Origin of the sequence: Plebeiibacterium sediminum (assembly GCF_026013605.1) — a bacterium.
Taxonomy (GTDB): domain Bacteria; phylum Bacteroidota; class Bacteroidia; order Bacteroidales; family Marinilabiliaceae; genus Saccharicrinis; species Saccharicrinis sediminus.
Window position 1 is genome coordinate 57,672 of the sequence record NZ_JAPDPJ010000007.1, and the last position, 57,671, is coordinate 115,342.

Annotated in this window: 45 protein-coding genes (2 of these 45 cut by a window edge); 29 read left to right on the forward strand and 16 right to left on the reverse strand. The window is 33.0% G+C overall.

Translation table 11 applies throughout. The annotated features are described in order from the left end of the window. The 3 genes from OM075_RS05325 to OM075_RS05335 all read left to right on the forward strand — a co-directional run. Nucleotides 1-128, forward strand: partial view of a tetratricopeptide repeat-containing sensor histidine kinase gene (locus OM075_RS05325; protein ID WP_301189446.1) — the 3' portion only. The gene continues 1,714 nt to the left of window position 1, outside the view; 128 of the gene's 1,842 nt are visible here — the last part of the coding sequence; its start codon lies off the left edge, out of view; the stop codon is at nucleotides 126-128. 991 nt (nucleotides 129-1,119) lie between these two features. Then, a complete protein-coding gene (locus tag OM075_RS05330; protein WP_301189447.1) occupies nucleotides 1,120-1,488 on the forward strand; it encodes a hypothetical protein in 369 nt (122 codons plus the stop codon). 57 nt (nucleotides 1,489-1,545) lie between these two features. Next, on the forward strand, nucleotides 1,546-3,399 hold the full coding sequence (locus tag OM075_RS05335; protein ID WP_301189448.1) for an ATP-binding protein: 1,854 nt from the start codon (nucleotides 1,546-1,548) through the stop codon (nucleotides 3,397-3,399). Between the two features lie 432 nt (nucleotides 3,400-3,831). On the opposite strand, the gene OM075_RS05340 is transcribed toward OM075_RS05335, so the two are convergent. After that, entirely contained in the window at nucleotides 3,832-4,287 is a 456-nt protein-coding gene (locus OM075_RS05340; protein ID WP_301189449.1) for a transposase, read from the reverse strand. A 741-nt stretch (nucleotides 4,288-5,028) separates the two neighbouring features. Between OM075_RS05340 and OM075_RS05345 the strand changes: the two genes are divergently transcribed. The 6 genes from OM075_RS05345 (at nucleotide 5,029) to OM075_RS05370 (ending at nucleotide 11,512) form a co-directional block, all read left to right on the forward strand. After that, nucleotides 5,029-5,916: a helix-turn-helix domain-containing protein gene (locus OM075_RS05345; protein ID WP_301189450.1), complete on the forward strand. Its 888-nt coding sequence runs from the start codon at nucleotides 5,029-5,031 to the stop codon at nucleotides 5,914-5,916. A gap of 90 nt (nucleotides 5,917-6,006) precedes the next feature. After that, nucleotides 6,007-6,717 (forward strand): pirin family protein, encoded by a 711-nt coding sequence (locus OM075_RS05350; RefSeq protein WP_301189451.1) that lies wholly within the window; start codon nucleotides 6,007-6,009, stop codon nucleotides 6,715-6,717. A gap of 76 nt (nucleotides 6,718-6,793) precedes the next feature. Next, nucleotides 6,794-7,363, forward strand: a complete 570-nt coding sequence (locus OM075_RS05355) for a YceI family protein (RefSeq protein ID WP_301189452.1) — start codon at nucleotides 6,794-6,796, stop codon at nucleotides 7,361-7,363. Nucleotides 7,364-7,638: 275 nt separating this feature from the next. After that, on the forward strand, nucleotides 7,639-8,277 hold the full coding sequence (locus OM075_RS05360) for an HNH endonuclease (protein ID WP_301189453.1): 639 nt from the start codon (nucleotides 7,639-7,641) through the stop codon (nucleotides 8,275-8,277). Nucleotides 8,278-8,518: 241 nt separating this feature from the next. Further along, complete coding sequence (locus OM075_RS05365; protein ID WP_301189454.1) at nucleotides 8,519-10,417, forward strand: methyl-accepting chemotaxis protein; 1,899 nt, start codon at nucleotides 8,519-8,521, stop codon at nucleotides 10,415-10,417. A gap of 279 nt (nucleotides 10,418-10,696) precedes the next feature. After that, on the forward strand, nucleotides 10,697-11,512 hold the full coding sequence (locus tag OM075_RS05370; protein WP_301189455.1) for a universal stress protein: 816 nt from the start codon (nucleotides 10,697-10,699) through the stop codon (nucleotides 11,510-11,512). Nucleotides 11,513-11,592: 80 nt separating this feature from the next. On the opposite strand, the gene glyA is transcribed toward OM075_RS05370, so the two are convergent. Then, on the reverse strand, nucleotides 11,593-12,873 hold the full coding sequence (gene glyA / locus OM075_RS05375) for a serine hydroxymethyltransferase (RefSeq protein ID WP_301189456.1): 1,281 nt from the start codon (nucleotides 12,871-12,873) through the stop codon (nucleotides 11,593-11,595). Between the two features lie 124 nt (nucleotides 12,874-12,997). Continuing rightward, entirely contained in the window at nucleotides 12,998-14,776 is a 1,779-nt protein-coding gene (locus tag OM075_RS05380) for a chloride channel protein (RefSeq protein WP_301189457.1), read from the reverse strand. A 390-nt stretch (nucleotides 14,777-15,166) separates the two neighbouring features. On the opposite strand from OM075_RS05380, the gene OM075_RS05385 reads away from it, so the two are divergent. Continuing rightward, nucleotides 15,167-16,855, forward strand: a complete 1,689-nt coding sequence (locus tag OM075_RS05385) for a DEAD/DEAH box helicase (RefSeq protein ID WP_301189458.1) — start codon at nucleotides 15,167-15,169, stop codon at nucleotides 16,853-16,855. 198 nt (nucleotides 16,856-17,053) lie between these two features. Here OM075_RS05385 and OM075_RS05390 read toward each other — a convergent pair whose 3' ends face one another. The 5 genes from OM075_RS05390 to OM075_RS05410 form a co-directional block, all read right to left on the reverse strand. After that, nucleotides 17,054-17,614 carry an NUMOD4 domain-containing protein gene (locus OM075_RS05390; protein ID WP_301189459.1) on the reverse strand — a complete coding sequence of 187 codons (561 nt, stop codon included), beginning with the start codon at nucleotides 17,612-17,614 and terminating at the stop codon, nucleotides 17,054-17,056. A gap of 286 nt (nucleotides 17,615-17,900) precedes the next feature. Next, complete coding sequence (locus OM075_RS05395) at nucleotides 17,901-18,971, reverse strand: hypothetical protein (RefSeq protein WP_301189460.1); 1,071 nt, start codon at nucleotides 18,969-18,971, stop codon at nucleotides 17,901-17,903. 2 nt (nucleotides 18,972-18,973) lie between these two features. Next, nucleotides 18,974-20,752 (reverse strand): chloride channel protein, encoded by a 1,779-nt coding sequence (locus tag OM075_RS05400; protein WP_301189461.1) that lies wholly within the window; start codon nucleotides 20,750-20,752, stop codon nucleotides 18,974-18,976. Nucleotides 20,753-21,001: 249 nt separating this feature from the next. After that, nucleotides 21,002-21,205 (reverse strand): hypothetical protein, encoded by a 204-nt coding sequence (locus OM075_RS05405; protein WP_301189462.1) that lies wholly within the window; start codon nucleotides 21,203-21,205, stop codon nucleotides 21,002-21,004. Between the two features lie 45 nt (nucleotides 21,206-21,250). Further along, complete coding sequence (locus tag OM075_RS05410) at nucleotides 21,251-21,658, reverse strand: hypothetical protein (RefSeq protein ID WP_301189463.1); 408 nt, start codon at nucleotides 21,656-21,658, stop codon at nucleotides 21,251-21,253. 282 nt (nucleotides 21,659-21,940) lie between these two features. Here OM075_RS05410 and OM075_RS05415 point away from each other — a divergent pair, with 282 nt between their 5' ends. The 9 genes from OM075_RS05415 (at nucleotide 21,941) to OM075_RS05455 (ending at nucleotide 33,383) form a co-directional block, all read left to right on the forward strand. Further along, a complete protein-coding gene (locus tag OM075_RS05415) occupies nucleotides 21,941-22,897 on the forward strand; it encodes an NAD(P)H-dependent flavin oxidoreductase (protein ID WP_301189464.1) in 957 nt (318 codons plus the stop codon). 3 nt (nucleotides 22,898-22,900) lie between these two features. After that, entirely contained in the window at nucleotides 22,901-24,157 is a 1,257-nt protein-coding gene (locus tag OM075_RS05420; protein ID WP_301189465.1) for a M16 family metallopeptidase, read from the forward strand. Beyond that, a complete protein-coding gene (locus tag OM075_RS05425) occupies nucleotides 24,151-25,428 on the forward strand; it encodes a M16 family metallopeptidase (RefSeq protein WP_301189466.1) in 1,278 nt (425 codons plus the stop codon). Before OM075_RS05420 ends, OM075_RS05425 begins: the two co-directional genes overlap by 7 nt. A 73-nt stretch (nucleotides 25,429-25,501) precedes the next feature. Beyond that, a complete protein-coding gene (locus OM075_RS05430) occupies nucleotides 25,502-27,721 on the forward strand; it encodes a RelA/SpoT family protein (protein ID WP_301189467.1) in 2,220 nt (739 codons plus the stop codon). An 87-nt stretch (nucleotides 27,722-27,808) separates the two neighbouring features. Continuing rightward, complete coding sequence (locus OM075_RS05435; protein ID WP_301189468.1) at nucleotides 27,809-28,252, forward strand: Fur family transcriptional regulator; 444 nt, start codon at nucleotides 27,809-27,811, stop codon at nucleotides 28,250-28,252. Nucleotides 28,253-28,460: 208 nt separating this feature from the next. Beyond that, entirely contained in the window at nucleotides 28,461-29,723 is a 1,263-nt protein-coding gene (locus OM075_RS05440) for an adenylosuccinate synthase (RefSeq protein ID WP_301189469.1), read from the forward strand. A gap of 139 nt (nucleotides 29,724-29,862) precedes the next feature. Beyond that, a complete protein-coding gene (locus OM075_RS05445; RefSeq protein WP_301189470.1) occupies nucleotides 29,863-30,957 on the forward strand; it encodes an alanine racemase in 1,095 nt (364 codons plus the stop codon). A 35-nt stretch (nucleotides 30,958-30,992) separates the two neighbouring features. Continuing rightward, nucleotides 30,993-32,402, forward strand: coding sequence for a hypothetical protein (locus OM075_RS05450; protein ID WP_301189471.1), 1,410 nt, complete (start codon nucleotides 30,993-30,995; stop codon nucleotides 32,400-32,402). 12 nt (nucleotides 32,403-32,414) lie between these two features. Continuing rightward, a complete protein-coding gene (locus OM075_RS05455) occupies nucleotides 32,415-33,383 on the forward strand; it encodes an LPP20 family lipoprotein (protein WP_301189472.1) in 969 nt (322 codons plus the stop codon). Between the two features lie 63 nt (nucleotides 33,384-33,446). Here the strand turns inward: OM075_RS05455 and OM075_RS05460 are convergent, their stop codons facing one another. The 3 genes from OM075_RS05460 to OM075_RS05470 form a co-directional block, all read right to left on the reverse strand. After that, nucleotides 33,447-34,907, reverse strand: a complete 1,461-nt coding sequence (locus tag OM075_RS05460) for an aminoacyl-histidine dipeptidase (protein WP_301189473.1) — start codon at nucleotides 34,905-34,907, stop codon at nucleotides 33,447-33,449. 183 nt (nucleotides 34,908-35,090) lie between these two features. Further along, nucleotides 35,091-36,206 (reverse strand): DUF4831 family protein, encoded by a 1,116-nt coding sequence (locus tag OM075_RS05465; RefSeq protein WP_301189474.1) that lies wholly within the window; start codon nucleotides 36,204-36,206, stop codon nucleotides 35,091-35,093. 25 nt (nucleotides 36,207-36,231) lie between these two features. Continuing rightward, a complete protein-coding gene (locus tag OM075_RS05470) occupies nucleotides 36,232-37,752 on the reverse strand; it encodes an NAD(P)H-hydrate dehydratase (protein WP_301189475.1) in 1,521 nt (506 codons plus the stop codon). Between the two features lie 185 nt (nucleotides 37,753-37,937). Here OM075_RS05470 and OM075_RS05475 point away from each other — a divergent pair, with 185 nt between their 5' ends. Further along, a complete protein-coding gene (locus tag OM075_RS05475) occupies nucleotides 37,938-39,446 on the forward strand; it encodes a peptide MFS transporter (protein WP_301189476.1) in 1,509 nt (502 codons plus the stop codon). Between the two features lie 189 nt (nucleotides 39,447-39,635). Further along, nucleotides 39,636-40,637 (forward strand): transglutaminase domain-containing protein, encoded by a 1,002-nt coding sequence (locus OM075_RS05480; RefSeq protein WP_301189477.1) that lies wholly within the window; start codon nucleotides 39,636-39,638, stop codon nucleotides 40,635-40,637. 13 nt (nucleotides 40,638-40,650) lie between these two features. Here the strand turns inward: OM075_RS05480 and OM075_RS05485 are convergent, their stop codons facing one another. From OM075_RS05485 to OM075_RS05505, 5 genes are all read right to left on the reverse strand, one after another. Then, a complete protein-coding gene (locus OM075_RS05485; protein WP_301189478.1) occupies nucleotides 40,651-41,592 on the reverse strand; it encodes a cell envelope integrity TolA family protein in 942 nt (313 codons plus the stop codon). Between the two features lie 31 nt (nucleotides 41,593-41,623). Continuing rightward, a complete protein-coding gene (locus OM075_RS05490) occupies nucleotides 41,624-42,019 on the reverse strand; it encodes an ExbD/TolR family protein (protein WP_301189479.1) in 396 nt (131 codons plus the stop codon). 47 nt (nucleotides 42,020-42,066) lie between these two features. Further along, the gene (locus OM075_RS05495) at nucleotides 42,067-42,456 is read right to left on the reverse strand and encodes an ExbD/TolR family protein (RefSeq protein ID WP_301189480.1); all 390 of its coding nucleotides are present in this window, start codon (nucleotides 42,454-42,456) and stop codon (nucleotides 42,067-42,069) included. 88 nt (nucleotides 42,457-42,544) lie between these two features. Beyond that, complete coding sequence (locus OM075_RS05500; protein WP_301189481.1) at nucleotides 42,545-43,234, reverse strand: MotA/TolQ/ExbB proton channel family protein; 690 nt, start codon at nucleotides 43,232-43,234, stop codon at nucleotides 42,545-42,547. Nucleotides 43,235-43,351: 117 nt separating this feature from the next. Beyond that, on the reverse strand, nucleotides 43,352-47,557 hold the full coding sequence (locus OM075_RS05505) for a translocation/assembly module TamB domain-containing protein (RefSeq protein ID WP_301189482.1): 4,206 nt from the start codon (nucleotides 47,555-47,557) through the stop codon (nucleotides 43,352-43,354). Nucleotides 47,558-48,143: 586 nt separating this feature from the next. Between OM075_RS05505 and tsaD the strand changes: the two genes are divergently transcribed. From tsaD to OM075_RS05545, 8 genes are all read left to right on the forward strand, one after another. Next, a complete protein-coding gene (tsaD, locus tag OM075_RS05510) occupies nucleotides 48,144-49,163 on the forward strand; it encodes a tRNA (adenosine(37)-N6)-threonylcarbamoyltransferase complex transferase subunit TsaD (RefSeq protein ID WP_301189483.1) in 1,020 nt (339 codons plus the stop codon). 126 nt (nucleotides 49,164-49,289) lie between these two features. Next, a complete protein-coding gene (locus OM075_RS05515) occupies nucleotides 49,290-49,580 on the forward strand; it encodes a PqqD family protein (protein ID WP_301189484.1) in 291 nt (96 codons plus the stop codon). 21 nt (nucleotides 49,581-49,601) lie between these two features. Continuing rightward, nucleotides 49,602-49,838: a hypothetical protein gene (locus OM075_RS05520; protein WP_301189485.1), complete on the forward strand. Its 237-nt coding sequence runs from the start codon at nucleotides 49,602-49,604 to the stop codon at nucleotides 49,836-49,838. 8 nt (nucleotides 49,839-49,846) lie between these two features. Continuing rightward, nucleotides 49,847-50,749, forward strand: coding sequence for a phosphoenolpyruvate carboxykinase (ATP) (locus OM075_RS05525; protein WP_301189486.1), 903 nt, complete (start codon nucleotides 49,847-49,849; stop codon nucleotides 50,747-50,749). 16 nt (nucleotides 50,750-50,765) lie between these two features. Beyond that, a complete protein-coding gene (locus OM075_RS05530; RefSeq protein WP_301189487.1) occupies nucleotides 50,766-51,215 on the forward strand; it encodes a S24/S26 family peptidase in 450 nt (149 codons plus the stop codon). A gap of 38 nt (nucleotides 51,216-51,253) precedes the next feature. Further along, nucleotides 51,254-53,050 carry an ABC transporter ATP-binding protein gene (locus tag OM075_RS05535; protein WP_301189488.1) on the forward strand — a complete coding sequence of 599 codons (1,797 nt, stop codon included), beginning with the start codon at nucleotides 51,254-51,256 and terminating at the stop codon, nucleotides 53,048-53,050. Between the two features lie 358 nt (nucleotides 53,051-53,408). After that, nucleotides 53,409-55,742 (forward strand): G8 domain-containing protein, encoded by a 2,334-nt coding sequence (locus OM075_RS05540; RefSeq protein ID WP_301189489.1) that lies wholly within the window; start codon nucleotides 53,409-53,411, stop codon nucleotides 55,740-55,742. 294 nt (nucleotides 55,743-56,036) lie between these two features. Next, on the forward strand, nucleotides 56,037-57,671 hold the start of the coding sequence (locus tag OM075_RS05545; protein ID WP_301189490.1) for a T9SS type A sorting domain-containing protein. 8,874 nt of this gene lie beyond the right edge of the window; 1,635 of the gene's 10,509 nt are visible here — the first part of the coding sequence; it begins with the start codon at nucleotides 56,037-56,039; the stop codon falls past the right edge of the window.

Genomic DNA, 57,671 nt, shown 5'->3' on the forward strand with positions numbered 1-57,671 from the left:
ACGAAAAAGGAGTGGGGTTGGGTATGCAGTTGGTTTGTGGTTTTGTAAGAGAGAATAATGCCAAGCTACATGTAGAAACGGAATTAGGCAAAGGAACGACCTTTGCAATTGTTTTTGAGAAGAAGTAAAGACCCTAAGCACACAGCTAGGCTGATCTATGATCCGTGTTCCAATTTATAATAAACGAAAGAATACTTTCAACTACAAAGCAATTCCCTTTTTTCAATTACAAGGTAGGATTTGTAATCCGTTAGATAAAAACGAGTCCAATAAATTGTAAATTGTAATTCAGTTGCCCCTTCAGGGCGCAGTTTTGAATGATGTATCATACCCAATGCGTCACTACGTTTGCATTGGGCTGAAATAAGTTGTCCTTTCAGGACGTTGATTTGCATTACGGAAAATAATTATGGATTTACTAACTACACCATGCTAGCGAGGATCTGTGATCCGTGTTTCTAATTTATAATAATTGAAAGAAAACTTTCAACTATCAAGAACGTTGCTATTTTCGATTACAAGGTAGGATTTGTAATCCGGTAGAAAGAAACAAATTCAATAAAGGGCAAATTGCAATTAAGTTGCCTCTTCAGGGCGCGATTTTCATGATGTATTATACCCAATGCGTCACTACGTTTGCATTGGGCTGAAATAAGTTGTCCTTTCAGGACGCTATGCAAAATCGCGAGTATTACTGCAAAACAAATATTCGGTTTAATCCCAAACACAAATTAAACTTGGCCTTCCTGTACATCACGGGCTGTAAGCCCAGTTCAATTCAGCCCATGGCATCGCCATGGGTAATTTGTAAAGATTGTTAACAGCGCGTCCTGTAAGGACAACTCAAATAACCAAAACCCATACCCGGATTTTTATAAGATGTTATTATAATTCACACATAGATACATAATCCTGACTGTTTTTAACATTATTCCCATATAATTCATAAAATATTAAAAAAAACAACCTGACTTTACAACAGTTACATTTAAAAATTCTATTTTTAGAAAGCTTAAAATTTACAATAGATTTGTATGTTATTGTTGTTACGAAAGCATCTGGTTCAAATGACCTATTGATCTAACAACCTATTAATCTATAGAAAAACACATTTTATATATGGAGAAAAAAAATGTAATTATTGGATTAAAAGCCGTTAAAAAGGGCGACGAAATCGTACTTCATTTAAAAGATAATGAAGGGAACGATCACGACAAATCCATTACGTCTGAAGTTGAACAAGGAGGTACTGTTACCTGGAAATTAATGGATAATAGTGATATTAAAGAGATTGTTAATATCTATAAGAAATCTGATAGTCAGGACGTTTTTTCCACCGACCCTCAACCTGTTAATGGTTCTACAGATTGGGCTGGAGTAATCTCTAAAACTGCAAAAGGAACAGAGTCTTATAATATTGACTTTATTTATAAGGATGGAAATAAGGTTACTGATGATCCAGAGATCATTATAAAACCACCTAAGTAGAAGTAGTATTTCTTGTTAATTATGAAATTTATAAAGCACATAAAAAGAATAAAGTTTATGTTATTATTTATGTGCTTTTTTTTATTATGTGCATTTAAAGAAAGTACAAATAAAATAGATAGTTTAAAGTCTTCTCTTATTCAATATATCGACGTTGCTAATGATTCATTAATTTTTGATACCTATTGTGACTTAGCTTATTACTCTCATGATCCGAAAGATAGACTATCTTATGCTACAAAAGCATATGATTTAGCTAAAGAAAAAGATTTGTATAATTGGAGAGCTCTTGCAAGAGTTTATCAGGCCGAAGTTTATATAAATTTAGGAGATTTGAGTAAAGCTGTTGAATTTTTACTAGAAAGTAAATATTTGTATAAGCAAGCAAAATCAAAAACTGGTATTGCTACTTCTAATGCTAAATTGGCGAGTGTCTATAAAAGAAATCATGCAATAGAACTTGCTGTAAAATATTACTCTGAATCAATAAATATACTTAATGAAGTTAAGGATACGTTTAGACTTGCTTCTGTTTATCTAAATTTGGGGGAGATTTATCGGGAAAATAGTAATAGAATTAGTGCTATTAATTGCTTTGAAAAATCTATATTCTTATATAATAGAGTTAAGTATAATTTTGGCATTGCCTACGCCAAAGGTAACATCGGCCTTGTCTACACCGCCCAAAATAAACTTGATAGTGCAGAAATCTATCTAAATAAATCCATCGATATACTAGAGCCTCTTGGCGATAATTATGCAGTATCGTCCTATTTAGATGGTTTAGCCGAGGTGTACTTTAAACGTAAACAATATAATAAAGCCAAACAAACTGCACATAAGAGCCTACTGTTAGCACAGGAGCATGGTTTAAAAGAACAAATACGCGATGCCAGTCTGCGCTTATCAACCATATACAACCAGTCAAAAGACTTTGAAAAGGCATTTTTTCATCACAAACAATACGTTGCTTATCGCGATAGCATCAATAACGAGGAAACCATACGTAAAATAGCCAACCTGCATACCAAATACGAGGTAGCCCAAAAACAAAAAGAAGTAGATGAAGAAAAGGCTTATAAAAACCGCTATTTAATTATTGCCATAAGTGCCATATCGGTATTAATTCTTTTAACGATATTGGTTTTCATTATCTTAAAAATCAGTCGTGAGCGTCGTAAAACCAATATCATATTAGAGCAGCAGCGCAAAGAACTAGAAAACGCTAATGCTACAAAAAATAAGTTTTTCTCCATATTATCGCATGATTTACGCAGTCCGCTAGCCACTTTTCATAGTTATGCTGAGGTGATTGAAATATGTTCACAGCATCAGGATTTAGATAAATTATTGGTATTGGGTAAAGAACTTAAAAGTTCATCGGCCAATTTACTCGATTTATTGGATAACCTTTTGCAATGGGGTGTTAATCAAATGGGTGATCATAAATCAACGCCAACCACTGTTAACTTAAAAGATGTGGCGCTGATGGAAGTGGAACATCTAAAGCATGTATCTCATAAAAAAAATATAGCGGTTATTGTCAATATTCAATCTTCCGTAACCTTGTTTGTAGATCGGGTTCAATTATCAATTGCCCTTCGTAACCTGCTTAATAATGCCATAAAGTTTACACCGGCAGAAGGTTCTGTTACCATTTCAGCTGAAGACTCAAAACTGTTTACAACATTAAAAGTTACAGATACAGGTGTGGGAATGACTCAGGAACAAAAAGAAACGCTGTTCGATTTTAACAAAATCAATAGCACCTACGGTACCCAAAACGAAAAAGGAGTAGGGTTGGGTATGCAGTTGGTTTGTGGTTTTGTAAGAGAGAATAATGCCAAGCTACATGTAGAAACAGAATTAGGTAAAGGAACTACCTTTGCAATTGTTTTTGAGAAGAAGTAAAGACCCAGCTAGCTGATGGATATGTGTATCTAATTTATAATAAACGAATGAATACTTTTCTCTAACAAGTAATGCCCTCTTTTTGCTTACAAACTTGGATTTGTAATCCGGTAGACATAAGTTAAATAAATTGCAATTAAGTTGCCCCTTCAGGGCGCCATTTTCATGATGTATCATACCCAATGCGTCTCTACGTTTGCATTGGGCTGAAATGAGTTGGCCTTTCAGGACGTTGAATTGCATTACGGAAAATAATTATGGATTTACTGACTACTCAATTTAATCTATATTTCTATAATAATGTTTGTGGACTTTATATAATTACCATCATGCACATCACGGGCTGTAAGCCCAATTCAATTCAGCCCAAGGTAACACCTTGGGTAATATTACAAATACGTTTTACCAGCGTCCTGTAAGGACAACTCAATCTTATTTCCACAAAAACTCTTGATTATATTCAACTCCATATTCTTTTAAAAACAGAATATATTCATCTCTGAATGATAACTTTTTATGATGTTCCTCCTGGTTTTGGATGTACCAGTATGTTTTATCATGTAGTGATGGACTAACAGAAAATCCTCCATAACCACCTTGCCATGCAAATACCCGGTAATAATCGTCGTTTTGTTTTAACCATCGGCTACTATGTCGTTTGATTTCCTCCACCAATTTCGACAATGCGATATTTTTTGATTGGACGCAAAGTATATGGATGTGATCTTCAGTTCCATTAATAATTATTGGAATTGAATCGTTATCCTTAATAATTGAGCCTAAATATGCATAGAGTTTGGGTTGATCGGATCTTCTAATGTATGTTTTATTATGGTCTTTAACATGAAAGATAATATGAACAAATAGGTTGGATAAAGATTGTGACATTGTGTAATTTTTAAAATGTAACTAAATATATTAATTATATTTTTTAGTTGCCCCTTCAGGGCGCGATTTGCATGATGTATTATACCCAACGCGTCACTACGTTTGCATTGGCTGAAATGAGTTGTCCTTTCAGGACGCTATGCAAAATTGCAGGTATGATTGCAAAACAAATGTCCGGTTTAATTCCAGATACAATTTAAACTTTGCCATCATGCACATCACGGGCTGTAGGCCCAGTTTAATTCAGCCCAAGGTAACACCTTGGGTAATATTACCAATACGTTTTACCAGCGTCCTGTAAGGACAACTCAATCCTAATTCCATAAAAACAAACTGCTAGCGGATCTGTGATCCGTGTATCTAACTTGTCATTAAATATAAGATCGCTTTTTTCTAATGTTTTATGTTTTAATATATTAGTGCTCTTTGTGAAAATCTCTTGGTGTACTTTGTGGTTAATAAATAAATCAGGAAATGTGAATTAAGTATCTTGTTTTATTATTTCCGCAATAAATTACCAATTAGCATTATTTAACATTAAAATCATGTTAAACCTTTGTAAATTATATATTAATGCGTATATTTGTTGTACTCATAGTTTAGGGTTAGGTTTGGTTAAAGATTGAACGTCCCGTCGATTCTCGGCGGGGCGTTTTTTTTATGTATATAAGTAAAATGTCTGTATATAAAATACTATCTTGTTTCGTTCAAAACTGATTGAGTAATAGATATATGATTTAAATGAACCATTCTGTAAAAACATACGGCTTAAGTAATCAATCCGGCGATAGAGTTGAATTTATTTTAAAAGATATAGGTGAAGTTTTTGACCACTTAAATGGTATTGATGATGATCCTCACCGCCATGATTATTTTACAATGGTTTTGGTTAAGCAAGGAAAGGGGCTGCATTATATTGATTTTAATAAGTTTGAAATCAATAATTATTCATTACACCTGGTATTTCCTGGTCAGGTACATCAAATTAGTACACCCCAAAAGCCTGATGGTTGGGTCATGAATTTTAGTTCAGATTTTCTGCTTCAAAATAATATACATCAAAAAATAGTAGATAAAGTATATTTATATAATACCTATGGATATTCTCCTCCCTTGCATCTGCCTCCAAACGATTATCAGGATTTAGAAAATATTATTCAACAAGTTAAATATTATTCAAATAAGGATATTTCCTTTCAATATGATGCATTGGGTGCTTTATTAAAATTGTTCTTTATTCGAATCACCTCATTATGTAGTCTTCAAAATTCAGTTGAACTGGAGCGGGCAACTGGTTCAAATAGTCTTTTTGTTAATTTTAAGCGCCTAATAGAAGAAAAGTATACTACGCTCCATAAAGTGTCGGAATATGCCGATATTTTAGCTGTAAGTAGCGATTATTTGAATAAATATGTCAAAACTCAATCCGGTAAATCGGCAAAAGAATTTATACAGGATAAAATACTGGTTGAAGCCAAGCGTATATTATTATTTACAGATAATAGTAATAAGGAGCTTGCCTTTGATTTGGGGTTTGAGGAACCATCGCACTTTAGTAACTTCTTTAAAAAGAATGTGGGGGAGACTCCCGGACAGTTTCGTTCTCAAAGCCGCAATAAAACACCTTAAAATCTGATTTTTGCAATACCTCCACTGATTTTCGTAATCTAATACCTGAATTCTCATTGTATGTTTGTATCGTACAAAAAAGGTAAAGAGATGCAAACAATATTATATACATCAGAATCGAGGGGAACAGCAAATTATGGTTGGTTAAATGCAAAATATTCGTTCAGCTTTGCCAATTATTATCATCCTGAAAGAGTTCATTTTGGAGTTCTAAGAGTTTTAAACGATGATATGATTGCCCCGGGAGGTGGTTTTCCTGAGCATCCGCATGATAATATGGAAATTATTACAATTCCTTTGTCAGGCGCCTTGGCTCATAAAGATTCCATGGGAAACAGTTCTGTAATCAATGCTGGAGAAGTTCAGGTGATGAGTGCCGGTTCAGGTGTTTTTCATAGTGAATTTAATAACAGTGATTTAGAGCCTTTGAACTTATTTCAGATATGGTTGTTTCCAAATAAAAAGAATGTTGAGCCTCGTTATGATCAGATTTCTTTAAAAGATGTAGAGCGGGAAAATGAATTTTATCAAGTTCTTAGTCCAGATAAAGATGATCAGGGAGTATGGATTCATCAGAATGCATGGTTTAATCTGGGTAATTTTATAAAACCAGGTAAACAGCAATATGAAGTTAAGGCAAATGAAAACGGTGTTTATATTATGCTTATCGACGGTGAAATTAAAATTAATAATCAATTACTAAAAACAAGAGACGCTATTGGTATTTGGGATACAGAATCTGTTGAAATAGAAATAGTATCTCCATCAAAGTTACTAGTAATGGATATTCCGATGCATTAAGCAAGGTGTTAAAATTAGACATAGGATATTATTTTAAAGTAAAGTAGTTATAACATAACCAATAAAAACAAGAATCATGAAGACAATGAAAAGTTTATTAGTAGCAGTTTTAGTATTAGTTTCAGGAAGTATTTATGCTCAGGATTTTACTGTAAATGAAGCAAAATCAACAGTAAAATGGGAAGGTAAGAAAATTGGGGGTGCTCACAACGGACATATAGGAATTAAAGAAGGAAAGTTTTCAGTTAAAGGAGATAAGTTAGCCTCAGGTACCTTTGTTATCGATATGCAAAGTATTACTAACGATGATCTTGAAGATCCCGGTTACAATGAAAAATTAATTGGACACTTAAAGTCAGATGATTTCTTTAGTGTAGGTGAATATCCAACAGCTACCTTGAAAATTACAGAAAGTACAAAGTTTAAATCAGATAAAGCTACAGTAACTGGAGATTTAACCATTAAGGGTAAAACGAATCCAATTGAGTTTGAAGTTACTCGTCAGGGAAAAGTATTTACAGGCGTATTAGTTGTGGACAGATCTAAGTATGATGTGAGATATGGATCAAAAAGCTTTTTCGATAATTTAGGAGATAAAGTTATTTATGATGAATTTACCCTTGACGTTAAGTTAGTTACTGAATAATAAATATTATTACTTATCCAATCAATAAATTTGGCCGTTCACTTGAACGGCCTTTTTTATTTTATTAAATTGAACTAATGATACGTATTAAACGTTATTCGGGTTTAAATGTGAAATTTACAGGGGTGCATTATTCGTAATTTTTTTAATGAATTAAATTGTAATGTTTTAATATAATTAATTAACTTTGTTTTAATAGTATTTTTATACGATTCCTACCCCACTCATTTTAACCCAAACCCTTTTATCAATATCAATTATTAAATTGTAACAAAATGGAGTTTAAAACTATTAAGTATCCTGGAGTCAAAGATGAGATTAAGATTAGTGAGGATGGAAGTCTTGTAGAGTATAATGGTACTGCATTGCATCAATCGTTAATAAAGTCACCTAAAAGTAGACATGGTTATTATCAGGTTTCCATAAAAGGAGTAGTAATGTATGTGCACCGCTTGGTTGCATTAGCTTTTGTTCCGAATCCAAAACCTGTTTCATATAAAATGGTACTACACAAAAACTGTGTAAGTACTGATAATCGTTATCAAAACCTTGAATGGGGAAATCAAAAAGCTTTGACACAAAATCGTATTAAAAATGGTTTAGCAGGAGCTAAATCTTTAGAGGTAAGAGGTAGTTCAACTATTTCGTATGAAGATGCACTCAAAATTGCAGAGCGTCTGGATAATGGAGAATTGGCAAAAATAATTGCTAAAGAATTTAATGTTTCTGAGATGAGTATTGTACGAATCAGAAAACGTTATTGTAAAACTAAGACTAAAGCGATAAGGTATCCTAAGGAAATCAAAATGAATATCTTAAAGCTTTGTGAGCATCACGATCCGGTACAGGTTGCTAAAATAACCAATATACCTTATCACACGGTTTGGAGATGGTATACTCAAAGTAAAAGATAAATATTTTACCTGATTATGCTAAATTCTTTTATTTGGTAATTGGATCATATAGGAACAAGATATTATGATATTTGCTGAATTTTGGGCAGTTTTATTTAAATAATAAAATTGCTCAAAGTTAATGCGGTGATACATAGGGTTGTATATGTTAAGTATGGTAGTTTGTAAATTAATTTTGCAATTGCTAAATTAGATAAAGATGGTTCTGCCATCTTTTTTTGTTTAACTAATATAATCCACTATGAATTTGAGAAACTACTCCATTAAACTTAGATTAACCGTTGGTTTTGCAATAATGGTTGTTGGTGTTATAACCATTGGCCTGGTTGGTAGTAATAGTCTATTTAAAACCAATCAGATAGTTACAGTATCCAATCATCTTAAACAAGCAGACCAGGAACTTCTAAGTGCCCGTTTAAGTGTTACTTACTTTATGAATTTTGGTGGCCACGAATATGTTGAGGCGGTAAACAATCATGTAGGTTTAGCTCTGGGGCATGTAGATTCTTCTCAAATGAGTACAATCTATCAAGATGACAGAACAGATTCTTTAAAGCAATATATTAGAATATATAATGACGATTTTAATACCTACGCATCACTAGAAAAGAAAAAACAGGAGGGACGTCATAAATGGTCAGAAACAGGTGCTCTTTTAGGTGATATTCTAAGTCAAAGTCGTGATAATAGAAATATGTCAGCTTTCGCATCTAAAATGTATGAAGCGCATAGCTTATTACGAATCGCGGCATGGGAGTTTGTTTCTAATCAAACCAATACTGCAGGAGATTTAAATATTGAAAAACAAGATAATATTGAGCGTCATCTGGATAAATGCTATGATGTGCTCGAATCAGCCAGAGTTAAGTATAATGGTCGTGCTGAAAAAAAGATTTTAAGTGATTTGTTATCCGGTTACGAAAGTTATCAGAATGCTTTTATGACATTTGCTTCAGACGTATCAGCTCAAGGCGACCAGATTAAAAAGATGAAAGCTTCAGGTGACAAGGTTGCTCATTATACTGAGATGATGGTTCAGAAGGTAAAAGCTACAGAGCAGCAAATTATGAACAGGGCTAAAAGATTTGCTATTATAGTTTTAATAATAGCTGTTGTATTAGCTATTATAATTAGTAGAACTACTGTAGTAAGTATAACTAAGCCTTTAAACAAAGGGGTTGAGTTAATAGAATCGTTAGCTAAAGGGGATTTAAATCAAAAAATTGATATTGATGGTAATGATGAGGTTACACGATTAGTACAGTCAATGTCAGTAATGAATGAAAAATTAAAAGAGGTAGTTAGTGAGATTAAAGGAGGATCTGACCAGTTATCAGATGCTAGTAATCAATTAAATCAAAACTCACAAACCATGTCTCAAGGAGCCAATGAACAGGCTGCATCTTTAGAAGAAGTTTCCACAACTATGGAAGAGATGGTGGCAAATATTCAACAAAGTAGCAGTAATGCATTGGGAGGAGTGGCGCAATCTAATATGGCATTGGAGGCTCTTAGAAATGTAAGTTTTGAATCAAATAAAGCAGTTCAGTCCAATAAGTTAATAGCTGAAAAAATTGCCATAATCAATGAAATAGCTAATCGTACAAACATTCTGGCATTAAATGCTGCAGTAGAGGCTGCTCGCGCTGGTGAACACGGAAGAGGCTTTGCTGTTGTTGCAAGTGAGGTACGAAAATTAGCTGAGCGTAGTAATTTAGCAGCAACAGAAATTGTTAATTTGGTTAAAGAAACGAGTTTATTAGCTCAGAATTCAAATAAAAAACTTGAAGATCTTATTCCTGTAATAAATGAATCCAACAGTTTAATGAATGAGATTGCTGCCGCAGCCAAAGAACAATTAGATGGAGTAACCCAGATTAATACAGCTATTCAGCAATTAAATCAGGCAACACAAGAAAGTGCATCGGGTAGTGAAGAAATGGCAGGAAATGCAGAAGAGTTGAGTGCACAGTCAGTTCAGTTAAAGGCCTTGATAGGTTATTTTAATTTAAATGGGAATAGTAAAAAGATAACTACAAATGGCAAAGCTAAAAGTAATTTCTCATCAAGAGCTAAATCAGGGTTTATATTTAATGAGAATCTAAAAGATACAGAAGTAGAGGAGTTTGAGCCGTTTTAATATTCATGTAAGTTATTTATATCTCTAAACAAACTCAAAAATTAAGAATGCAAATGATTGCTTCAGAAATATAGAAAATACAGTGTTTTAATCAAAAGTTTATAAAGGAGGAAATTTTATGATTTCCTCCTTTTTTTATATAAAAATTGTAACCAAAAAATAATTGTTTCGTATAAACATATATCTGTACACTAATAATATTGTTTTTCTTGTTGTTAGTAATCTCTGAATACGGCTTTAGCCGGTGGTTTGATTAAGTTAATTGTAAATATTGAGGCTATGAAAAAGGTATTGTTATTAACCGATTTTTCAAATACAGCCCGAAATGCCGCTCTTTATGCATTGAAAATGTTTGCTGATGAGAATGTTCATTTTTCACTTTTAAATGCATACGATTTAGAGTTTAGTGGTAGTCCTTACGTAATGCAGGTTAAGGAGGAAATGGCATATGAGAGTGAAAAAGGATTAAAACAAGAAATGTCTGTCCTAAAGCGTGTCTTTCCTGAGGCTGTTATTGACGCTATTTCCAGTTTTGGATCTCTGATTGATGTTGTTCGAGAAAAAATTAAGGAAGATCACCCAGAATTAGTTGTATTAGGTTGCCGTGGCGAATCTGCACTTGAGAATTTTTTATTAGGATCAAATGCCTATGAAGTGATTAAAAATATTAAGGCTCCGATTCTGGTGGTTCCAAAATCTACTCAATTTAGAAAACCTGATAAGATTGTATTTGCTACAGATTTACAGGATGTTAAAAAGGATTCAGTAATGCGTCCGGTGCGTGATATTGTAGACAGATATAGATCAGCTTTGATGTTTGTAAATGTACTCGATGACGAATATGTTAACAGGTTGGATGCCGAAAATAAAATTGAAGCTCATTTCCCAAATGTAAACTTGAGTTTTAACTTTATTGAAGGAGATGATGTAGCCAAGAGTATCAATAAGTTTATGAATGAAAATGATGCTGAAATGATCGCTCTTGTAAGGCATGATGTAAGCTTCTTTGAACGCATCTTCCATCCTAGTATAACAAAACAAATGGTTTTACATCCAGAGCATCCAATGTTAATATTACACGATGAAATGGAATAGGTTTTAGTTTTGCTAAAAATATAAAAGCCAGCTAAGAGAAATCAAAGCTGGCTTTTGTATGTTAAAAAGTCGTATTAAAATTAAAAAGCAAATAATGGGAATTTGCTCATCATTTCATTTACTTTAGTTTTTACCTCGTTAAGAGTAGTTTCACTTTCAACATCAGATAAAACCTGATCAATTAAGTCCACAATCGGAGCCATGTGCTCTTCTTTTAATCCTCTTGTTGAAAGAGCTGCAGTACCAACTCTGATACCTGAAGTCTGGAATGGACTTCTGCTATCGAATGGCACCATATTTTTATTAATAGTAATATCTGCTTTTACTAAAGTGTTTTCAGCCACTTTACCAGTTAACTCAGGGAATTTAGTTCTAAGGTCAATAAGCATAGAGTGGTTATCAGTACCACCAGATATAACTTTGTAACCTCTGGCAATAAAAGCTTCAGCCATTGTTTTAGCATTCTTTTGAACCTGAGTTTGATACTCAATATATTCAGGTTGTAATGCTTCAAGGAATGATACTGCTTTAGCAGCTATTACGTGTTCAAGAGGTCCTCCTTGTACTCCAGGGAAAACAGCAGAGTTTAATAGAGAAGACATTTTTCTGATTACACCTTTAGGTGTTGTTTTTCCCCAAGGGTTATCAAAATCTTTCCCCATTAAGATAATACCTCCACGAGGTCCTCTTAATGTTTTATGAGTTGTAGAAGTAACAATATGCGCATGTTTTACAGGATTATCTAATAAACCGGCAGCAATTAAACCAGCAGGGTGAGCCATGTCAATCATTAAAATGGCACCAATTTCGTCAGCTAATCTTCTCATTCTTGCGTAATCCCACTCTCTTGAATAAGCAGAGGCTCCACCAATAATTAATTTTGGTTTATGTTCGCGAGCTTGAGCTTCCATCATTTCATAGTCAACAAGGCCAGTATCTTCTTTTACGCCATAAGCAATTGGTTCATATAATAAACCAGAGCTGTTTACAGGAGAACCATGAGATAAGTGTCCACCATGAGATAAATCTAATCCTAAAAATTTATCACCAGGATTTAAAACAGTCATTAATACTGCCATGTTTGCTTGTGCACCACTATGAGGTTGAACATTTGCATATTCAGCATCATAAATTTTGCAAAGACGCTCAATGGCTAATGATTCACTTTGGTCAACTACTTCACATCCACCATAATATCTCGCACCTGGATATCCTTCCGCATATTTGTTAGTCATGTAAGAACCCATAGCTTCCATAACTTGTTCGCTAACAAAGTTTTCAGAAGCAATTAATTCAATACCATTTAGCTGGCGTTGATGTTCTTTTTCGATAAGCTCAAATATTTTATCGTCGCGTTTCATAAAATAGATTATTAAAGGATGAGAGTCAATCAACTAATTTGTTTTCATCCTGTATGTATAACAATTTAGATAAATATCTTGTAAATAGAGTGCAAATTTAAGATATACACTTTGTTTCAAAAAATTATTCGTCTGAAAAGTGAATAAGAACTCGTCTGTATACAGAGAAAATTTTTGATTTGGACACAAAACCCATGTATTTGTCGTTCTCAATAACAGGAAGATTCCAGGCTCCTGTTTCTTCAAATTTTTTCATTACAGAGTCCATACTTTCATTAATTTCAATAAAAGCCGGAGGTACCTGCATTAAATCTTCCACTACAGTATCATTATATCTTTCATGATTAAACATGATTTCTCTAATGTCATCTAATATTACAATACCTTTGAGTTGACCTTTAGAGCCAATGACAGGGAATAAATTACGTTTTGCTTTTGCTATTGTTTTTACTAAAGTTCCTAGTGTATCAGTTGACTTTACAGGTAGAAAATCAGTTTCTAAAACCTTGTTTAGTCGCATTAGGGTTAATACGGCCTTATCTTTATGGTGTGTCAATAGTTCACCTTTTCGTGCTAATTGTTTTGTGTAAATAGAATGAGGCTCAAAATACATAATGGTTAAATATGATATTGTTGAGGTCATCATTAAAGGAACAAATAACTCGTATCCATGGGTGATTTCTGCTATTAGGAAAATAGCTGTTAGTGGTGCGTGAAGAACACCTGCCATAATGGCTGCCATACCCACTAATGTAAAGTGTGTTTCCGGAAGTAAATATAAGCCAGATGCATTAATTAATCTGGCAAAGAAATATCCCATAACTCCACCTGTAAATAAGGATGGTGCAAATATACCACCAACTCCACCACTACCAGTAGTTGCAGCAGATGCAAAAACTTTGAATAGCACTAAGAGTGCTAATAGAGCCAATAGTACCCATTCGTAGCCACGTAATTGATAAAATATACTATTGTCAAATACAATATCTTTTTTCCCATTTAAAAAGGCAATAATAGTATTATAGCCTTCACCATATAATTGTGGGAATATGAAAATGAGTATACTTAAAACAACACCACCGGCTAATAGTCTGAAATAAGGGTTGTTTATTTGACGAAACTTATCTTCTGTCCACATTAATGTTCTGGTAAAGTATAATGAAATAAATCCACCAAGAATACCTAATATGATATAAAAAGGAATGTTATTTAATACGAATTGGTTTTCAAGTTCCCACGAAAATTCGGCAGCTTCACCTAAAAACAGATAAGCAACAGTAGCAGCACTAAATGCAGAAATGAGCAGGGGTACTAAGGATGCCATACTTAAGCCTAGCATAAGTACTTCTAATGTAAATACCAGTCCGGCCATAGGAGCTTTAAATATACCGGAAACAGCTCCGGCAGCACCGCAACCTATAAGTAAGGAAATCGTTTTATAGTTTTGGTGAAATAATCTTCCCAGAGTTGAACCAATAGAAGCTCCTGTTAAAACAATAGGGGCCTCAGCTCCAACAGAACCACCAAAACCAATTGTAAAAGTACTTGCAATAATTGATGAAAAGTTGTTGTGTCTCTTTAGTTTACCGCTTCCTTTACTTAAGGAGTATAATATTTTAGATATTCCATGACCTAAACTATCCTTAATAATTTGTCTGGAGAATAACACAGTAATAAAAATACCAATTACCGGATAAGCTAAATATAGAAAATTAATATTCTCAATATGAAACTGACCAGTTAAAAGGTGGTGGGTAAAGTGTATTGTATTTTTCAGCAATACAGCAGCTAAACCACTTAATAGTCCGGTAATTAAACTTAATATTAGAATAAAGTTCTTTTGACTGATATGTTTTACTCTCCATATCAAAAAACGTCTGAAATAAATTGATGCATTCTCCATAGCGATACAAAAGTATATCAATTCATTGAGATGAACTGTTAAATTAAGTCAAAAAAGAAAATCGTTAATTCAAAAATTAAAATTGACATTAACTGAATAATCAAATACGACCATAAAGTGTAATTAATTGTCCTTTCTATTGTTTATTTATGTTAAAAATGAAAATAAATGATGATGTTATTGTTTTGATAATCAGCTGAAAGATGTTATTTAGTAAATTGGCTGAAAATGTATGTGGTTAAAACGAACTAAAATTAGCTTACCTTTGCGGTCGATTTTTACAAAGGTATAAATCATTCATATTAAAATGATAGTTCAGCGAACTTCTCTTTTTCAGCGATTAAGAAATGATATTTGATAAAGCGGGGAGGGCTGAAAAAAAGGTAGTTTATGATAACATTTGAAGAAACCGGCTTGTCTCCGGAAGTTCTAAAGGCGATTAATGAATTAGGGTATGTAAACCCAACTCCCATTCAGGAAAAAACAATTCCAGAATTAAAAGATGGTACAAACGATGTTGTTGCGTTAGCACAAACAGGAACAGGTAAAACTGCAGCTTTTAGTTTACCTATTATTGAACGTGTTGATTGTAATAATAAAAACGTTCAGGTACTGGTACTTTGTCCAACACGTGAGTTGGCACTGCAAATTACAAAAGATATCATTGCTTATTCCAAGTATATCTCAGATTTATATATCACAGCCGTATACGGTGGTGCTGATATTAGCAAACAAATGAGAGAGCTTAAAAAAGGTAGCCAGATTGTTGTGGGTACTCCAGGTAGAGTAAATGACTTATGTAAGAGAGGTGTACTTAAGTTGGATAAGTTGAATTATCTGGTACTTGATGAGGCAGATGAGATGTTGAATATGGGATTTAAAGAAGAACTAGATTCTATTATTTCAAATACTCCAGATACTCGCCAGTCCTTATTGTTTTCTGCAACAATGCCAAAAGAAATTGAAAGCATGGCCAATAGATATTTATCTAACCCAGTTCAATTGAAAGTTGGTAAGCAGAATGCAGGGGCAACAACAGTTGACCATATTTTTTACATGGTACATGCAAAGGATAGATATTTAGCTCTAAAACGTATTGCAGATATTAATCCGGATATTTATGGTATTGTATTTTGTCGTACTCGTCATGAAACAAAAGAAGTTGCTGAAAAATTGATGGCCGATGGTTACAATGCGGATGCATTGCACGGGGATTTATCTCAGGCTCAGAGAGATCAGGTAATGCATCGTTTCAGAAGCAGACACTTACAAATTCTTGTGGCAACCGATGTAGCAGCAAGGGGTATTGATGTTAACGATTTATCTCATGTAATTAATTATAATTTACCTGATGATATTGAGGCATATACACACCGAAGTGGAAGAACGGGACGTGCAGGTAAAACAGGAACTAGTATAGCAATTGTTCATACCAAAGAGTCAAGTAAGATTCGTGAGATTGAAAGAATTTCAGGAATTAAATTCAAGAGGGAGATGGTTCCTTCTGGGGCTGAAATTTGTACTCGTCAATTGTTCCACTTAGTGGACCGTGTTGAGAATGTGGAGATTAATCATGAGCAAATTGATTCTTTTTTACCTCAAATTATCGAAAAATTATCAGGTTTTGATAGAGAAGATTTGATTAAACGATTTGTATCTGTAGAGTTTAATAGATTTATTTCTTACTACGAAGGATCAAAAGACTTAAACGTTTATAAAAAAGATATAGTACAAGATCGTCCAGGAAGAAGAGGAAACGAAAAGTTTGGTAGGTTATATATCAATGTAGGTAAAGCTCACGGATTAACAGCCCAGCGTTTGATGGGAATAGTTAACGAAAACACTGATAAAAAGAAAGTAAGCTTTGGTAAAATTGAAATATTAAGGAATTTTACATTTTTTGAAGTGGATGAAGGTGGACAAAAAATGGTTATATCTGCATTAAAAGGAGTTAAGTTTGAGAGTGAAAAACTTCATGTAGAACCAGCTACTGCAAAGCCACCAAAAAGAAATCAAAGAAAGAAATTTGATAATAATAATAACAATAATAGTCGTTCTGATAATCGAAGAAGACGATAAAGAATGGAGTAATACTATAGGTCAGTTTATTTTTTAATCTGACAACAAGATAAAAAAAAGGGTTTCAATTATTGAAACCTTTTTTTTATTCTCATAGTTAAATCAAAAGAGACTGTCCGGTTTGAAGAGACAGCTCTTTTAATGATAGTAGTATAGAATGATAAGTTAGGGAGGTACTTCTTTAATATTTTTTAGTAGTTAAACTTCTGTCCAACTTACTTTATTTTTTATTCTTGATATTTGCATTTCGCTTACGCAAAATAGCTGTGCTATAATTTTTTGTTTTCTTCCGTTAGCCAGCATGTCTTTAATTGCACCAACATCAGACTGACTGAGTTTTGAATTTGTAACAATCCGACCTCTTTTTTTTCTTCCTTTTATTAGTTTTGGTTTTGACCTGTCAAAACTAATTTGCCTTGTGCACCATTCAAGATTGCTAACATGATTATTTAATTTGTTCCAATCTTTATGTATAACAACATCAAAAGAATCATTTTCTTTTGAAAGAAACATCTCAGCAACTAATTTATGTATTAATAAAGTTTTTTTTTCGCCTTCGATTTTTAAATTAACACTGTTATAACCTTTTATGTTACCAAGTTTAATAATCTTTCCTTTTGGGTGGCACTTATAACAATAACTTTTTATTCTGCCATAGTTGCTTACCTCGTATTTGAAATCAGTATATGGAATCTCTTTCCATTCTTCATCAAATATTTGTCTCAAGTTTGTTTTGGGAAGGTTTTCTTTAATTTCCATTTTCAGAGTAAATGTTAAATACTTTCTGTCCGATAAATGAACTTATATTTTGGTTAAAATTTGTATGACAAAAGTAGCTTTATTACTTGAAAGTACCAAATACACAGGGGTTTGTAGGTGGTTTTGTAGGTGTTCGGTATATGTGTTTTTATAGGTTTTTTTAAATGAGGTATGATTTTTTATGTATGAATAACCCTGTTTTTTAAATAAAGAAAAAGTGAATTTTTTTTGAAAAAAATTAAATGTTCAACAATTTATGAACTGGATTTTGGGTATGGGAAACACTTTATTTTCTATGTATATATGTAAGTATTTTATATTCTAAAAATATAGCTAAGTTAAAAGCTGGACAATAAAATCTATAATGAAATAATGACATTGGGGCTAATTTCTGAATGAAAGAATTTCCAAATGCAGACAGCATTCCTGCTGTAAACCACCAATGACTGATTATCTCAGGTGAGATGTTTATTTCTGATTTATTTTGAGGTATACAGTTTAGTTTATATAATGAGGTTGTTAGTAGCAAGTATTCATATGGAGTAGCAGTTTTTTGAAGTGCTAGGTTTATGTCATTTATTAGTTTTTGTTTGCAATGGCCTAAATATTTGGTAGATGATATCAATCGTGAAATATGGTATAGTATGATGCAGGTGTTAGGATATTCAGGTGAAGATTTGAATGCAGATTTGAAATATAATGAATTTAAAATAGTGATTTCAATAAGTTTAAGACTCTCAAAATCATTTTCATTCAATTCAAAGTTGTTATTGTTAACCCATAGAAATAAATTACTTAGAACACATACGTCAAATTCAATGGGCATTTTTTCTCCAAACCAGGTTGAGTAAGCCTTTAAATGCTTTAGGTTTTCATGTCCATTTTTAATATAATTTTTAACGGAATTAGCATGTTGAGTTATTGTTTGCTTGGTTTTGAAGGCATCAGGATAGGCAGGTTGTAGGCATAGTTGCACTAATGATGTTGTATCGATATCATCAGGTAAAACAAATTTATCAAGTTTCGAATAGAGGATGCCATTGGGAAAATGTTTACCTGGTTTCTTTTGCCAAAAGTTATAAGAATTACGTTCCGGTTTGTTTGTATAGTCTTGAAAATTTGGTTTTATATCGTTAATGATATAAGCAGCAATTTCTTTTTCATTTTCTGTAAAATGTGTATTTAAGGAATTGATGATATAAGCAATTGAAGCAGAAAAGAATATGTTATCATCAGGTATGCTTTTTCTTAACAGGGGATTCTTTCTGTAGGATGGAAATATCCCTTTTGCAAAATATCTTCTATCATTATTAACCTGAATCTGTCTAATCTTATTTAGAATTTCTGTACTTGTCATATTTAATAGTGGGACGAAAATCTTTTTAATTGGTTTCTGTATGCAGTAAATGCGTTTGCTCTTGAGATAAAACCGCGATATTTTCCCTTGTTAATTACTGCAATATTAAATCGACCTGATTTTCTAAAGATTTCAACAAGGTCTTCCATACTATCGTCGGGACTGATAAAATATTCAGGCATATACATAATATCTTTTACTTTGATTTTATCATATTGCTCTGGTTGAAAAATGATTACTCTAATGTCATCCATTTTTACCATCCCCTGAAGTATTCCTTCTTCATCAACTACAGGGAAAAGGTTTCGGTGAGCTTTGGAGATTACTTTAACTAAGTCCCCAAGAGTTGCATCAGGAGAAATAATTGCAAAATCTGTTTCAATTAATTTATTTACATCCATCATAGTCATGATATTCTGGTCTTTATCATGAGTTAATAACTCTTTACGTTGGGCTAATTGATGGGTGTAAACAGAATGTTTTTCAAAAGTTTTAGCAACAACAAAACTAATTGTTGCTGTAATCATAAGAGGAAGAAACATGGTGTACCCTCCGGATAAATCTGCAATTAAAAATAATCCGGTTAAAGGAGCATGTAGCACTCCGGCAATTAAACCGGCCATGCCAATTAGTGCAAAATTTTTAACTGGTAAATCAATCCATCCAAATTTATTAATAATAGTAGCAAATAAAACACCGGTGTTAGCGCCCATGAAAAGTGTAGGAGCAAATATACCTCCAACGCCACCACTACCAAAGGTAACTGAGGTTGCAATTACTTTTACTCCAATGGTGAGTGTCATTATAATCAGAAAGTTTACAAATGATTCATTTAGATGACTAAAAATGCCCACATCATGCAAATAACTTAACTCTCCGTTTAATGCACCATTTATAACTTCATAACCTTCACCAAATAAGTGAGGGAAAAATATCATTAATATTCCAAGACAGAAAGCTCCGATTGCAAGTCGGCTCCATCCATTGTTAATCTTTTCAAATAAATGTTCTATGTATTTATACATACGAGTAAAATAGGTTGCCACGAAGCCACAAGCAAGGCCTAATAATACATAAAAAGTAAGTTCTCTTAAAGTATAAGTATGCTCAACAACAAACGGATATACCACCTCCTGACCTAAAAATAAATATGATACAACCACAGCAGATGCTGAAGATAGCAATAAAGGAACAAGAGATGTTAAAGTTAAATCGAGCATAATTACCTCCAGAGCAAATACAATTGCAGCAATGGGTGCTTTAAAAATAGCAGACATAGCGCCTGCACAGGCACAGCCTAGTAATAAGGTAATTTGTCTGTAATTTAAATGAAGTAATTTCCCAAGATTTGCTCCAATTGCTGCACCTGTTGATACTGTAGGTCCTTCCAGTCCTACAGAACCTCCAAATCCAACAGTAAAAGAACTTGCAATTACGGAAGAAATCATATTGTGCCGATTCATCTTGCCCTGATTTTTTGATATGGCATATAATACATTAGGTATACCATGTCGAACAGGCCTACGTACTACGTATTTTATAAACAATACAGTTAACAATACACCAACTCCGGGAGCAATTAAATACAACCATTCAAAACCACTTAGTGCTATGGTGTCGTGCACTATATGGTGGATATATCCTACTGATTTTTTGATGATAACAGCTGCAGTTCCGGCTGCAATTCCTGTTATTATACTAAGGATAATTAAAAATTGTCTGTTACTGACGTGTCTTAATCTCCAAATCAATATTTTTTTTAGTAGTTTTTCTCCAGACATTCTTTCTCAATTCAGATTTAAGTTCTATTCTATTTTCCAGAATAATTAGCTAGTGGATTAACCTGTTTCAATTTATGAAATATTTGTTTTGATATACAATGTAAAAAGTAATATTGTTTATTCTTTTTTATCCGGAATGTTTGTGTTTGTGTGCTGTAATGTGTAATTGATTGTATAATAGGGAAAAAGAAAGTCCCCTTTTTTAAATAAAAAGAGGACTTGAGTTGGTTAATTGAAGCCGGATATCCTTTATGGCATAGGAATACCTAATTCTTTTTCTATTAACATAAATAACTCCATGTGAGTTTTGTTCTCAATTGTACCTTGTGCACAATTACGTTTTAAAAATCGTTTTACATTTTCATCTTTGCCATATAAATGAGCAAAGTAATTAATTTTGTGTGTTTCGTTGGATTTAAAAACCTGGTTGTCGTAAAGTTTGTTTCGTGCCATAAGTGAAAATTTTAGGTTAATTGATTATTAAGGGATGTCGTAATTTTATCCTACGTTTTTGTGCGTTGTACTATTGTTGTTATTGCATCTCCTTATCCAGCGTATTGCATCTTTTAAGCAAGCAAAATGTTCGCATTGAATCTTTGAGTCGGAAATAAGTTTTTTAAATACTGAGCATAATAAAGATTCTCTGTGTCTACAAACGGTTACTGCTAAGTTGACTTTATCGTAATGAGTTGTGGCATCTCTAATGTCATTTAAAACTCCTGTTATATTTGAATATTCTACATTTTTAACACCATTGGGAGCAATAAAAACTAAATTCAAAATTCTTGAAATGGATTTGTTGTTTCTGATAAAATTGCAGAATTCACAGAACTCCTCCCTTGATGTTCTTTGCTCAAAATAAATTTCATATAAATCTTTTGAGAAATCTTTTTTTATAGCAATCATGTGTTGATAATTTAGGTTTAAGTATTGAGGATACTGAAATTAATGAAAATGTTTGACAAATTTGATATGATCATAAAAAAAATAGCCATTTTTATAAAATCGACTTATTTGTTTGTATTGTTGGTGTTTATAATGAGTTGGTGTTTGTTTAAACAAATAATGGGGGATAATCCTTTTGCTTTTGATTAAAAGTAATGGAGTAGCTTAAATCTATTCTTATTAGCATATTAATAAAACATTTATAAATTGATATCTTTGCAAGCTGATTAAAATAAAAATTACATGGAAAATAAAATAACTTCTTTATTCGGAATTAAGTACCCTATAATTCAGGGAGGAATGGTTTGGTGTAGCGGATGGAAATTGGCTTCTGCAGTTAGTAATAATGGAGGTCTTGGACTTATAGGGGCCGGATCAATGTATCCTGATGTGTTAAGGGAACATATCTCTAAAATGAAAGAAGCTACAGATAAACCATGGGGTGTAAATGTGCCATTATTATACCCGAATATTGATGAACTAATTGATATTATAATTGAAGAAGGCGTAAAAATTGTTTTTACTAGTGCAGGTAATCCAGCTAAGTACACAAGTAAGTTAAAAGAAAATGGAATAACTGTTGTTCACGTAATAGCAAATAGCCGCTTTGCAAAAAAATGTGAAGATAGTGGTGTGGACGCAATTGTAGCAGAAGGGTTTGAAGCTGGAGGTCATAATAGTAGAGAGGAAACTACTACAATGGTTTTAATTCCTCAAATCAGAAAAGTAACCTCATTACCGATTATTGCTGCCGGGGGTATTGGTTCTGGTAGTGCAATGCTTGCTGCAATGGCTTTGGGAGCTGATGGGGTACAAGTTGGATCACGGTTTGCCGCAAGTAAAGAATCTTCTGCACATCCAGATTTCCTTCAAAAAGTTATTGAAGCTGGAGAAGGTGGCACAACATTAACATTAAAACAACTGGCACCAGTAAGATTAATTCATAATAAATTCTCTGATCGCGTAGCTGAAGCACAAAAAAGAGGGGCATCAGTAGAAGAATTAAAAGAAATGTTAGGTAAAGGTCGTGCAAAAATGGGAATGTTTTTGGGAGACCTGGATGAAGGTGAATTGGAGATTGGTCAGGTTTCATCAATGATTACTGAAATAAAAACAGTTAAAGAAATTATTGATGAAATGATTAATGAGTACAACAGTATTAAAGAAAATATTACACGAAATAGCGCATATCAGTTTTAAAGGATGATAGAAATAAAAAAGTATAAGCTGGATAATGGTTTAAGATTGATCGTACATCAGGATAAAACAACTCCATTAGCAGCTATTAATGTATTGTATGATGTTGGTGCAAAGGATGAGGATGAATCAAAAACAGGATTTGCGCATTTGTTTGAACATTTAATGTTTGGCGGAAGTAAGAATATTCATTCTTATGATGAACCATTACAAAAGGTAGGTGGAGATAATAATGTATGGACAAGCAATGATTTAACCAATTATTATATCACATTACCTGCTGCAAATCTGGAAACCGGTTTGTGGTTGGAGTCGGACAGAATGCTGGAGTTGGACTTTTCGCAAGAGTCATTGGATATACAGAAAAAGGTTGTTGTAGAAGAGTACAAACAAAGGTATTTGAATCAACCTTATGGGGATGTTCCACTTTTATTAAGACCATTGGCATATAAAGTACATCCATACAAATGGCCAACCATAGGTGCAGATATTAAGCATATTGAGGATGCAAATCTTGAAGATGTAAAAAACTTTTTTTACTCACATTATGCTCCTAATAATGCAATAATAAGTATTACAGGGAATGTAGATCCAGATGAGACTTTTGAATTGGTTAAAAAATGGTTTGATGATATTCCTTATCGTGATGTTATACAAAGACAATTGCCGGAAGAGCCAGTGCAAGATGAAATGCGTGAATTAACCGTTGAAAGGGATGTACCTTCAGATATGTTTCAAATGGTTTTTCATATGTGTGGAAGAAAAGATGATGATTATTATGCTATGGATTTATTATCAGATGTTCTTTCAAATGGATCAAGTTCCAGATTATATCAAAGGTTAGTGAAACAGAAAAAATGTTTTACTGATGTTCATGCTTATATTTCAGGAGATATTGAAAATGGCTTATTTACATTTGCCGGTAATGTTTCTGATGATGTATTGATTTATGATGCAGAAAAAGCCATATGGGAGGAAATTGAAGAGATTAAAGCTACCATAGTAGATGAATATGAACTACAGAAAGTAAAGAATAAGGTAGAGTCAACACTTACATTTTCTGAAATTAACTTTTTAAATAAGGCTATGAATTTAGCTCAGTTTGAATTGTTGGGAGAGGCTGAAGATATAAATAAAGAAGTGGATAGATATCAGAAAGTAACAGCACAGGAAATCAATGCTTGCGCAAATAAAATATTAGAGGAACGTAATTGTTCTAAATTATACTATCTGTCAACTGCTAAAAAGGGGAAAATATGTTAATGAGAAATGCAGCACCATCTTTTGAGTTACCGATGGGTTTGAATATTTTAGGTAGTGATAATTTTAAATTGAATAATGATATTCCTGTTGATATCATCAATGGCGGAACCCAGGATGTTGTTAAAATAGATTTTATTTTTCCGGCGGGATCAGTACAGGCTTCAAAACCTTTGGTGGCTTCTTTTACAAACTATCTGATGCAAGAGGGAACGCAGAATTATTCTTCTGCAGAGATAGCTGAAAAAATTGATTATTATGGAGCCTTTCTTGGACAGGCAACTAATTATCATCATTCACAAATAACGTTGTATGCTTTAACAAAATATCTTCCGGATCTATTGCCAATTGTAGAAGACATCATCAAGCGTCCAGAATACAGTGAGCATGAATTTCAGGTATATTGGGCAAAAAAGAAGCAGGATTTCATGGTTGATTCAGAAAAGGTTAAGATTCTTGCTTATAGAAAATCTCAGGAAGTTCTTTTTGGAGAGCAACATCCATATGGAAAAGTAGCCAAACTGCATCATTATGATGAAATTTCAACAGATGACTTAAAGGCGTTTCACAAAGCTCAATATGCGTCAAATTTGTGTAAAATTATTGTAGCAGGAAAGCCAGGCCAGGATTTTATTTCATTATTGAATACATATTTTGGTGGCGAAGACTGGAAAAATGATACTGTTATTAAAGACGAGATTCCTGAGTTTGATACAGAAACAGGAGTTGAGCATATTATAACAAAAGATAATGCGATGCAAAGTGCCATTCGTATTGTTCGAAATTCTGTTACAAAGTCTCATCCTGACTATTTGCCATTAATGGTTCTGAATACCTTGTTTGGTGGGTATTTTGGATCAAGATTGATGACTAACTTACGTGAGGAGAAAGGATTGACCTATGGAATTTCATCTTATATTACTTCTTTTGTTAAAGCTGGAATAATTGGTGTTTCCACTGAAGTATTAGCAGAAAAAAGAGATTTGGCAGTTGAGGAAGTTTTTAACGAAATGGATAAACTGTGTAGCGAAATGGTGCCCGAAGAAGAATTAACGCGAGTTAAAAATTTTATGTTGGGTGATTTAATGCGTAATCTGGATGGTCCTTTTGCTGTTTCTGAAGCATATAGAGGGTTGCTTGGATTTGATCTTGAGATTGACTTTTTTAAACGTTTGGAAGAAACAATTGCTAATATTACACCTGAAGAAATAATGCGTTTAGCAAAGAAGTATTTTGTTAAAGAGGATTTTCATGTTGTAATTGCAGGTAAATAGCATTTTTTTAGTATAATTGCTAGTTAAAAAAATGCTTAAATTGTAAGCTTTAATATTGTCTGGTTTTTAATCAATGAGTGAAGTTTTGTCCGAAATACAGGAGAATGAAATCATCAGAAAAGAGTATGAGGCTTTAATTAACTTAAGTCCGCAGTGTCAAACTGAAAAAGGACTAAAGTTAGTTAATAAGGCTTTTGATTTGGCGCGAGAAGCACATAAAGGTGTGCGCCGAAAGTCTGGTGAACCATATATTTTACATCCATTAGCAGTAGCAAGAATAGTTACTGAAGAGATTGGGTTGGGTAGTACAGGTGCTGCCGCAGCCTTGCTTCATGATGTCATTGAAGATACAGATTATACTTATGAAGATTTAGAAGCTATTTTTGGTACAAAGGTAGCTTCGATTGTTGATGGACTTACAAAACTATCCGGTGTTTTTGATAAGAATCAGTCTGCTCAGGCAGAGAACTTTCGTAAGTTGTTGCTTACGATGGTGGAGGACGTACGGGTTATTATCATAAAGCTAGCGGATAGGTTGCACAATATGCGTACATTAGGTTCTATGCCTGAGCATAAGCGTCTTAAAATTGCAGGCGAAACGTTGTTCATGTACGCTCCAATTGCACACCGTTTAGGCTTGTATGCCTTGAAAACAGAACTAGAGGATTTAAGTCTAAAATACGAACATCCTAATGTATATCAGGATATTGTAAGTCAAATTGAGCATAAGGAGTTAAAAGATAAAGATATTCTTAATAAGTTTATTGCTCCTATTAAGCAGGTTTTAGATAAGGCTGGCATTGAGTACGATATAAAATCACGACCAAAATCGGTTTATTCTATATGGAATAAAATGCAGAAAAAGAATATTCCGGTTGATGAGATTTATGATGTACTTGCAATTCGAATCGTTTTTAAGCAAAATACACTAACGCCAGAGAAAGCTCAATGTTGGAATGTATATTCTCTTATTACAGATATATATAAACCAAAGCCCGATCGTTTAAGAGACTGGGTGAGTACTCCCAAAGCCAATGGCTATGAAGCTTTGCATGCCACAGTAATGGGACCTGCAGGTAAGTGGGTTGAGATTCAGATCAGAAGTGAAAGGATGGATGAGATTGCTGAACGAGGACTCGCAGCTCATTATAAATATAAAGGAGGTCAGGAAAAAGAATCAGAATTAGAAAACTGGTTAGGCCGAATTAAGGATATGCTTGAAAATCCATCTTCTGATTCACTTGAATTTTTAGACGATTTTAAGCTTAATTTATTTGCTTCGGAGATCATGATTTTTACTCCGAAGGGGGAAGTGAAAATCTTGCCAAAGGGAGCCACAGCTTTGGATTTTGCTTTTGAAATTCATACGAAATTAGGCTATAAATGTATTGGAGCAAAGGTCAATTACAAATTAGTACCTGTCACTTATCAACTTAAGAGTGGTGATCAGGTTGAAATTTTGACTTCAGAAAAACAAACTCCAAAATATGAATGGCTTAAAACTGTTTCTACAGCAAAAGCTAAAAAAGCAATTAAAGATGCCTTTAAAAGAGAGCGGAAGGAAATTGTAGCTATTGGTGAAAAACTGGTTGAAGAGGCGTTGAATAAGAAGAAACTTACAACCAATAACAGAATTTTAAACAAACTGCTACGATATCATAATATTGAGCGAAAAGAGGAATTATATCTCAAAATAGGAAGTGAAAGAATTTCCTTAGATAATCTGGATAAAATTCTAAAAGAAAAAACGTCAAATAAATTTATCAAATACTGGTCACTGTCATTTGGCGGTGGAAAAAAAGGAAAGCAAGAACCACAAAAGATTGATAAAAAGAAACCTTTTGTGCTTTCAGATGATACAGACACTAATAATTACATTATTGCAAGTTGTTGTAATCCTATTCCAGGAGATGATGTGGTAGGGTATGTTGATGATGATGAAAAAGTAATTTTGCACAGTCGTAAATGCCCTGTTGCAATTAAATTAATGTCTAGTCAGGGAAATAAAATAGTATCTGCTGATTGGACTACTCATAAACTCCTTTCCTTTTTAGCAATCATTAATCTTACAGGAATTGATCAGATTGGTATTGTAAGTAAAATAACCAAGGTAATTTCAGACGACCAGAATGTAAATATGAGGTCAATTCATGTTGAAAGTCATGATGGAATCTTTGATGGAGTAATAAATCTTTATATTCATAATGTGGAAGATTTGAATAATTTGATTTATAATATCATGAAAATCAAAGGTGTTTATACGGTTACTCGTCAGGAAAGAATTCAAAAGTAATATCTTGTTTTAATTTAGTCTAAACAATCGTTTCATTATTTAGGTAAAATATTTATCTTTAGCCAGCTATTTATAATTGGTTTATTTATGGATAAGGTGAAAACAAAAGAGGTGGTAAAACAAATTTTCACTGAGTTTCTGCAAAAGAATGGCCACCGGAAAACGCCTGAAAGGTTTGCAATACTAGAGGAAATATACACCAGAGATGGTCATTTTGACATCGAGTCGCTTTATATTTTTATGAAAAATAAAAATTATAGAGTGAGCAGGGCAACATTGTACAATACAATTGATTTGCTATTAGAGTGTAAACTGGTTATAAAGCATCAGTTTGGGAAAAATATTGCCCAATTTGAAAAGTCTTTTGAATCCAAACAGCACGATCATTTAATATGTACGCATTGTGGCAGTGTGATTGAATTTTGTGATCCGGGGATTCAAACTATTTTGAACAATGCTAAAGAAACTATGGAGTTTACAGTTTCTCATCATTCGCTGTATATATATGGAGTTTGTAAAAACTGTCAATAACCAACAATACCTATAATAGATTAATAAGTATCAACATTATGTTGAGTATTCTTCTCTTAAAACGTCATAATTTACAGGGAATTGGATAATTGCGTGAAAAATATATTAAAAACCATGACATTATCCCATTTTTAATAGTTATTTTTGCTGGTCGAAAAATTAGCCGACAGTATCTTACCAGATATTAAAAAGTTTAAAACCATATATAATGAAAGTTGATGTTCTTCTTGGTCTTCAATGGGGAGACGAGGGTAAAGGAAAAGTTGTGGACGTACTTACGCCCAAATATGATGTTATCACCAGATTTCAAGGAGGCCCTAATGCAGGCCATACTTTAGAGTTTAATAACATTAAGCATGTATTGCATAACATCCCTTCTGGCATTTTCCATACTACCAAAATGAATATTATTGGTAATGGAGTAGTTCTTGATCCAATAAGTTTTAAACAAGAAGTTGATGAACTTGAGGCAAAGGGTATGGATTTATCTCAAAACCTACTTATTTCCAAAAAAGCGCATTTAATATTGCCAACTCACAGAATTTTAGATGCTGCATCTGAAGCCTCAAAGGGTAAGACTAAAATTGGTTCTACATTAAAAGGAATTGGCCCAACATATATGGATAAGACCGGAAGAAACGGACTTCGTGTTGGAGATATTATAAATAATTTTGAAGCCAAATATGAAGAGCTAAAGAAAAAGCATGAACAGCTTCTTTCAATGTATGATTTTGAATATAATATTGAGGATTTTGAGAAAGGATTGAAAGAAGGAATTGAGTGTTTAAAAAAGTTCAAGTTAATTGATAGTGAACATAAAATAAATGAATATATTAAAAATGGACAAACTGTTTTAGCTGAAGGAGCTCAGGGTACATTGCTTGATATTGATTTTGGTTCTTATCCTTTTGTTACTTCTTCAAACACTATTTGTGCAGGAGCTTGTACAGGTATGGGGGTAGCTCCAAATAAAATTGGAGAAGTATTCGGAATTTTTAAAGCATACTGTACTCGTGTAGGTAGTGGTCCATTCCCTACTGAACTGGAAGATGCAACTGGTGAAGAATTACGTGAGGCTGGTCATGAATTTGGTGCAACAACAGGTCGCCCAAGAAGATGTGGTTGGTTAGATTTAGTAGCATTAAAATATTCAGTTATGATTAATGGAGTTACTCAATTAATTATGACTAAAGGTGATGTTTTAAGTTCTTTTGAAACTATAAAAGTAGCAACTTCATATATTATTGATGGAGTTGAAACTACAGAATTTCCTTATGAGTTGCCTGATAAAATTGAGGTTGGTTATACAGAGCTTCCTGGCTGGAAAGCTGATCTTACAGGAATGAAATCAGAAGATGAATTTCCTGAAGAATTAAAAAATTATATCACATATCTCGAAAAAGAGTTAGAAGTGCCTATTACTATTGTTTCAGTTGGTCCGGATAGAGATCAGACTATTGTTAGAAGCTAATAGTATTACTATAAAATATATAATGCCTGATTAACTTATGTTGATCAGGCTTTTTTTTATGATGTAGTCTAAGAATTTCTTTTTCATTTTGTGGAATTGAATTCATTTATATATTTTGGTGAATTCTAAAATAGAATCAATGCCAAAGATAAAAGAACCTACATTATTGCTAAATACTGATATTTGTAAAAGAAATATCAGAAGTATGAATAATCGTGTTAAACAGTGGGGTGGATACTTTAGACCTCATTTTAAAACACATCAATCTGCACAAATAGGAGAGTGGTATAAAAGTGAAGGTGTTGAAAGTATTACGGTTTCCTCCTTTAAAATGGCTCGGTATTTTGCTTTAAATGGTTGGAATGATATTACAGTGGCTTTAACAGCAACCATTTTAAATGTTGATATCATTAATGACTTGGCATCTAAAATAAACCTCAATATTCTGGTAGAAGATAATGCTACAATTTATGCTTTAGAAGCAGCTTTAGATCATCCGGTAGGTGTTTTTATAAAGGCTGATACGGGTTATCATAGAACAGGGATAGATGTTAGTGATTTGTCAGTTGTTAAATTTGTTCTTAATGAATTGAAAGATAAAAAGAAGCTAATATTTATAGGGTTCTTAACGCATGCAGGAAATACATATAAATGTAAAAAAGAGTCAGAAATTATAGAAATTACCCAAAATAGTCTGAATAAGTTTTTATCTCTTAAAGCTTTCTTAAAAGACGATTTCCCATTGATGCAACTTTCCTGGGGGGATACCCCAAGTTGTTCTGTTTTTGATAATTTCTATGGTGTTGATGAGTTCCGGCCTGGAAACTTTGTTTTTTATGATTATATGCAGTCGTTAATAGGAAGTTGCATGCTCACTGATATAGCTGTATGTTTAGCAGCTCCTGTTTTAGCAGTACATCCTGTGCGTAATGAGATGGTTATGCATGCTGGTGCTGTTCATTTATCTAAAGATTTTGTTGTATTGGAGGATGGAACGAAATCGTACGGTAAGGCAATAAGAATAAGTAATGGAAAATGGGATGTAGATACTGTAATTGGTGAGGTGACTTCTTTGTCGCAAGAACATGGTGTTATTTCTTTAAAGCAAAATTATTATAGTGATTTAAACCCGGGAGATGTAATTGGTATTTTACCTGTTCATTCGTGTTTAACCGCCAATTTGATGAAAGAATTTTTAACTGAAGATGGTAACCTTATCTCTATGATGGAGTAGAAATAGGAATAGATCTATATTTAAATATTATATAAATGACAAAGCATATTATACTTTTTTTGAGTATTCTTTTAATTTTCACAGGATGTGCAAGTAAGCGCTATTTAAAGAAAGGGTTGGAACTTGAAAACTCTGGTCTATATTCTGATGCGGCAAATCAATATTATCATTCATTACAAAAAAATATAAATAACATAGATGCCAAAATCGGTTTGCAAAGAACAGGACAGTTGGTATTGGATGACTATATTGAAAAGTTTAAGAATCAATATCAGAACGGAACACCTAAAGATGCTGTATATGCATTTGTAAGTGCTGAAAACTATTATGATAAGATTAAGAAGGTTGGATTAAATTTAATATTTCCGGAAGAGCAGCGAAGTTACTATAAAGAAGTGGAGGATCTTTATTTAAATTCCTTGTATAGCGAAGCTATGAAGGCCTTAGAACTTGAAGAATTTGCAAGCTCAGAGAAAGTGTTTGCGGAAATTTTGTCTTTAAATGCTAATTATAAAGATGCTAAGTCAAAATGGGTTGTAGCAAAATATGAGCCTGTATACAGAGAAGGTAAGCAACAGATGGAAACGGAAATGTATAGATCTGCTTACTTTACATTTAAAGGTATTATCGATAAGGTAAAAGTTTATGAAGATGCACTGGAGTTAATGAATCGCTCATTGAACGAAGCTAAAGTAACTATTGCAGTTACTAATTTTGATTTTGCATACACATCATATAAAAATATTGCAGGTACCATAAAAAGTAAATTGGTTAATGGAATCAATGGAATGAATTCTCCACTTTATGAAGTAGCATCTTTATCCTCAATAGAAACAAATCCATTTGAGAATTCTGTTTCATCTGCAGTTCAATCAAGAGCTATGGAACATGATCGTAATGCTGATCTTGTGCAGAATTATGAATCATCCAAAGCTAAAGCAATTCTTAGTGGCAAAATTCAAAGCTATAAAGTATATAATGGAAAGTTGAATCGGACAGAAAAAAGAGGTTATCTAAAAAGAACTGTTAATTATGTGGATGAAGAGACAGGAGAGGAGAAGAAGAAAACGGTTTATGATAAAGTAAAGTATTTTGAATATGAAATGACAAGATATGTTTCTGTCTCAATTGAATATGTGATGAAACGTAATGATAGAGATGAGATACCTATATCGAATGTATTTAGTCATAAAGAAGAAGATAAATTGCATTATGTTGTATATGATGGTGATTATAAAAAATTAGTTCCGGGTTATTGGAAATATAGCACTAAGGATAATAGTGAAGATTATATTAATAAAGAGAGTTCTGCAGCAAGTAATCTGCATGAATTAGCTAAAAATAAACGAACAGCAAAATCTACCACCGAATTACAATCTACATTAGTAGATAAATGTATAAAAACTATCGTGTCAGAAATTAAAAATTATCAACCAGAAAATTAAGCATTCAGTATAATGAAGTATAGTTTGATTATTGTGGTTTGCTTATTCTTTGTTGCGTGTTCATCAACTAAAAAGCAAGCTGAATTATTAGAACAATCAAAACCAAGTTGGGTTAAAGTAAGACCAATAGATAAAGATTACTATTACGGGATTGGAATTGTTCCTAAGGTTGGCTCTCCAATGTTATATGAAGATAAAGCTAAAGAAAGAGCTCTGGCTGATATTTCCGGTCAGATTAATTCTACAGTAAAATCTGAAGCCGTTCTTTATCAGGTTGAGGATAAAAATGGAGTCAGAGATTATTTGCAGAATAGAATTAGGAGTGTGTCTGAAGGTTATTTGGAGGGGTATGAATATGTGGATAAATGGGAAGATTTATCGAATACATATGTTTATTATAAATTATCAAAGCAAAAATACAGAGCGTTAAAAGCTAAAAGAAAAGCTGAGGCATTGGAGGTTGGTAAAGAAAAATATTTAGCGGCTAAAGAATTAAAGCAGGAAGGTCAGATTGTTCCTTCAATAGAGCATTTTGCAACTTGTATTGATGTTTTAAGTGGTTATATGAATGAGTTAACTGTTGTAGAAATAAATGGAAAACAAGTTGATTTAGTTTCAGAATCAAGCATAGAGATTACTCAGATTATAGAAAAAGTTAACATTGTCAGTTTAGCGAATAATAGTATTTCTACAGGTGATAAAAAGAATGGCTTTTTAGTATCTTATGAAGGTGTTAATCCTGTGGTGAATATGCCAGTGAAACTAGAATATACAGGTGGCTATTTGGTTAATGACAGACTAAAAAGTAGTGATGAAGGAGTGGTTATGATGCCTGAATTGGGTGGGGATAATAATTCATCAACGAATAAGTTGTCGGTGAAAATTGATTTGGTTTATTTAGGCCGTCAGGTAACCCGTAATTTATATGTAAGAAAGATTATTGAAAATCAGAAAGCTGCTGAAATATCAATTGATGTTTAGCGCCGGGAAAAATGTAATAAATAGATAAAAAAAGGAGCATTAAGCTCCTTTTTTTTGTCATTATTATTTTGAAGGAACATTTTTAAGTGTTTCAACTAAAAACTTCCAGAATTTTTCAACTGTTTCAATATTTACTTTTTCATCCGGAGAGTGAGGAAATCGAATAGTTGGACCAAAAGAAATCATATCCCATTCAGGATATACAGCACCTAAGATTCCACATTCCAAGCCTGCGTGAATACCTTTTATTTCCGGAATTTTACCAAATTCTTTATTATAAACATCTTTCATTACATGAAGGATTTCAGAATCTGGATTTGGTTTCCATCCAGGATATTGCCCGCTGAATTCAACATCAGCTCCTGCTAATCTGAATAAACTTTCAAGTGTTGATTCAACATCATCTTTAGCAGAATCGACAGAACCACGGATTAAACACATTACCTTAGTTGTACCATTTTCAGATTTAACAATAGCAAGGTTAAGCGATGTTTCTACCAATCCGGGCATGGTGTCACTCATTCTGATAACTCCATTTGGACAAGCCTGTATCGCATTAACTAAGTCATCTTGTGCTAATTCGTCCATTAAACTAGCTGGGGTATCGCATTGTTCTGCAATAAGTGATAAATTAGGTTCAGTGGCAGCTAATTCACTTTGATAGATTGCAGCAAATTCCTCAACAGTTTCAGTGAACTCAACAACATTATTAGCTGGAACTGTAACTATGGCAAAAGCTTCACGAGGGATTGCGTTACGTAAACTACCTCCATCAATTGATGCTAATCTTACTCCGTAAGCAGCAATAACTTCTTTTAATAGGCGAAACATTAATTTGTTGGCATTTCCTCTTCCAAGGATAATATCCATACCCGAGTGGCCACCTTTTAAGCCTGTTAATGAAATTTTAAAAGCAACTGTGTTTACTTCCGGAGTAACCTCTTGGTAAGAGAATATCATGTTTGCATTGGAACCTCCTGCACAACCAACGTATAATTCCCCTTCGTCTTCTGAATCCATATTTAATAGAATATCAGCATCAAGCAGGCCTGATTCTAAACCAAAGGCACCAGTCATTCCGGTTTCTTCATCAATGGTAAATAATGCTTCAATTGGTCCGTGAGGAATATCTGTTGATTGAAGAATTCCCATTGCAGCAGCTACACCAATTCCATTATCAGCACCTAAAGTTGTACCATTAGCTTTAACCCAACCATCTTCGATATATGTTTCAATAGGATCTTTTTCAAAATCGTGCTGCTTATCACTGTTTTTTTGTGGAACCATGTCAACATGCCCCTGAAGAACGATAGTCTTTTTGTTCTCCATACCTGGGGTTGCCGGTTTTTTAATAATTACGTTTCCTACCTTGTCAACAATAGTCTCTAATCCTAGCTTTTTTCCAAAATCTTCTACAAACTTAGCAGCTTGTTGTTCTTTTTTACTTGGTCTTGGAATTTGAGTTAATGCATAAAAATTTTCCCACAATGCTGTGGGTTGAAGTTTTGATATTTCGTTGTTCATGTTTTATTGTTTTTTATAGTAAAAGAACGAGAATAGTAAATTGTTCTTTTGTATTATAAATGTTTTGTAAAATTACATATATCCCAGTTAAATCAGGATGATAACGATCATCTATCCAGATACTAAAAATGAGGTTTTCAAGTAAAGAAAACCTCATTGAGCTATATTAGTTTTAAAGTATTTTTATTTATTCCCAATCGAAATAAGTGCGCCTGTAACTGGACATATACGAATTTGAATACCTTCTTGATTTAAGATATCAGAAGGCATTGAAACTACCTGACCGTATTGAGCTATGTCAACAACCTTATTAGTCACTTCTTTAGTTTTATCAACTATGGTAATTTTGGCAGAGGCAGGTATGCAATAAAATAATCCGTTTTTACTTTCGTCCTTTTTAGTATCTAATTGTTTGTTTTCAAGTTTGTTGAATTCCTCAGCATCTAATTTAAAATAGATGGGTGTTCCTGTAATATCCATAGCATCAACAATTCCTTTTTGTGTGGAAAATCTGCAAATAACATGGTTGCTATAGGAGCTTAAAGGATCTGGAGTGATTTCAAAAGTTTGCTTTTTTGTTAAAGAAATTGTTTTTCCTGCAAAAAGCGAGATGAAATCTTTTTCCATTTTGTTTATTTCCTCAAGTACAGTTTTGTAGGCTTCTCCATCAGGAGGTAAATTTTCAAGATCGCCAGAAAGTAAATCAATACGGTTATTTCTTAGTTTGTATATCATGTTTGCTGCTTCCTGTGCCATTGCAGCTGTAGATGTTTTATAGAGTAAATCTTCGTGTAATGAAATATGATCAAAATTGACATCTTCCAGTTCAATCATATCTAAATTATCTGTTTTGTTTATTTGACGATGAAGTTTAGCTTTTTCGTTAAGATTAATACCTTTTATAATCCCTTTGGGAGTTAAGTTAATCATTAGTGCAGAAGTAATACCGGTAGAGAAAATGCTATATCTTTGATTTTCGTTTGGTGTTCCCTTTGTTGTAATTTTTATGTTTTTGATAGCCCATTCTTCACAGTCTTCAGTAATTACATCCGATAAGTTTAAGTATCGTTGTGAATATCTGTAATAAGGTCCTGTTTTTTTTATGGTTTTCTCACTTTCAATTTCAACAACGATAGTTGTTTTTGGAAGCATGTAACTTAGTGATTGTTCTGTAGGATTAATTACTTCAGATGTTTTTTTTATTTCAACAGAAGTTGGTGATTTTTTCTGAGATGATAAATTTGAAGCAATGAATAGTAGTATAAGTAAGTTGCTAACTAATTTGAATTTAAATTGCATGTTTTTGTTCTTTTGTTTTGAATTCTTAATGATGTAATGATTTAAACGCAGAACCAATATTACTTATTATATCAGAAGCAATTAATGATTCTTCGGATTCAGTTAATAATGCATGGTCACCAGCAAGGCCATGAATGTACACGCCGGTAAGAGCTGCATCTTTTTCTGAATATCCCTGTGCAAGCAAAGCTAATATAATTCCTGTTAAAGTATCACCACTTCCGGCGGTTGCCATACCTGGATTTCCGGAACTGTTAAAATAACAATTACCATCAGGCAAGGCTACCACAGTATGGGCTCCTTTTAAAACCGTAATTACATTATAATGTTTGCAAAAATCCTGAAGAAGTTCAAGCCTGTGCATTTCATTTTTACTTTTACCTACAAGTCTTTCAAATTCTTTAGGATGGGGTGTTAAAATAGAAAGTTTCGGTAATTTTACCAATAAAAATTTATTTTGACTTAAAATATTAAGTCCATCAGCATCAATCACCATTTTTTGGTCAGAAACTTTATTGAGTAATTCTTCAAAGGCTGTGGCGCTGTTCTTTTTTGTATCCAAACCAGGTCCAATACCAATAGCATTATAGCTTTTAAGAGCCGGGAATTCAGTAAAAAACATTTCAGATCGATCAATGCTTGTCATCGCTTCGGGAACTGAATTTTGCATAATCTGATATCCCCAATGCGGAATGTGTGAAGTCAATAAACCAACTCCGGATTTAAGGCAAGCTCTTGATGCTAGTACAGCAGCCCCCATTTTTCCATAACTTCCGGCAATTAGTAAAGCATGTCCAAAATTTCCTTTATGGCTAAACTTATGTCGACTCTTTACAATTGATTTAATCTTCGAATTGTCTGTGTAAAAGTAATTGGTATCATGTACATCAATTCCCTCTTGTAATAAACCAATATCTATTATTTCCCACTTACCAACAAACTTCGCGTTTTCAGGTAATAAAAACGATAATTTAGGTAGTTGGAAAGAAAGAGTAATGTCTGCTTCAATAATTCCTGTGTCAGCTCTGAAATTACTGTCGTAATTGGCAAATAAACCAGATGGAATGTCAATTGAAATTACTGTTTGCTCAGTTTCATTAATTTTTTCAATGACCTCTTTTGCTAATCCTTTGGTGGCACGGTTTAGTCCGGAACCAAATATGCAATCTAAAATAATACCATCCTCATTAATTTCATTAAAATCAATTTCAACTATGTTGTTGATCTCATAAACTGACACATTAGAAATTTCAATTAACCTGGATAAATTTGATTGGGCATCAGAAGATAAGTTATCTGAGAATTTTATAAGAAATACATCGATTTTCACGGGAAGTCTTGAAAGCAGTCTGGCAATAGCTAATCCATCACCACCATTATTACCTGTGCCACAGAATATAGCATAAGAATAGGTCATCTTATTACTGATAATCCAGTCGGTTGCTTTTTGTGCAGCTCTTTCCATTAAATCAATTGAGGGTATTGGCTCATTTTTAATTGTAAACAGATCAACCTCCCTAATCTGTTCCGGGGATAATATTTTCACTTGTTTAAAATTTTAGTTAGTACCCTGTTAAATGCTAAAAATTGCAAAAAAATTACATTTGTCATGTAATATGATAAAATGCACTATATTGATCGTTCATTTTACCTACTTTTGTGCTTATTACAAATATAGGGAACTATTAACCTTGAATCATAAATATTTTAAACTTATATAATTATTATACGATGAGTAATAAGGATAAAGCTTTTTTTGGGCATCCACTAGGGTTGTCTACTCTGTTTGCTACAGAGATGTGGGAGCGTTTTAGTTATTATGGAATGCGAGCACTTTTAGTTTATTTCCTTACTGATACCCTAATGAATGGTGGTTTCGGAATGGAAGAACTTGATGCATTTACAATATATGGAGTTTTTACAGCTTTAGTATATGTAACACCAATTATGGGAGGAGTACTTGCTGATAAAGTACTGGGACAGCGTAAAGCAATTTATATTGGAGGTATTACAATGGCATTAGGTCAGCTATTATTATCCTATAGCGCTATGTCTATTTCATCTTCATTAGAATCAAGACAATTGGTATTTTATGTAGGATTAGGTGTATTAATTTTAGGTAATGGATTTTTTAAGCCTAATATTTCTACCATGGTTGGCGAACTATATGATAATGCCGATCCAAGAAAAGATGGTGGGTTCACTATTTTCTACATGGGTATTAATATTGGAGCAGGTATTTCTCCATTAGTAGCTGGAAAATTAGGTGAGCAAGTAGCCTGGCAATATGGATTTTTAGCAGCTGGTATCGGTATGGTAGTGGGAACTATCTGGTTTTTAATGAGAAGTCATACATTAGGACATATTGGAATGCCTCCTGCCGTTAAGAGTCAAAGAATCAGATTGGCAGCTAAAGATTGGATGAGTGTTATTGCTTACGTTGTTAGTATTGTTTTAATTGTAGTAGGTTTTGTTTTTGGATGGAATCTGTTGTCAGAATCAGCATCAAGTACATTGATCACAATTGCCGCAATTGCCGGAGTACTTTATCTTGGATTTAGTATCTACAACGGAACAAATGGTAAAACAGAATGGAGTAGGGTTAGTGTAATTTTAGTATTAGCGCTATTTAATATTTTTTTCTGGGCAGGTTTTGAGCAAGCAGGTACAACGTTTAGTATTTTTGCCAGAGATAATACAAACAGAATGATTGGTAGTTGGGAAATTCCAGCTACATGGTTCCAAAGTATTAATGCTGTTTATATTGTTCTTTTTGCACCAATTTTTAGTGTGCTATGGTCTAAACTTGATAAGGTTAAATTAAATCCGAATACTCCAATGAAATTTGTTTGGGGTATGATTTTATTAGGTCTGGGTTTTGTAATCATGGCTTTTGCTTCAGAAAGAGCAGAGCATACACTTGTTAGTCCTCTTTGGTTAGCAATGGTATTCTTACTGCATACTTTTGGTGAGCTTTGTTTATCACCTATTGGATTATCTATGGTAACAAAACTGTCTCCAACTAAACTTGTTTCTACAATGATGGGCGTTTGGATGGGAAGTTTTGCAGCAGGTAACTTTGTTGCATCACAAATGAAAGCTATCTCAATTCAACTTGAGGGAGCATTAGATACTAGTATTCCGGTTTTCTGGTTTATTGCAATACAATCATTTATAGCAGCAGCTATTTTATTTACTTTAACCCCTTGGTTAAAGAAAATGATGCACGGAATAAAATAATATACTTATTTTAAAATATTAAGGGCCTGAGGAATTTACTTTCTTCAGGCCTTTTTTATTTATTAGTGTTTTGCATAAAGTAATTGTATTTTCATCAAAATATTAAAGTTAAATAGCTTGTAGTTCATGATAATAAGTGCAGAATGTTACTTTTGCTCTTAGTTTATTAATATTAATTATGTTATATCAATGCGAATTATAGTTGGATTAATCTTTTTAATGCAATTTTTGGGTGCCGGATATGGTCAGATTAGTGATCAGATTAAAGAAAGGGTGGATGCTGAGTATAATGATTTCCCGGATATTGAGCACTTTGGAGCAAAATTGAATCATGATTTTTTCTCAAAATATGATAAGGTTGGCGCTATATATTATTGGATATGTAAGAATGTGGATTATGATACAAAATCACACTTTAGTAAAAAGGGTGGATATACATACGATTTTAGATATAAAACCAGAGAAGAGAAGGTTGAAAAAATTCAGGAAATAGATAATAAGATGGCTCTTGATGCTTTTAAATCAAAAAAAGCAGAAGGAAAAGTGTATGCACATTTGTTTAAAAAGATGTGTGATAATGCAGGTGTTGAATGTGAAGTGATTTCCGGAGTATTAAAATCGAAGTATACGGATATTGGTAAGAAGCCAGGAAGATCGAATCATATGTGGAATGCTGTTAAAATTAATGATAAATGGCATTTGGTGGATGCTTCGATGGGGGCCGGGTTTTTAAGTGAACTGGATCAGGTTTTTGTTAAAGAGTATTCCGAAACTTTCTTTTTGATGGAACCCAAAGCGTTTTCATTAACACATTATCCTAAAAGGGATCAATGGCTGTTTTGTGATACAACACCTGAAGAATTTGAAAGCTTACCTTTATTACATTATCGTTATTTTCGTTTTAAGGTTGGACTTACCAGTCCACTGAATGGAATAATTACGTCCCTTGATAAAGATTACTTGACTATACAGTTTAAAGAGAAAGAAAAGATTAATTTTCAGGATCTGATGGGTTTTTCGTATGGAATTGAAAAAGAAGATCAATTGGCCAAAATTGTTCCGATAAAGAAAGGTAATATATTAACCTTAAAAATTCCGGTTAAGGATATTAAATATGACTATTTAACCATCTTCTTCAAAGCTCAGCCTTTGGTGAGTTATCGAATTAAAATTTCAAATAATATAAACTAAAATACGGTTATTTTTAGTTTAATACAAAGTGATATGTAATGGTTCCCTTCTGAAATGCTGAAGCATTTGGATCTGAATTGAATTTAGCCTTTTTAGCGGCCTCAATTGCTGCTTTTTTCAAGGTAGAGTTTTGTGTTGTTGATCCTTTTAGCTGGAATTCTGCACTGACTACTTTACCATATTTGTCTACAGTAACTTGTACTACAACAATGCCTTCTTCCTGAATGCTGTAGCTCGGTTGTGGCAGAGACCCTACTAATGATCGTCCAGTTAAATCAAATCCGGATCCGGAATTTCCCAAGCCACTACCTGTTCTGTTTTTGCTATTAGGATCGCCAGTAACATAACCCTGATTACCAGAACCGCCTGCATCACCTTCAGAACTGCTGTTGTTATTTGATTTACCAAAAGCTCCGCTAACCTTATTTCTGGCATCATCAGCAATACGTTGTTTTTCTTCTCTTTCTTTGCGTGCTTCTTCCTCTTTTCGTAAACGTTCAGCCTCAGCTATTCTTTTCGCTTCAGCTTCCTCTTTTGCTTTTCTATCCGCTTCTTCTTTTGCTTTACGGTCTAATTCTTCCTGTATTTTTCTCTCTTGCTCCTCTTTTTGCTTTTTTAAGCGATCTTCTTCTTCCTTCTTTTTTTGTTCCGCACTTTTTATTTCAGGAGCTTCATCATAGTCCTGTGTTTTAATAGACTCTTCAGCTTTAGGTTCTGATTTTTCCTTTGGAGCAGGAGGTGGTGTTGTTTGCTGAGGCTGAGAAGGAGTTGGTTGTGCTGATGATTTTGGAGGTTCAATTTCTCCTAATCCAGTCTGAACATTACCCAGGTTAACTAATATACCTTCCTCTTGCTGAGGAACAGTTTTTAAACCAAAGAAAATGAGCAGTAAAAGAACAATAATATGGAATACTATTGAACCTATAATTCCGTGTCGATTATATTTTTTTTGCATCACTTAAAATCTTTGAATTAAATAAACTAACCTACTTTGGTTGAGTTGCTAATATTAGTTTATACTTATTTTTAATGGCAATATCTCTTATTTTACCAACAATTGAAAAAGGAACTGATTCATCCACATGCAAAGCAATATAAGTTTCCGGTTCCTGATCCATTATTTCTTTTAATCTTTTTTCCATACTCCAAAAAGAAACTTCATCGCCTTCAATAAAATATCTTAAATCTTTGGTTACAGAAATGGTTGTGTTTGGCTTAGCCGAAACCTGATGGTCACTCTTTGGAAGTGTAAGGTCACTATTGGCAATGGGAGTAACCAATGTTGATGTAATCATAAAGAATATGAGCAACAGAAATACAATGTCTGTCATACTTGACATACTAAATCCTGATTCAACCTTACTTCTTCTTCTTAACCCCATAGTGATTCAATTATTTACTATTTCTGACTAGTACCCTCTGGTTTTTATTACCTAATGTCTAAAACAACTTTAATAGCATTACTTTCAGCAATATCTAATAATTTTGCCACTTCACCAGTAGGTGCATTTTTATCCGTACGTAGTTTTATATAAGTTTTATCTGTACTTTTAAATTCCTGAAGAATAGTTGCTTCAAGATTTGATTCAGAAACTCTGCTGTTTCCAATATAAAAACTGCCGTTTGAAGTTACTCGTGCATTAATAAACTTTTCAATAACAACTTTTTTGCTGGCTTGTTTTGGTATCAGTAATTTAATGGCGTTAGGATGCACCATTGTTGAAGTTATCATAAAGAAAATAAGGAGCAGGAATACGATGTCTGTCATACTTGACATACTGAAACTTGCATTTATTTTCGCTCTTCTTTTTAAAGCCATATGAATTTAGATTATAGAATTTAGATAAGAGATAAGAGATTAACTAAAATATAAGATCTCTTATCTTTTGTCTTTAATCTTGAGTCTTTTATGCAACAGGTTCATTTAGTAAATCCATGAATTCCATGGTTCTGGCTTCAAGTTTGAAAACAACTTTTTCAACCCGGGCAACTAAAAAGTTATACGCAAAATAGGCCATAATACCAATTGCCAATCCAGTTACTGTTGTTACCATTGCTGTGTAAATACCTGATGAAAGTAAACCAACATCAATATTGTTTCCTGCATTAGCCATATCAAAGAATGCTCTGATCATACCAATAACTGTTCCTAAAAAACCAATCATTGGAGCTCCACCGGAAACTGTTGCAAGCGTAGGTAAACCTTTTTCTAGTCTACTAATTTCTAAGTTGCCAACATTTTCAATGGCTGTGTTTACATCAGATAAAGGTCTTCCAATTCTACTAATTCCTTTTTCGATCATTCTGCTAACCGGATTGTCAACCTGCTGGCAAAGAGAATAAGCAGAATCTATTTTTCCTTCGTGAATGTATTCTTTAATCTTATTCATGAAGCTCATGTCCTCAGAAGCTGCCTTCCGGATGGCAAAAAAGCGTTCAATAAAAATATAAATAGCAACAAATGAAAGTAGGATCATCGGAACCATAATCCATCCACCATTAATGGCCATTTCTATATAATTCATTTGGTTTTCTACAACTTCAGCAGCAGCCTCTGCATTTTCTGTGGTTGATTGTATCAATAATAGTAGACTCATGAAATGTATGTGTTAATTATATTTGGTGTAAAAATATATAATTTGTTTTAAAATGATAACGGAAAAACTCGTATAAAATTATTCGATGGTGGTATTGTTGTTTTGAGAAGGTTCTGTTTACGGATTATTATCAGTTTCCAGTTCTAGCTCTTTTTCTTTTTTTGCTTTACCAGTAATCCAATCCCAGTACTTTCTGATCAATTCGCCAAATGTATTAAATTCCTCCTGATAAGATAAACCAACACCTTGTGTTGTAGGTGAACTATCATAGCTAAAGTCATCGTTACTGTGAGTATATGCTTTTGCTCTTAAAGAACCCGATTTATTTAGTTTCACATCCATGTCAAAATCACCAACAATATTACTGGTGTTTTGCTGCACAGCGCTATAACCGCCATATTCAACATTACCATTTAATGATACTCTGTTATTAAATAACTGAGTCGATAGCGCAACTTCAATCTGTTCGCTCGATATTTCATCTTCTGGTCTGTAATTTATACCAATATCTAAATCATTACTGATTTGCGAAAGCCAATTGCTCAAATAACTTGAAAGCATTTCGGATGTTGTTGTTAAAGCTGCTGTGTTAACCTGGTTGTTACTTCCAGAACCAGCATTGTAACTTGGGGTAAAAAACTTGTTCAGAATAAGAAGAGATAGTACCTGTCGGTTTAATTCTTCTTCAGTATTAATGGCATCTTCAATTATATTCTGAGTCGATTCTTCCATTGTAGGAGCGGAAATATCAAACTTAACAGATGGCTGAGATAGACGGTCTCCTAAAATCAAATCGCAATTGATTGGAATACGTTTGTATATTTCACCATTTTCATTGATGTCGTCACTCGAGGGTGCTACAAGTGGTTGTATAGATGTTTTTATTTTATAGGTTGCTGTAATATCAATCAGTGCGTCATAAGGATCACCTTCCCATAAAACTGTTCCTCCTTTGTTAATATCGAAACGTTTATTGACTACATTTTCCAGAGAAAACAAATAATCTCCATCTTCAGCAATGTAATCCCCGTAAAAGTTAATATCACCTTCTTTCGAAATTTGAATTTGTAAAAACCCATTGCCTGAGCTCCTTAAGATATCACCTACAGTTGGGTCGAAAATTACTTGTAATTGAGCGTCCGGTGTAATTTCAATCCCCATATTCATGGAGAAATTAGATAGGTTAACTTTATAATCATTTTCAGTGTTTTGAGAAGATGTTGTGAAAGTAGAATCTGAATGATTTATAAATTGAATAAAATTGTTATCTAAAGATTCTTCTCTATCTGAAATTGGAATAAAAAGTTTAGTGTTTTGTTCTGATTTGCCTTGTATGTCAATGTTTATTTCATCAGTTGTTCCTGTTACTGCAAGGTCTCCTGATGCATATACATTCCCATAATAATAAGGATTGTCTTGCACTGTGGTGTTTAGAACAAGCATGTTATTGGCTCTTGCATATAAGTTATATGACATGTTGTAAAAGTTATTATGCAAAATTTCACCAGTAAAAGAACCTCGTTTTCCATCTGTATCGGTGACGGTCATATTTTTAAAAACAAGTGAATCTGAAGTTAGTCTGACACTATCCTCGATAAAGAAGGAACATTTTAGTAAGTTAATATCAAAACTTGTTTTATTAACATTGAAATTTCCATCTAATTCAATTCGGTCGGCTCCATTTTTTAAACTGATATTTCCAGAAGCTGTACCTTTTAAATTCTGTGCAATTTTACTCAGGTATAAATTTAAAAAACCAATGGGTAAGCTATCTACTTTGAATGCGAATTCATAATTCTTGTTTTTAGGACTAAAATATCCTCCGCCAATAATTGTATTGAGATCTCCTCTTTGAGCATTCGTGTTTAAGATCACTGCATTTCTTTCCTTATCCCAGGATGACCTAATTTTGAAATTACCAATTTCTTCATCATTTACATTAAAATCATTAATGACAAGATTGCTGGAAATAATGGGAGATTCGATATTTTCACTCACTTCAATTTCTCCGTTTAACAGGCCTTTAAATTCTAGTCTTTTAATATTCAAAAAACGTGTTGTTTCTTCCAGGTTAATATTTCTGAAGTATGCGGATAATGAGTTTTTACCCGTTTTGTACATCGCTCCATTTACGCTTATTTCCTGGTTTAAATGATGTGTTCTGAAGGTGTTAATTTTAAGTCCGTTGGGGTTAATGTGGAAAGAAGATTCCTGTATTCTCCAGGTTGTATCATTAATGATAATTGAAGAAGGTAATATATTAGTGCTTGAGTAGATCTCGCCAGAAGTAGATTTATTAAAAGTACTGTTTGTAAAAATTGCACCACTATTTGTTTTCTCGTCCCAATTATTCCAAAAAATATTTGCGCTTAAGGTGTCATTTTGTGACTGTTGAGTTAATGTAAAATTATACAGGGGAAGCAGATCTCCAAAAAATATGGTTTCACATCTCAGGTTGCTGGTGATTTTCGAAGTGTCACTTTTAAAATATAAGTTTATTTTATTTCCATGAATCGTATTGTATTTAAATTCATCAAAATTACCATCTAGTTCTAAATCATTTTCCTTACTTATAAACTTACCTTTAATTTCACTATTGTCAGCAATGTATATGTTAGGATTAAAAGTATAAAGCAAGTCCTGTAGTTGTTTTGTTTTTATGCTAAAATCAATATTGCAAGGTGCACTTTCAGTATTTACAGTTCGAGTAAACAACGATGGTAAATAAGAGCTTAGTAATTGGTTTACTTGCTTAGGTAATAACTTTAATTGATATTCTCCTGTTAACCTGGCTTCCAAAATATTTGAATTGACAGATAAAGTTTTTAAGCCCTGGAGATCTTGTGAGGAATTAATAACAAAGCTATCCAATTTAAAGGTGCTGTTTTCGGTTTCAATTGTTCCATCAACTAGCTTTATGTTTCCTGTAATATCATTTAGGTTGTTACCATATAAAAAGGAATGAATATCTGCATTGATGGCACTGTTTTTTAAAGAAGGTGCAATTTGTAGCTTATCAAGCTTTAAATTGTGAACCGAAGCATTAAAATCAAATTCAGGAACCTCTTTTTCAAAATCCATTTTGCCTTTAAACTCAACCTGAGCATTAGGATCATCCAGAGAAATTTTACCGTTAAATCGTTTGTTGGAAAGCAATCCATTCAGTACAATCTTTTCATATTTATAATTATTGTAGTCAATAGAATCAATGGTACCATTAATGTAAGCATTAAAATGTTTATCAACAGTTCTGTACCCCTGAACGGAGATATCCATGGTTACATTGTTCAGGTTATTTTCAGAATTAATGATTTTTCCAATGTTTAGGGATGTGGTATTCAGGTATCCTGAATAAACCAATTTATTCCCTTCTGTAACCTTAATGCCAAGGTCTGTTTTTAATTTTCCTATCTCTGTCGAAAATTCACCGTATGCGACTAAGTTATCTATAAATCCTGAGAAATTACCGCTATATTCAATGTTCCCAAACTGTTTAAAAGAAGAAGGAAAACTCAATTCACCAGAACTTTTAATCAGAGGCGTTAGCTTAGTTAAGTCTGTAATATTGGTAGATAGTTTTTTTACATTCAGGAACAAAAAAGTTTCATCTATATTGGGAAGTCCTTTAATATCAAAGCTGGTTTCAATATTAGTATCAGTTCCTGCGTTTATAAATATATTGCGTCCTTTAATATCATTTATTGTACCTTCCAGAATACCTTTCATATTTAGTGGGTATTTTATTTTAGGAAGTTTTGGGAAAAACAATGCCAGATCGTTATAGTTTGATGAAATTGAATTGATTTTGGCACTGAACGGAATCTTGGTAATATCATTTTCTGCAATAGCAGCTGAGTCTCTTTCAATATTTAGATATTCAATGCTGATAAATGAATGCTTAAGTTTTGCTCTGAAAGCTTTCATTCCAAAACTATGCTTTCCAAAAGCCAATATTCCTTTTGTGTTATTTAATGATAAACCGGAACGTTCCTTAAACGATAGATTGCTTATTCTGGCAGAAATGGAGTCTTCAAGAAAATTTATTTTATCAATGGATAAATTTAATTGTGAAATTTGAATGTCATTTCTATCAAAGCCCTTAGCTTGATTGGTTTTTGATGCATAGTTTCTGTAATTCAAATTACAATTTCTTACCTTAATTTCTTTGGTGTGATATTTCCATTTTGAATTAGATGAGTTCTTGTTTTGTAAGGAATCAATAATAAATTGGAAATTATGTTTGTTTCCTTTCTTCGAAATCTTAGAAATAGCATTAACAGCTGTTAATCTGCTAAAGTAAATTTGATTCTTCGAAAAAATCAATGAATCAATAGAAGCTTCCAGTTTATTTGCATAAATAAGCGTGTCTTTATTTTTATCTTTAATTAAGAAATCAGTAATTACTAATTTTTTAATGGGTTTAAAGTTAATTTTTTCTAAAGTTACTTCTACTCCAAAGTCTTCGGATAACTGAGAGGTAATCCGTTTGCCTATTGTATTTTGTATCCCGGGAATTAATAGAATAAAATATATTAATATCGGGAAAATAATAAGGCCCAGAATGAAATAGAATAATATTTTATAAGATTTTTTAATAATTTTGCGTTTTAATTTCTAAAACATTGATAGCTTTTAGCTAAAGATTTGATTATTAGTTTTTGAAAACGATTATAGTGGTTTATTAAATGTTATTAATAAACACCTTGTAAATCAATTCTTTGTGTAATGACTAAAATCTATCATTCTGTTATAATGCAAAAGTAATTAAAAAAGGATAAGAGTAAACTGGCAATCAACTAAAATTATTTAAGCTTAACAAAGCAATAATTAAAGCAACTTCAATAGAACATTGAATAGAGGTTATTAGTTTAGTGAGTAGGTTTTGTTTTTAATGAGGAAGGATACGATAATGAGTACATATATTCTTGGAATTGAATCATCATGTGATGATACTTCAGCAGCAGTTTTTAAGGATGAGGAAATTCTATCAAATAGAATTGCGAATCAGGATGTTCATAAATCCTATGGTGGTGTAGTACCAGAATTAGCCTCTCGCGCCCACCAGCAGAACATCATACCTGTAGTGGATCAGGCGTTAAAAGATGCAGGTGTTAAGGCTTCGGATATAAACGCAGTTGCGTTTACCAGAGGACCAGGTTTAATGGGTTCATTACTTGTTGGAACATCTTTTGCAAAAGGTTTTGCTTTAGCAAATAATATTCCTTTGGTTGAAGTGAATCATCTTCATGCTCATGTGTTGGCACATTTCATAAAAGAGCCTGATGGAGACAATGATCATCCGGAATTTCCATTTCTATGTTTATTGGTTTCAGGAGGAAATAGTCAGATTGTTTTAGTGAAGAATTATGCTGAAATGGAAGTTGTTGGACAAACAATCGATGATGCAGCTGGAGAGGCTTTTGATAAGTGTGCTAAAGTTATGGGTTTACCATACCCGGGGGGACCTTTAATTGACAAGCAGGCAAAAGAAGGTGATGAAAATGCTTTTCAGTTTGCAAAGCCTCGTATAAAGGATTATGATTATAGCTTTAGTGGGTTAAAAACATCATTTTTATATTTCTTAAGGGATCAGATAAAATTTAATCCTGATTTTATTGAAGAGAATAAGGCTGATTTATGTGCTTCGTTACAAAAAACAATAGTCGATATTTTATTGGCAAAATTGGAAAAAGCTGCCAAAGATTTGAAAATTAACCAGGTGGCGTTGGCCGGCGGGGTTTCAGCTAATTCCGGTTTAAGAGAAGGTTTGTTAAATTTAGCTAAGAAAAGGAAATGGAAAACCTTTATTCCAAAATTTGCGTACACAACAGATAATGCTGCGATGATTGCTGTTACAGGGTATTATAAATACAAGTCGGGGGAGTTTGCAAACCACGAAGATGCACCGTTTAGCAGGGTTGTATTTTAATGGGGAAAAAAGACCTGTTTATTAAAAAGCTCAACTCTTTTGTCAAAAGGGGGTAAGTATTTTATTAAAAGGGGGAGGTATGAATTTGTTTTTTTATATTTTTGTCCCGAACTGAAAATAAATGAGATGGATTTTTCAAAAGTTTACTGTAAAAGTGAACGGTTTGTAGAAAAAAGTATAGGGAATGAAAAGGTACTGGTTCCATTGACAGATAATGTTGCTGACATGAATCATGTACTAACACTGAATGAAGTAGGAACTTTTTTGTATGATCAGGTTAATGGAGAGAAATCTGTAAGTGATATTTTGAGTTTGTTATTAGAAGAATATGATGTTTCTAATGAAATTGCAAAAAAAGATATAGAACAATTTATCAATAATACCGTTAGTAAGGGTATATTATTCGAAAAACAATAATTAAGATTGTTTTACCAATAAATGAATAGCTTGAAAGGAAATAAAAAAATATATTCAAAGCCGGAGTTAGAGGTTGTAGCGGTTGATCATGAGATTTCATTGGTGATGATGACTAGCCCTCCTCCAGGAGAGGGTGAGAATTTACCAACAGTAAATGTAGAAAATACATTAAACTCCAGTAATAATCCAGTAAATAATTATAGTAGTTCTTCAGATAGTTATCCTTTTGGTAGTAATTCACCTGAATATAATAAATAAGCTGTTATATGCATTGTGACCATGATAAATTGGTCTTGAAAGTTGCAGACCTTATTTTAGAATTAAGATCTGATAGTGATCAAATATTATTTGATGCTGAGAATTCTTTACTTCATTATAGAATTAATAATTTTACACGAGTAGATTTTCATTGTAATTTTATTTTAAAGAAACCAACTATAAGTAATATCCAAGATTGGTCTTTTATAGGAAAACCAGAGAATAATGGATACCTAAATTATTCATGGAGGGTTAAGAGTACCTCAGAAAAAATTTTTATTCAAGTAGATTTTGATGATCATAATCAGTTGAAAAGTTTATTGGCTATTATTCAACCAGGTTTGTCAAAAATTGAAGTCGAAGTTGAAAAGCATATCCGAATACAGGGGCCTATTTATATGGATCCTTTAATTCATCCTTTAGGCTCTTTGTTGTTATTATATATGTTTCATCTTAAAGGAGGTGTTTTAATGCACGCTTCTGCCGTTATAGATTATGGGAATTCTTATTTATTTTCAGGAGTATCCGGGATCGGAAAGTCTACCATGGCCAGATTGTGGTTTGAGTGTGGAGGTGATGTTATTAATGATGATAGAGTTGTGTTAAGGTTGCAGGATGATGTGGTAAAGATTTATAATAACCCGATGCCTTATTATCAACAATACCCCAAAGAAGGTGTATTGAAAAAGATTTTTCTACTAAAACAAAGTCCGGAAAACTATATAAGACCTGTTTCTGGAGTAAATGCCTACTCAAGAGTACTGGGTAACTTTATTCAGCAGTTTTATGAAAAAGAGATGGTAAACAAGCATCTTGATTATATTCTTAAAATTTTAGATAGGGTATCTGTATATGAAGTTGGTTTTAAGCCAGATCAAGAAATTGTTTCACTTATAAGAAGTTTAGATTAAAAGGTTTAATAAGTATATGAATTCCCTTGGTTCAAAGAAAGATATTATTTCTCAAGTATTTATTGATCTTTTACAACAAGGTAAAGATGTGGATATTCCCGTTTATGGGTTAAGTATGTTCCCTTTTTATTTACCAGAAGATCATGTTCGAGTTGGTAAAGTAAATTTTGATACGCTGAAACCAGGAGATGTTGTTGTTTTTAAATCAGGAAATAAATTAGTTGCACATCGTCTTTTGAAAATTGATAGAAATAGAAAATTTCTAATTTGTAAGGGTGATGGACTTATTTATAAGGATAAGATCATTTTTAATGATGATGTTGTAGGAGTAGTCTGTCAGCATTTTAGAAATAGTCGTGTAATAAAATCATATCCATTGATTCGGCGAGTAATGGTTTTTATAACCCCATTTACGGGATTTTTGTTCTTTTATACTGCAAGAATATGGAATAAAATGCAAAGCTAAGAAAGTATATTTATTACTTTCAGCTTTTATTTTTGTTTATGAAGTATAATTTAAAAAATATTGTTCGTGCCTTAAAGCTGATATGGCAAAGCTCTCCATGTTGGAGTATTATAAATTTTTTATTTGTAGTACTAAGAGGAATAATGCCATTGATGTTGATTTTTATTGTACAGCAAATCGTTGATGAAGTTGGTTTGCTGACAAATACTTCAAGTTTAGCTGATGGGTTTAATAAAATGGTTGGAATACTGTTGTTTGCAGCCCTAATTTTTTCCATTAATGCCATTCTAAACTCTTTTGCTTCCATAGTTAGCGAAAAGCATACATATTTTATAAATGATACAATTCAAAATTTAATTCATAAGCGTACTACTGTAATGGATTATACAAATTTTGACGATTATTCATTTCATGATATTTATTTTCGTGCTGTTAATGAGGCTTCTTATCGACCAGCACATACATACTATTCATTTATAGGATTGGTTCAAAATGGAATATCTCTGGTTCTGATAGCTGGATTACTTGCTGTTTTACATTGGGTTATTATTGTGTCATTAATTTTAGTTTCCTTTTTAATAATAATAATAAGACTTTATTTTTCAAGGAAAATATATGGTTTTAAACGTACACATACAGAAAACGAACGTGTTGTTGGATATTATAACAGACTGCTTACAGGAAAAGAATTCGCCAAAGAATTAAGAGTGTTTAATCTCGCCTCCTTGTTCAAAGAAAGGTATGAAAAGAGTAAAAATGACCTACGACGAGAACGGTATACATTATTAGTTAAGAAATCCACGTATGAACTATTGGTTCAATTTGTTATTACTGCTTTGTTGATTTTTATATTTGGATTTATTGCCAATGAAACTATTCATGGAAATATTACACAAGGTGGCATGGTAATGTGTTTTTTGGCCTTATATAGAGGATATAATTTTTTGCAGGGATTTTTAGGTCAGATATCAGGGTTGTATGAAGATGGTCTGTTTCTTAAAAACTTCTTTGAGTTTCTTGACTATGATATAGTGAAAGAAAGTAAACAAAGAAAGAGCGTTTTTCCAAGTAGTATAAAAAAAGGAATATCTATTAAAGATGTTTCTTTTAAATATCCAAATAGTTCAAGAAGTGTTTTTGAGGGAATTTCTTTCGATATTGCGAAGGGAGAAACTGTAGCAATAGTAGGGGCTAATGGAGCAGGAAAGTCAACTCTTATTAAGTTAATTTGTGGTCTTTATCAACCGGATTCCGGAAGTATTTATGCTGATGAAATAGAATTGTCAGATATATCGAGTGAATCATTAGCAAAGAATATAACTGTGGTTTTTCAGGACTTTATGTTGTATAATTTGTCTGCAAGAGAAAATATATGGCTTGGTGATATTGCTAAGGATAAAGAATCTCCTGAAATTGAATCCAGTGCTCAGAAGTCTGGTATCCATTCTCTTTTAATAGATTTACCAAGAGGTTATGAAACTCACTTAGGTACACTTTTTAAAGATAGTGAAATGTTAAGTGTCGGAGAGTGGCAAAGGATGGCTTTATCCAGGAGTTTCTTTAATGATGCCCAATTGGTAGTGTTGGATGAACCAACCAGTTCAATGGATGCACAAACAGAATCTTTATTGGTTGAGAATTTTAAAATGATAACAAAAAATAGAACTTCAATTATTGTAAGTCATCGTATGTCAACAATACAATTGGCCGATAAAGTGATATTTATTGGAGAGAAAGGTGTAATTGAAGAAGGTTTTCCTGAAGTTTTAATGAATAAGAGAGGTGCATTTTTTAATATGGTTCAATCTCTTAAAAATACAGGATTTAGTTTATAGTATTTATTTCTTTTCTGCGTTGTAATCCTTTAATATTTTCATTTCTTCAAATCATTGTCAGTTCAAATAGATTGGTGTTGCTTGGTTTAAGTAATTAAATACTCTTATATACTTACATCCAGGTTATGGTGAAAAATGGAATGAATATGTAAAATATTCGAGTTATTCAATAACTAAATGTCAAAAAACGTCTAATATTCCATGAATCAAATGTTAATTTTGATGAAAAAATCATATTTATTTACGAATTCATGTAACTATCTATCTATTTTGCGTAGAAATAGGTAATCTTTGTGAACATTTCAGTGCTTATAAATTAGTGTTGAGGTGTTATGTTGTTGTTAATATGTTATGTGAAATGAAAAATATTTACTCCGTAATTTTAATTTTCTTATTTCTAGGAATTGAAACCATTTTAAATGCACAAACCACATGGTATCTTAAAAATACTGGAAATTGGAATGTAGCAACAAACTGGACTCAGGATCCAGCAGCTGCTATTACTGTGCCGTCAGGAGGAGGTGTACCTTCTGAAAATGATAATATTGTTATCCCGAGTGGAAAAACAGTAACCTTATCTGCCAATGTTACTACATCATTAGGAACTGTAAGTATATACGGAGACTTAGATATGGCAACATTTACAATTAATGGAATCTCAATGTTAAAAGGAAATGGAAGACTTTTAATGGCTGATGATCATTATCCAATAATTGGAGATGATTCAGATTTTGTTACTAAGGGAAGAGGAGAAGGAACTGTTGTTTTTTATGGAAGTTCAGGAATTACATTAAGTAATGGAAGTGCTAATTTCTTTAACGTTGAGGTGAATCTTCCTGATGAAGATTCAGAAGTGCGAGTTGATAGGAATATAGATATAAATGGTAGTTTAAATGTTAAGTCCGGTCGTTTTAAAATAGGGCAAACTGCAGGTGTTCAAAGGATAGTGAATGTATTCGGAGATATTAATGTTTTTTCTGGAGCACGATTGACTGAAGGGGGGACAGGTAATTTTCATTGGCTTAATGTTTATGGAGATTTTACTAATAATGGGTTAGTTGATTTTGCACGACAACCTCAGTATACAGAATCAACTGGAGGAGCAGTGAAGTTAAGATTTAGAGGTACAACAGATAATGTAATGGTTATTAATGGCAGAACTGATGTTTATAGGCTGTTTATAGATAAAGGAACTGATAAAACTTATAAAGTAGCTGTAAATGCCATTAGTGATAATTTATTTAATTTATATGGTCCTGTTAGCGGGGATACTTCTGATGCTGAAGATGGTGGCGAAGGATGGCAGAGATTACCCATTGTAATAGAAAACGGAACATTAGAATTAGGAGCAGGCATTACCATAGGTAGATTAGGAGAATCTATTTCAGGTGCAGAGCCCAATGAATTTTCAATACCATCAACAGGGTCTTTATGGGTTAATGGAGCAACTGTAAGTACATCATCAGGATCAGGAGGATGGCGTGGATTGTCGTTGTTTGGTACATTAAAAGTCTCTTCTGGTAGTCTTATAACACCTGCAGGTACTGGGGGGATTGCTTTTGGTACACAAAGTGGTTTAGCTCCGGAAATAAATGTTGAAGGAGGTGATCTTTATTTAACTCAAATTCGAAATTATTATACGGGTAACTTATTTAGTTATGTACAATCTGGTGGAGAAGTTCATTTTTTTGCAAGACCAGATAATACAGCTTTACCTACATTTTATATGGAGCAATCTACTTTTGCATTCAATATGAGTGGAGGTCAGATTACGTTTGCAGCAGCAAATAATCATTGGCAAGGTGATTTTTATATTGCTGTAGCTGATGAAAATTATAGTTTTACAGGCGGTACTGTAGAAGTACAAACTTTATCCACAGGAACTTTTGATATTTATTCAGTTCAACCGTTATATAATTTGAGCATAGTTCAGGGAGTAGGGACTGATAATGTAAGAATTATTGATCAGTATGGAGGTGTTGGTAATCCGTCATATTTAAAAATATTGAATGATTTAACAGTTGGCTCAGGAGCAATATTTGATGATAGTGGTTATGATGTAACTGTAGGTGGTGATTTTAATATTGCAGGAACTTATACTCAAGCAGGAGCATTGACCTTTGATGGAAATCAGGATGGTGTTATTAATAATCTAACAGGAGGGACATTAAATTTTGGTAGTGGTTTAACGATAAATAAAGATCGTCATCCATCAAGTGGTAACTATTATACAATGAGTGTAGCAGGTAATAATATTTCTGTTACTGGTAATGTTGATATAGAACGAGGGGGATTAGATGTAGTTGATTATTGGCCAACAGTTAGTGGAAATGTAATTATTTCTGATGGTGATTTAACATCATCCGGAATAGGAGGGCTTGTACTTACAGGTTCAGATCCTGTTCCTGTGTTACAAGGTAAGTTAGGTAAAGAATTTAATTTTGGAAATATTCGGCTAAATAATGGAAATAGTGGAATGTCTCTTGCAACAGATGTAAATGTAGAAGACTTCGAATTTGTAAGTGGCGGATCGGGTAAAGTAAATATGGGTACTCATAACCTTACAGTGACAGGATCGGTTACAAATGCAAGCTCTACACAGTATTTTTATACAGCTGGTAATGCCTCTGACGGTGGTTTAACACTTGGTTTTACAGTACCTAATTCTAATAGTACTTTGGTAATGAGATGATTTGTCAACTACAATCTTGTCTTTTATTAATAGGTTTAATTTATTTTTATTTCATGTATGTTATTATTCAACTAATAAAGGATATTAGATAGTTGGTGTAAGAATTAAAACCTATTTGTATTTAAACGTAAAATTCACATTAGAATAATTAGTAAGTTTGTACCGGAATGGTCAATTGTTTAAAATTTAAAATATTTAAACATAAGAGTGTGCTATATGTTCCTTTTTTTAGGCTAAAATGCTGGGGATATACAAGCTTAGATTAATAAATAGATATTGATTAAATTATATAGAATGAAATACTTTTACCTAGGATTATTTTTATTTTTTGTAACAAGTTTAACTAATGTTGTTAAGGGGCAAGTAACAACATTTTGGACTGATGATTTTGAGATTGATAATGGGTGGGCAGTAACCGGAGAATTTGAAATAGGTGCACCTGTTGGTGGGGCTGGTGATCACGGTTATGCCAATCCAACATCTGCTTATAGTGGTAGTAGAGTTTTAGGTACAAACTTGGATGGTGGTTATTCAAATAATTTGGCTGATCGTGCGTATATAGCAGTTTCTCCTGTAATAGATTGTTCTGGAAAACAGAATGTTACATTGGTATTTCAGCGGTGGTTAAATGTAGAGAGAAATAATTATGATCACGCCTATATTGATGTTTTTGATGGTTCAGTCTGGCATAATGTATGGGCAAATAATAATACAACAATAGCTGAAAATGCATGGTCGTATCAATCCGTAGATATCTCAAATTATGCTGATAATAATGCTAATGTACAAATTAGATTCGCACTTGGTGAGACAGATCCTGGTTGGACTTACTCAGGTTGGAACATTGATAATGTTGAACTAACCAGTTCGCCAAATCCTGTAAATGGTGATTATAGAAGTAGAACGAGCAATAATTGGGATGCATACTATTCTTGGTATCAGTATAATGGATATAATTGGAATACTAATGGTAATGATCCTGGTGAAAATGGAAATGCAGGTACAGTTACTATCCGCAATGGACATACCATTACTGTAAATTATGATAGACCCATAGGAGGAAATTCAATACAAAATTTGGTTGTTGAAAGTGGTGGAACTCTAAGATATAATTGGAATTTAAGAAGCTTGACACTTAATGGTTCTGTAACTGGAGGTGGAACTGTGGATATGACCAGGAATACTCTTGCACATAATCTTACTGTAGGAGGTGATTTTTTGCCTGGTAGTTTTAGTGCAGGTAATGCTAACCTTTATTTAAATGGTTCTTCTACTCAAAATATTGGAGGATTTACATATAACAACCTTACCGTATCAGGTGGGGGGGATAAGGTATTAACTGGTAATACTATCATTAATGGTTCTTTAACATTAAATGGAGCTCGTATTATTTTGGGTGATTACGATTTGATAATTGCAGATGGTGCCTCAATTGCAGGAACTTACTCTTCTTCTAATATGATTGTAACCAATGGTACAGGTCGCTTGATTAAAGAAGGAAATGAAAATTCCGATTATCAAATGATATATCCTGTGGGTACTGGTGCTTATTATACACCGTATCAAATTTCTTCAATAGCATGTTCTGATGCAACAGGAGCAGTTGAAGTACGTGCTGTTTCTGGAGCAGCTCCAGGACCTCCTACAGCAGAAGTAACAGATTTACAAAAATACTGGGAGGTAAATGGAGATGGTTTAACTGTAAATACAGCTGATATATCTTTTACATATGATAATGCTGAAGTTGGAATTGGGGGAAACCAAAATTCTTATGCATTACAGGTTTATACAGGTGGAGTTTGGATGGAACCTTCTGGGGCTAGTGCAACAGGATTTAATCCAATGGTTGCATCTGGAATTAATAATATTTCAGGTACATGGACCGCTTTGGAGCAGGAACCTCAAAAAATATATTATGCTTACCGTTCA

Excerpts from the sequence above, each read along its gene's own strand:
- OM075_RS05330 (WP_301189447.1), top strand. The coding sequence starts at position 1,120 with ATGGAGAAAAAAAATGTAATTATTGGATTAAAAGCCGTTAAAAAGGGC.
- OM075_RS05335 (WP_301189448.1), top strand. The coding sequence starts at position 1,546 with ATGTTATTATTTATGTGCTTTTTTTTATTATGTGCATTTAAAGAAAGT.
- OM075_RS05340 (WP_301189449.1), bottom strand. The coding sequence starts at position 4,287 with ATGTCACAATCTTTATCCAACCTATTTGTTCATATTATCTTTCATGTT.
- OM075_RS05345 (WP_301189450.1), top strand. The coding sequence starts at position 5,029 with ATGAACCATTCTGTAAAAACATACGGCTTAAGTAATCAATCCGGCGAT.
- OM075_RS05350 (WP_301189451.1), top strand. The coding sequence starts at position 6,007 with ATGCAAACAATATTATATACATCAGAATCGAGGGGAACAGCAAATTAT.
- OM075_RS05355 (WP_301189452.1), top strand. The coding sequence starts at position 6,794 with ATGAAGACAATGAAAAGTTTATTAGTAGCAGTTTTAGTATTAGTTTCA.
- OM075_RS05360 (WP_301189453.1), top strand. The coding sequence starts at position 7,639 with ATGGAGTTTAAAACTATTAAGTATCCTGGAGTCAAAGATGAGATTAAG.
- OM075_RS05365 (WP_301189454.1), top strand. The coding sequence starts at position 8,519 with ATGAATTTGAGAAACTACTCCATTAAACTTAGATTAACCGTTGGTTTT.
- OM075_RS05370 (WP_301189455.1), top strand. The coding sequence starts at position 10,697 with ATGAAAAAGGTATTGTTATTAACCGATTTTTCAAATACAGCCCGAAAT.
- glyA (WP_301189456.1), bottom strand. The coding sequence starts at position 12,873 with ATGAAACGCGACGATAAAATATTTGAGCTTATCGAAAAAGAACATCAA.
- OM075_RS05380 (WP_301189457.1), bottom strand. The coding sequence starts at position 14,776 with ATGGAGAATGCATCAATTTATTTCAGACGTTTTTTGATATGGAGAGTA.
- OM075_RS05385 (WP_301189458.1), top strand. The coding sequence starts at position 15,167 with ATGATAACATTTGAAGAAACCGGCTTGTCTCCGGAAGTTCTAAAGGCG.
- OM075_RS05390 (WP_301189459.1), bottom strand. The coding sequence starts at position 17,614 with ATGGAAATTAAAGAAAACCTTCCCAAAACAAACTTGAGACAAATATTT.
- OM075_RS05395 (WP_301189460.1), bottom strand. The coding sequence starts at position 18,971 with ATGACAAGTACAGAAATTCTAAATAAGATTAGACAGATTCAGGTTAAT.
- OM075_RS05400 (WP_301189461.1), bottom strand. The coding sequence starts at position 20,752 with ATGTCTGGAGAAAAACTACTAAAAAAAATATTGATTTGGAGATTAAGA.
- OM075_RS05405 (WP_301189462.1), bottom strand. The coding sequence starts at position 21,205 with ATGGCACGAAACAAACTTTACGACAACCAGGTTTTTAAATCCAACGAA.
- OM075_RS05410 (WP_301189463.1), bottom strand. The coding sequence starts at position 21,658 with ATGATTGCTATAAAAAAAGATTTCTCAAAAGATTTATATGAAATTTAT.
- OM075_RS05415 (WP_301189464.1), top strand. The coding sequence starts at position 21,941 with ATGGAAAATAAAATAACTTCTTTATTCGGAATTAAGTACCCTATAATT.
- OM075_RS05420 (WP_301189465.1), top strand. The coding sequence starts at position 22,901 with ATGATAGAAATAAAAAAGTATAAGCTGGATAATGGTTTAAGATTGATC.
- OM075_RS05425 (WP_301189466.1), top strand. The coding sequence starts at position 24,151 with ATGTTAATGAGAAATGCAGCACCATCTTTTGAGTTACCGATGGGTTTG.
- OM075_RS05430 (WP_301189467.1), top strand. The coding sequence starts at position 25,502 with ATGAGTGAAGTTTTGTCCGAAATACAGGAGAATGAAATCATCAGAAAA.
- OM075_RS05435 (WP_301189468.1), top strand. The coding sequence starts at position 27,809 with ATGGATAAGGTGAAAACAAAAGAGGTGGTAAAACAAATTTTCACTGAG.
- OM075_RS05440 (WP_301189469.1), top strand. The coding sequence starts at position 28,461 with ATGAAAGTTGATGTTCTTCTTGGTCTTCAATGGGGAGACGAGGGTAAA.
- OM075_RS05445 (WP_301189470.1), top strand. The coding sequence starts at position 29,863 with ATGCCAAAGATAAAAGAACCTACATTATTGCTAAATACTGATATTTGT.
- OM075_RS05450 (WP_301189471.1), top strand. The coding sequence starts at position 30,993 with ATGACAAAGCATATTATACTTTTTTTGAGTATTCTTTTAATTTTCACA.
- OM075_RS05455 (WP_301189472.1), top strand. The coding sequence starts at position 32,415 with ATGAAGTATAGTTTGATTATTGTGGTTTGCTTATTCTTTGTTGCGTGT.
- OM075_RS05460 (WP_301189473.1), bottom strand. The coding sequence starts at position 34,907 with ATGAACAACGAAATATCAAAACTTCAACCCACAGCATTGTGGGAAAAT.
- OM075_RS05465 (WP_301189474.1), bottom strand. The coding sequence starts at position 36,206 with ATGCAATTTAAATTCAAATTAGTTAGCAACTTACTTATACTACTATTC.
- OM075_RS05475 (WP_301189476.1), top strand. The coding sequence starts at position 37,938 with ATGAGTAATAAGGATAAAGCTTTTTTTGGGCATCCACTAGGGTTGTCT.
- OM075_RS05480 (WP_301189477.1), top strand. The coding sequence starts at position 39,636 with ATGCGAATTATAGTTGGATTAATCTTTTTAATGCAATTTTTGGGTGCC.
- OM075_RS05485 (WP_301189478.1), bottom strand. The coding sequence starts at position 41,592 with ATGCAAAAAAAATATAATCGACACGGAATTATAGGTTCAATAGTATTC.
- OM075_RS05490 (WP_301189479.1), bottom strand. The coding sequence starts at position 42,019 with ATGGGGTTAAGAAGAAGAAGTAAGGTTGAATCAGGATTTAGTATGTCA.
- OM075_RS05495 (WP_301189480.1), bottom strand. The coding sequence starts at position 42,456 with ATGGCTTTAAAAAGAAGAGCGAAAATAAATGCAAGTTTCAGTATGTCA.
- OM075_RS05500 (WP_301189481.1), bottom strand. The coding sequence starts at position 43,234 with ATGAGTCTACTATTATTGATACAATCAACCACAGAAAATGCAGAGGCT.
- tsaD (WP_301189483.1), top strand. The coding sequence starts at position 48,144 with ATGAGTACATATATTCTTGGAATTGAATCATCATGTGATGATACTTCA.
- OM075_RS05515 (WP_301189484.1), top strand. The coding sequence starts at position 49,290 with ATGGATTTTTCAAAAGTTTACTGTAAAAGTGAACGGTTTGTAGAAAAA.
- OM075_RS05520 (WP_301189485.1), top strand. The coding sequence starts at position 49,602 with ATGAATAGCTTGAAAGGAAATAAAAAAATATATTCAAAGCCGGAGTTA.
- OM075_RS05525 (WP_301189486.1), top strand. The coding sequence starts at position 49,847 with ATGCATTGTGACCATGATAAATTGGTCTTGAAAGTTGCAGACCTTATT.
- OM075_RS05530 (WP_301189487.1), top strand. The coding sequence starts at position 50,766 with ATGAATTCCCTTGGTTCAAAGAAAGATATTATTTCTCAAGTATTTATT.
- OM075_RS05535 (WP_301189488.1), top strand. The coding sequence starts at position 51,254 with ATGAAGTATAATTTAAAAAATATTGTTCGTGCCTTAAAGCTGATATGG.
- OM075_RS05540 (WP_301189489.1), top strand. The coding sequence starts at position 53,409 with ATGAAAAATATTTACTCCGTAATTTTAATTTTCTTATTTCTAGGAATT.